We start from the raw sequence: 57,396 nt of genomic DNA on the forward strand, positions 1-57,396 counted from the left end.
GCCGAACAGGGCAAGCTGACCGACGAACTGCGCGCCGCGATCGATGCGGCCGACAGCAAGCAGGTGCTCGAAGACCTTTATCTGCCGTACAAGCCGAAGCGCCGCACGCGCGCGCAAATCGCCCGCGAAGCCGGCCTCGAGCCGCTCGCGCAGGCGCTGCTCGCGAACCCGCTGCTCGACCCGCAGGCCGAGGCGGCCGCGTATGTCGACGCCGACAAGGGCGTCGCCGACGTGAAGGCCGCGCTCGACGGCGCGCGCGACATCCTGTCCGAACAGTTCGGCGAGACGGCCGAGCTGCTCGGCAAGCTGCGCGACTACCTGCACAACCAGGGCGTCGTGTCGTCGGTCGTCGTCGAGGGCAAGGAAAACGAGGAAGGCGAGAAATTCCGCGACTATTACGACTACGCGGAAACCATCAAGACCGTGCCGTCGCACCGTGCCCTGGCGCTGTTCCGCGGCCGCAATGCAGGCGTGCTGACGGTCAAGCTCGGTCTCGGCGAAGAACTCGACGCGCAGGTGCCGCATCCCGGCGAGGCGATGATCGCACGCCATTTCGGCATCGCGAACCAGAACCGCCCGGCCGACAAATGGCTGTCCGACGTATGCCGCTGGTGCTGGCGCGTGAAGGTGCAACCGCATATCGAGAACGAGCTGCTCACGCAACTGCGCGAAACGGCCGAAACCGAAGCGATCCGCGTGTTCGCGCGCAACCTGAACGACCTGCTGCTGGCCGCGCCGGCCGGCCCGAAGGCCGTGATCGGTCTCGACCCCGGCCTGCGCACAGGCGTGAAGGTCGCGGTCGTCGACCGCACCGGCAAGGTGCTCGCGACCGACACGATCTACCCGCACGAGCCCCGCCGCGACTGGGACGGCTCGATCGCGAAACTCGCACGCATCGCCGCGCAGACGCAGGCCGAGCTGATCAGCATCGGCAACGGCACCGCGTCGCGTGAAACCGACAAACTCGCGAGCGAACTGATCGCGAAACACCCGGAGCTGCGCCTGCAGAAGATCGTCGTGTCGGAAGCCGGCGCGTCGGTCTATTCGGCATCCGAGCTGGCCGCGAAGGAATTCCCGGAGCTCGACGTGTCGCTGCGCGGTGCCGTATCGATTGCACGCCGCCTGCAGGATCCGCTCGCCGAGCTCGTGAAGATCGAGCCGAAGGCCATCGGCGTCGGCCAGTACCAGCACGACGTGAACCAGCGCGAACTCGCCCGCTCGCTCGACGCGGTCGTCGAGGACTGCGTAAACGCGGTCGGCGTCGACGCGAACACCGCGTCGGCCCCGCTGCTCGCCCGCGTGTCGGGCCTGAACGCGACGCTCGCACGCAACATCGTCGACTATCGCGATGCAAACGGCCCGTTCCCGTCGCGCGAGCACCTGCGCAAGGTGCCGCGCCTCGGTGACAAGACCTTCGAACAGGCCGCCGGCTTCCTGCGCATCAACGGCGGCGAGAATCCGCTCGACCGCTCGTCGGTGCACCCGGAAGCCTATCCGGTCGTCGAGCGGATGCTCGCGAAGATCAACAAGCGCATCGACGACGTGCTCGGCAACCGCGAGGCGCTGTCGGGCCTGTCCCCCGCTGAATTCGTCGACGAACGTTTCGGCCTGCCGACCGTGCGCGACATCCTGTCGGAGCTGGAGAAACCGGGCCGCGATCCGCGCCCCGAATTCAAGACCGCGACGTTCCGCGAAGGCGTCGAGAAGGTGTCGGACCTCGTGCCGGGCATGACGCTCGAAGGCGTCGTGACGAACGTCGCCGCGTTCGGCGCGTTCGTGGACATCGGCGTCCACCAGGACGGCCTCGTCCACGTATCCGCGATGTCGACGAAGTTCATCAAGGATCCGCACGAAGTCGTGAAGGCCGGCCAGGTCGTCAAGGTGAAGGTGCTCGACGTCGACGTGAAGCGCCAGCGCATTGCGCTGACCATGCGCCTCGACGACGACGCGGCAGCGCCCGGCATGTCGTCGCGCGGCGGCCAGGATCGCAGCACCGCAGGGCGCGGCGCCGCCCGCCCGCAGCGTTCGCGCGAGCCGGAACCGGCCGGCGCAATGGCCGCGGCGTTCGCGAAGCTGAAACGCTGAGTCCGCGAAAGCCTTCTCGACATGCAAAAATGCCCGCCTTCCGGCGGGCATTTTTATTGAGTCATACACATTTCCAGTATTCGCGATGAAAACCGAATATGTGCGCTTTCATCATCATTTACCCGTGTTTAATCGGCGAGTTGAACAATCCGCGTTGTGAGATACGTTTTCTTGACGCTTCACAAGCGGTACATAAAATAAATCTGCGAACGACAGTATTTTGATGCTTCCGGAATACGCAGCGATTTTTCCGCTCAGCGGCAAGGTTCTCAGCAGCCCTCGCGCACGCCATGCATTTCCGGCCCGCCCGTCTTTCAGTCTCGCTGTTTGCAATCGATTCGCGACGCATTGCATTCGGTATTCGCCTGCCCGGTGAACCGGGACGGATTCGCGAAAAATGGATCGGGAAACCATGACAGAAGACCATCTGAAAACCGAACTGGCCGCATTGCACATTCCCGTTTTCGATGTGCCGTGGGCCGGCGCCTGTTCACCGCACGTCGAGCGAATCGAATCGCGCATGCTCGAATGGGCCGACGCATATGGCATGTTCATCAGCGACGCTTACCGGGAACGCGTCGCGCGCACCCGATACGGCTGGCTCGCCGCGCGCTGCTACCCGAACGCCGATCCTTCCCTGCTGCAGGCGCTCGCCGATTATTTCGTGTGGTTCTTTCTCGTCGACGACCTGTTCGTCGATCGTGTGGCGCCGATCGGCCCTGATACGTTGCGCAATCTGACCGCGATGATCGATGTGCTCGACTACGAATGTCTCAGCCCCCAGCCTGTCTACGGCGAGCGAGCGTGGCTCGATCTGTGCCAGCGCCTGCGCGCGCGCCTGTCGGCCGAACATTTCGCGCGCTTCGCACAAGGGATGCGCCTGTGGGCCACCACCGCCGGGCTCCAGATCCTCGCCCACCTGAGGACAGAGCCCGTCGCAATCCCGCAATACGAGACGATCCGGCGTCACACGAGCGGGATGAATCCGTGCCTCGCGCTGGCGGACGCGGCCAATGCCGGCGCCGTCCCGCCCGATACGTTTCATCGGCCGGAGATCCAGACGCTGTGCCGGCACGCGAACCATATCGTCTGCTGGAGCAACGATATCCAGAGCGTCGGCGTCGAGGCGCGCCAGCCAGGGCAGTTCCGGAACATGGTGCTGATCCACGCGTCGCGCGGCCATACGCTGCAGGCAAGCGTCGACTACACGGCCGAGCGCGTACGCACCGAGATCACCGACTTCGTCATCTGCGCCGATGCACTCGCACGGCACGCCGACACGCGTGTGCGCGGCCTCGTCGACGGCTGCCGATACTGGATACGCGGCTATCTGGATTGGGTGGCGCGGGATACGCAGCGCTATGCGACTGCATTTGCGGCCGGCGATGCGGACGATCGCGGCCTGATTGCCTGATTGCCGGGTCGGCTGACCCGGCGGCGCGCGGCTGAACGGCGCGCGCCGCCCCCGGGGTCAGATCTCTATCTTCGTCCCGAGTTCGACCACGCGGTTCGCCGGGATCGAGAAGAAGTCGGTCGGCTTCGCGGCGTTCTGATGCATCCACGCGAATACCCGCTCGCGCCAGATCGACATCCCGGGCAGATGCGTCGGTACAACCGTTTCGCGCGCGAGGAAGAACGACGTGTCCATCAGCTCGAACGTCATGTCGCGCGTGCGGCCGAATTCCTCGAGCACGGCCTTCACGTCCGGCGTCTCGTTGAAACCGTACTCGGCCTTCACGATGTACAGCCCGCCGCCCGCATCGCGCGAGCTCAGGCGCTTGTCGTCGCGCACGTAAGGAAAGTCGCGCGTGACGAACGTCAGGAAAATGGTCCGCTCGTGCAGCACCTTGTTGTGCTTCAGGTTGTGCAGCAGGCTGACGGGCACGAGCTTGTCGTTGCCGGTCAGGTAGATCGCGGTGCCCGACACGCGATGCGGCGGATGCGCGAGCAATCCCTGCAGGAACGGCTCGAGCGGAATACCGTCTGCCGCCGTGCGCTCCTTGACGATGTGGCGCCCCTTGTACCAGGTCATCAGCAGGAAGAACAGCAACGCGCCGATGCCGAGCGGCAGCCAGCCGCCCTGCGCAACCTTCAGCAGGTTCGCGCCGAAAAAGCCGAGATCGACCACGAGGAACACCGCGATGATCGCACCGACCAGCAGGCGGTTCCAGTTCCACACCTTCACCATCACGACGGCCGCGAGCACGGTCGTGATCACCATCGTCGCCGTCACCGCGATGCCGTACGCGGCCGCGAGGTTGTCGGAGCTCTTGAAGCCGACCACGATGCAGAGGATCACGAACAGCAGCAGCCAATTCACGACCGGCACGTAGATCTGGCCGATTGCGAGATCGGACGTATGCAGCACCTTCATGCGCGGCACGTAGCCGAGCTGGATCGCCTGCGACGTCAGCGAATACGCCCCCGAGATCACGGCCTGCGACGCGATGACGGTCGCGACCGTCGACAGCACGACGAGCGGCAGCAGCCCCCATTCGGGCGCCAGCAGGAAGAACGGGTTCTCGATCGCTTTCGGGTTCTGGATCAGCAGCGCGCCCTGGCCGAAGTAGTTCAGCACGAGCGACGGCATCACGAGCCCGTAGGCCGCGATGCGGATCGGCTTCGCACCGAAGTGGCCCATATCCGCGTAGAGCGCTTCCGCACCGGTCAGCACCAGCACGACCGAGCCGAGCACGACGTACGCCTGCAGCAGGTGGTCAGCCATGAACGACGCCGCGTAATACGGGTTGATGGCCGCCATGATGCCCGGCACGCGCACGATGTGGTACACGCCGAGCGCCGCGATCACGACGAACCACAACACCATGATCGGGCCGAACAGCTTTCCGACCAGCGCGGTGCCATGACGCTGGATCCAGAACAGCGCGATCAGGATCGCGATCGTGATCGGCAGCACGAGATGGGACAGGTGCGGCGTCGCGATTTCGAGACCTTCGACCGCCGACATCACCGAGATCGCCGGCGTGATCACCGCGTCCCCGTAGAACATGCACGCGCCGAATATCCCGAGCGCCATCAGCGCACCCGCGACGCGGGTCTTCGAATCGAGCGGCCGCAACGACAGCGCCATCAGCGCGAGCACGCCGCCTTCGCCGTTGTTGTCCGCCCGCATCACGAACAGCAGGTACTTGATGCCGACCACCAGGATGATTGCCCAGAACAGCAGCGAGATCACGCCGAGAATCGATGCTTCGGTGAGCGGAATGCCGTGTGCGGGGCTGAACGCCTCCTTGAGCGAATACAGCGGGCTGGTGCCGATGTCGCCGAACACGACGCCGATGGCTGCTATCGCTAGCGCCCGCATCGAGTGTTGGTGCGTCGAATGCGGCGCGTGTGCTGCGTCGGTCGCGTGGATCGTGTCGTTCATATAAAGCGGAATAATCGGGTCCGGGTCGGACAAAACGAGCGCTATTCTACTCGCGCCCCCGTGAATCGCCGCCCTGCTCTGTTGCCTTGTAACCACGTGATCCACGCTGCGCATGCAATCTGGCGCGAGCTGTGGCAGGGCTGCCAATCATAGCCGGGGCAGCGCCGTCTGCCTACCCGATCCACGGTACGCGCGGCGCCGGCACGCATGGCGCCGCAATGAAAAACGGCGCCGCAAGCGGCGCCGTACAAGGCTTTCCTTCGATTCGCCGGCCGCTTACGCGCCCGAGCCGTCACGCTGTGCGCGACCGCGCTTGATCCACGCCTCGAGGTTGTGCGGCCGAACCGTGTCCCACTCCTCGAACGGCTGATGAATCCACGGATTCGTCGGCAGAAACTGCGTGTGATAGTCGGGCTTGACCTTGGAGCAACCCTTGTACCAGAGCACGGCCGAGCGCACGGCCGTCACCGACGGATAGCGCTCCTTCAGGTGCTCCTGCACGCGCGCAAGCGTCACGCCCGAATCGACGAGATCGTCGACCAGCAGCACGTTGCCCGCCAGGTTGCCGCGCGTCATCGTGATGTACTGCGCGATGTCGAGATCGCCCTGCTCCGTGCCGGCCGCCTCGCGGTACGAACTCGTCGCGAGGATCGCGAGCGGCACGTCGTAGATGCGTGACAGTTGATCGCCGACGCGCAGGCCGCCGCGCGCGAGGCACAGGATCTGGTCGAACTTCCACCCCGATGCATGCACCTGCAGCGCGAGCAGCTCGATGAGACGGTGATACTCGTCCCAGCCTACCCACAGGTTCTTGTCGTCGTTGCGCGGATCGGTCATCAAATCTGCCGCTGTCATCGTGATTTGCTGCGTCATCTGAAAATTACACCTTGAACGGATGGCGGAGCAGAATCGTTTCGTCGCGGTCCGGCCCCGTCGACACCATGTCGACCGGCACGCCAGCCACTTCCTGGACGCGGGCCAGGTAAGCCTGCGCGTTTGCCGGCAGTGCTTCCCACGTCTTGATGCCGACCGTGCTTTCCTTCCAGCCGGCAAACGTTTCGTAGACAGGCTCGCAACGGGCCACATCGGCAGCACCGCGCGGCAGGATGTCCGCATCCTTGCCGTCAATCTTGTAGCCGACGCACAGCTTGACTTCGTCGAGGCCGTCGAGCACGTCGAGCTTCGTCATGCACAGGCCCGACACGCCGTTGATCTGGATCGAGCGGCGCAGCGCGGCCGCGTCGAGCCAGCCCGTGCGGCGCGGACGGCCCGTGACCGAACCGAATTCCTTGCCGACGTTGGCGAGCGTGACGCCGACCTGATCCTGACGCTGCGGATTGTCCGCATCGTACAGTTCGCTCGGGAACGGGCCCGAGCCGACGCGCGTGCAATAGGCCTTCGTGATACCGAGGATGTAGTTGAGCTTCTGCGGACCCACGCCCGCGCCGGCCGACGCCGCACCTGCGACGCAGTTGCTCGACGTGACGAACGGATAGGTGCCGTGATCGATGTCGAGCAGCGTGCCTTGCGCGCCTTCGAACAGCAGGTTCTGGCCCGCATTGTTCGCGTCGTACAGGCGGCGCGACACGTCGGCCACCATCGGCTTCAGGCGGTCGGCATAGCCGAGCATCGTGTCGAGCGTGGCCTGGAAATCGACGGCCGCGCCGCCCAGGTACTGGGTCAGCACGAAGTTGTGGAAATCGAGGTTTTCGCGCAGGCGGTCGGCGAAGGTCTTCGCGTCGAACAGGTCCTGCACACGCAGCGCGCGGCGGCCGACCTTGTCTTCGTACGCGGGGCCGATGCCGCGGCCCGTCGTGCCGATCTTGCCCGCGCCCTTGCGCGCTTCGCGCGCCTGGTCGATCGCGATGTGGTACGGCAGGATCAGCGTCGCGGCTTCGGAGATGAACAGGCGGTCGCGCACGTTCACGCCCGCTTCTTCCAGCTCGCCGATTTCCTTGAACAGTGCTTCGGGGGACAGGACGACGCCGTTGCCGATGTAGCAGGCGACGCCTTCACGCATGATGCCCGACGGAATGAGGCGCAAGATCGTTTTCTTGCCGCCGATGATGAGGGTGTGGCCGGCGTTGTGACCGCCCTGGAAACGCACGACGCCCTGAGCGTGGTCCGTCAGCCAGTCGACGATCTTGCCCTTGCCTTCATCACCCCATTGCGTTCCCACGACGACGACATTGCGCCCGGGAGTCACGTTCACTGCGCTGGCAGACATGTTGATTCGTTAGCTGGTTAAAAACGTATTCTACCTATGTTCGCGGGCGATTCCGAATTTTTCCGTTTCGCTTCAACGATATGCACGCCGAAGCACGTCCCGCGAACGTCTGTTTATCGGGGTTCGACCACCCATGCGCCGTTGCGCTCGACGAGCGAACGGTCGCAGGCGAACTCGTCGAGCACATGATCGTGGCCCGGCAGCGCCTGGATCACGACCTCGCCCGCATCGCGCAGCGCCGCCACGGCCGCGCTCAGCGCGTCGTCCTGCGCCCACGGCGCGAGAATCGCCGTGCCGCGCGCCTCGACCGGCGAAATCCGCGCGAGTTCGCGCAGGTCGAGCGAGAAGCCCGTAGCCGGGCGGGCACGGCCATACGCCTGGCCGACATGGTCGTAGCGGCCGCCCCGCGCAATCGCGTTCGGCACGCCGTCGATGTAGGCGCTGAACATCGCACCGCTGTGATACGCATAGCCACGCAGGTCGCCGAGATCGATCGCCACCTCGGCACCCTTTGCCTGCGCCGCGAGTTGCGCCAGATCGTCGAGCGCCCGCGTGATCTCGGGCAGCACCGGCAAGCGTGCGCGCGCCTCGGCGAGCACGCTCGCGTCACCGTAGAGGTGCGGCAACGCGCGCAGCGCGGCGCGCGTGTCGGCGCCGAGATCGTCGGTGAGCTCGTTCAGCAGCGGCACGTCCTTGCCCGACAGCGCGTCGTACAGCGACTCGCCGCGCTCGGCAGCCTGCGCGTCGCGCGCCAGCAGCGCCGCGAGTACGCCCGCATGGCCGAGGTCGAGGCGGATGCGCGACAGGCCCGCGAGATGCAGCGCGTCGAGCATCAGTTGCTGGATCTCGAGATCAGCTTCCAGCCCGGCGTGCCCGTAGATTTCGGCGCCGATCTGGATCTGCTCGCGCGTCGCGTGCAGGCCGCGCGGACGCGTATGCATCACGTGGCCCGCATAGCAAAGGCGCGTCACGCCCTGGCGGTTCAACAGGTGCGCGTCGATCCGCGCGACCTGCGGCGTGATGTCCGCGCGCAGGCCGAGCGTACGGCCCGACAACTGGTCGACCAGCTTGAAGGTGCGCAGGCGCAGGTCGGCGCCGCCGCTCGTCAGCAGCGACTCGAGATACTCGAGCAGCGGCGGCATCACCATTTCGTAGCCATACGAACGGAAGCGGTCGAGCAGCCTGCGGCGCAGTTCCTCGATCTTGCGCGCTTCCGACGGCAGTACGTCGGCGATATTCTCGGGAAGTAACCAGGTCGACATCGGTACGGTCCTACGACGGGAAACAGCGCGCGACACGCGCGCCGCGATGTGAATCGGAAATTCTGAATTCGGGCGGGACAAACGGCGGATGCGCCGTCCGGATCAGGTCGCGAGCAGCAGCAGTATGAGCCCGAGCACCATCACGATCAGCCCGCCGATCCGGATATGATGCGGCGGCCGCTCAGCTATTCTACGAAACGTGTCGCGCCAGGCAACGGGAAACACGAAGGGGAACGCCCCCTCGATGATCAGCATCAGCGCTACTGCAAGCAACAACGAGCCAGCCAGGTCCATGCGAGCGACGGCGCCGCTCGACGCGGCGCCCCAAGGTCAATGTTTGCGGGGAGCAGGCGCCGCCGGTGCGGCACCGCCCGTCGGGCTGCGCATGAAGCGGAAGAACTCGCTGTCGGGATCGACGACGATGATGTCGTTGCGCTTGAACGTGTTCCGGTAGGCCTGCAGGCTCGCGTAGAACTGATAGAACTGCGGGTCGCGGCCGAACGCATCGGCGGCAATCGTCGCGGCCTTCGCGTCGCCCTCGCCCTTGATCGTCTGGGCGGACTTGTACGCGTTCGCGAGCACGGCCTGCTGTTCGCGTTCGGCGTCCGCCTTGATCTGCTCGACGTCGGCCGCGCCTTGCGCACGCACCTGCGCTGCCTGATCGCGCAGTGCGCCGATCATCCGCTGATAGACGGCGTCGGTCTGAGCGGCCGGCAAGTCGACGCGCATCAGCTGGACGTCGACCACGTCGACGCCGAAGCCGGACACCTTCGTCTTCACTTCGTCGCGCGCCGCATCGGCGATCTCACGCTGGCCGCCAAGCGCGTCGTCAAGCGCGCGCTTGCCGAACGCGTCACCAAGTGCGCTCTTCAACGCGCCGGCGAGGCGGTCGCCGGCTGCCGACGGGTCGCCGCCCGTCGTCGTGAAATACTTCATCGGATCGTTGATCCGGTACTTCACCGCGTAAGCGACGAGCAGGTCGTGCTTGTCTTCCGTTGCCAGTTGCAGCGGATCCGACGACTCGAGCGATTGCAGGCGCGTGTCGATCAGCGTGGCCGTCTGCAGCGGCGGCGGCAATTTGAAATGGATGCCCGGGCCTGCCAGCTCGGGTTGCGCGCCATCGCGCCCCGACAGCACGGCCGCATGGCGCGGATCGACGGTAAGGACTGTCGACGATGCCGCGAAGGCAACGATCACGATTGCGACGACGAGCGCAATGATTCGGTTCATGTTCTGCGCTCCCCGTTACTTCAGATCGTCTTCGCGCGACCGGCTGCGAAACGCCTCGCGCGATCGCAGCACGTCGTTGCCCGACGCCCCCACGGCCGACGCAGCACTCGCAGGTGCCGCTGCAGCCGCCGGTGCCGACGCGGCATCGGGCGCGGACGCGCCAGTGGACGCCGCGGCGTTTTGTCGCCCCTGCTCGACGAGCTTGTCGAGCGGCAGGTACACGACGCTATTGCCGCCCTTGTTGCCGACGAACACCTTCGTCGCGTTCGAATAGATTTCCTGCATCGTCTCGAGATACATCCGCTCGCGAATCACCGCGGGCGCCTTCGAGTACTGCGCATAGACCTGCTTGAAGCGATCGGCATCGCCTTCGGCTTCCGTGACCACGCGATCGGCGTACGCCTTCGCTTCGTCGACGAGCTTCGCCGCATCGCCCTGTGCCTTCGGCAGCAGGTCGTTTGCATACGCCTGCGCCGCGCGCTTCGCGGCCTCGCGCTCGTCGCGCGCCTTCGCGACTTCACCGTAGGCGGCCTGTGTCTGCTCGGGTGCCGCAACGCTCTGCATCGTAACGGCCGTCACCTCGAGCCCGGACTGGTAACGATCGAGGTCGCGCTGAATCGCGGCGGCGAGCTGCTCGCGCAGCGCGTCGCGGTCCTGGTTCAGCACGTCGGCTGCGCTGCGCGTGCCGACGATCGCACGTACCGCGGCCTGGGCAGCCTGCGAGACGCTGCGCTCGGGATCGACACTGCGGAACAGGTAATCGGTCGCGGAACGGATCCGGTACTGGACGATGAAGCGCACGTCGACGATATCGGCATCGCGCGTCAGCATCGCCGCTTCCTTCACGTTCGCGAGACGCACGACGTTGTTGCGGCCGATCTCGATCGAGCGGACCTGCGACGTATCGACGATCTCGTGCGACGCGAACGGATACGGCGCGCGCCAGTGCACGCCCTGGCCGACCGTGCCCGACAGCTTGCCGAGCTGCAGCACGACGCCCGTCTGCCCTTCCTGTACGACGAACAGCCCGCTGCCCGCGTAGACCGCGACCAGCACGCCGATCACGATGCCGACACCGACGCGTGCGGCTCGCCCGTTGTCAGGACGGAAACCGTTGCCGCCCTTGCCGCCGAACAGGCCGTTCAGGCGCCGGTTGAAGTTGCGCCACATCTCGTCGAGATCGGGCGGACCATCGCCGTCGCCGCCTTGCGGACGCTTCGATTCGTTCGGACGGGGACGGGATCCGTCTTTGCCATTGCTTTCGCCACGTCCCCAGCGGGGATCGTTGATCGACAGCAAGGCGCGCATCCGCCGCCAGGTACTCCGCTCGTTGTATTCGTTCACCAGAGTTTGTTCACCAGATTAGACGCCGGCGAACCGGCCGGGACCGGTTAGCGCCCGTGTTCGGAAATCGTGTGGTCTTCGTGTGGTTCAGCGGGGGCGCCGTCGAGCACGCCGTTGGGTAACGTCGCGCCGGAAAGGTGTTCCGCGGAGGCGATTTCGGCGATGGCGGCACGCAACGCGTCAAGACCCTGACCGGTGCGCGCGCTCAAAAAGACGCGCGAAATATTACCATACTCGTCCCGCTCGACCGCGTCGCCGCGGGCCGCCAGCTCAGGCACGGCGTCGATCTTGTTGAACACCAGCACCTGCCGGATCGTGTCCGCGCCGATCTCGTGCAGCACACCATTGACCTGCTCGATCTGTTCAAGCCTGACCGCGCTCGACGCATCGACCACGTGCAGCAGCAGATCCGCGTGGATCGTTTCCTCGAGCGTCGCGCGGAATGCCGCGACCAGTTGGTGAGGCAACTCGCGGATGAACCCGACCGTATCCGACACGACGATCTGGCCGACCTCGTCGCCGAGGTACACGCGCCGCGACGTCGTATCGAGCGTGGCGAACAGCTGGTCGGCCGCGTAGGCCTGCGCTTTCGTCAGCGCGTTGAACAGCGTCGACTTGCCCGCGTTCGTATAACCCACGAGCGACACCGACATCGTGCCGCTACGCGCGCGCTGGCGGCGTTGCGTGCTGTGTTGCCGGCGCAACCGGTCGAGCCTCGACTTCAGCATCTTGATGCGTTCGCCGATCAGCCGGCGGTCGGTTTCGAGCTGGGTTTCACCGGGGCCGCGCAGGCCGATACCGCCCTTCTGCCGCTCAAGGTGAGTCCACGCGCGAATGAGCCGCGTCGACAGATACTGAAGCTGCGCGAGTTCGACCTGCAGCTTGCCTTCGTGGCTGCGGGCGCGCTGTGCAAAGATGTCGAGGATGAGGCTGGTGCGATCGACCACACGCCGGTTAAGTGCCTGCTCCAGATTACGTTGCTGGGCTGGCGCCAGTGCGTGGTTGAAGATGACGATTTCGACGTTGTGTGCGTCGCAGGCGAGCCGGAGTTCTTCGGCTTTGCCACTGCCGATGAACATCTTGGCATCGGGACTGGAGCGACGACCCGTGAGGGTGACTGCGGGACGGGCCCCCGCGCTGGAGGCGAGAAGACTGAGTTCTTCGAGACTGGCTTCGAAATCGGTCTTGCCGAAATCGATGCCGACGAGCGCTGCGTTGATCAAATTTTCAGGTGTCAAGATAAGGCGGCTGGCATCGGTCGCTCGCGGCGACCGGATGCCGGCCGCTGCGATAGGTTAGGACGAGGATTCCGCGTCCGGGTGGAAATTCACCGGGCGCGCCGGCACGACCGTCGAGATGGCGTGCTTGTACACCATCTGGGTCACCGTATTACGGAGCAACACGACGTACTGGTCGAACGATTCAATGTTCCCTTGAAGCTTGATGCCGTTGACGAGGTAGATCGAAACGGGAACGTGCTCTTTGCGCAGTGCGTTCAAAAACGGGTCTTGTAACAATTGCCCTTTGTTGCTCATGGCGTACTCCATCTTTTTTTGCAGGTTGATCTGGACTGGCGGCGAAGAAAAAGAGATCCGGCGCCAATCGCTACACTATAGCCGATTTTGCCTGGCCCGCCCGGGGCATAGGCCTTGCGGCCAACCCCTTGCGTGACGCGTGTAACAGACGTCTTCAGCTCTTGTCCGCGTACGGATTGTTCGACGAACGGAACTCTATGCGCAATGGAGTCCCTGTCAGTGAGAAAGTTTCCCGGAACCGGTTTTCCAGGTAGCGCTTGTACGTTTCCGTCACGGCATCGAGCGCGTTGCCGTGGATGACGATGATCGGCGGATTCTGGCCGCCCTGGTGTGCGTAGCGCAGCTTCGGACGCACCGGGCCGCGACGGCGCGGCTGCTGGAACTCGACGGCTTCGATCAGCGCACGCGTGAGCTTCGGCGTCGGCAGCTTCGCCATCGCCGCCGCGTACGCGTCGTCGACCGAGCGCATCAGGGTGCCGATGCCCGTCTTCTTCGCGGCCGAAATGAAGTGCGATTTCGCGAAGTCGAGGAATTTCAGCTTGCGGGTCAAATCCGCTTTCGCACGATCGCGCGCGTGGTCGTCGAGCCCGTCCCACTTGTTGACGCCGATCACGAGCGCACGGCCCTGCTCGACAACGAAGCCGGCAATGTGCGCGTCCTGGTCGGAGATGTCCTGCTGCGCATCCAGCAGAAGAATGACGACGTTCGCGTCGGAGATCGACTGCAGCGTCTTCACGACCGAGAACTTCTCGATCGCCTCGAACACCTTGCCGCGGCGCCGCAGTCCGGCCGTGTCGATCAGCGTGTATTTCTTGCCGTTACGCTCGAAGTCGACGTAGATCGAATCGCGCGTCGTGCCCGGCATGTCGAACGCGATCACGCGATCCTCGCCGATCAGCGCGTTCACGAGCGTCGACTTGCCGACGTTCGGACGGCCGACGATCGCGATCTTGATGCCGCGCGACGGGTCGTTGTCGTCTTCCTCTTCCGGCTGGTCCGCGTACGCGACTTCCAGCGCCTCGTTGATCATGTCGGTCACGCCGTCGCCGTGCGCGGCCGAGATCGCGCGCGGATCGCCGAGCCCGAGCTCGTAGAAGTCGGTCGCGACCGCCGTGTACTTCATCCCCTCGGCCTTGTTGACGACGAGGAAGATCGGCCGGCCGGTCTTGCGCAGGTAGTCGGCGATCGACTTGTCCTGCGGCGCGAGCCCGTTGCGGCCGTCGACGATGAACACGACGACGTCGGCTTCCTCGACGGCCTGCCGCGTCTGGCGTGCCATCTCGTGCAGGATGCCGTCCTTCGCGACGGGTTCGAAGCCGCCCGTATCGACGACCAGGTACGGCCGCTCGCCGACGCGCCCTTCGCCGTAATGGCGATCGCGCGTCAGGCCCGGCAAGTCGGCAACAAGCGCATCGCGCGAGCGCGTGAGCCGGTTGAACAGCGTGGATTTCCCCACATTGGGGCGCCCAACTAGGGCAATGACCGGTTTCATCAGTGTTTTCTACGGTGAAGCGCAGCAGCGGGAGGCCCGCTGCTGCGGGCGGCTGCGCTGAATGAAAATATCACGAATTCGCGCAGCGCCGGATGCGCGCGCCGGGCACGCGTTGCGCGCCGTCGTCTTTCGTCTCGAACTGCCTTTCAAATACCGAGCGGCCGGGAACACCGGCCGCCTTCATGTCGCCCGGCCGGGGCGAGCGGGACAAGCCCGCCGCGCCGCGGCCGCGCATGTTTCCTGCGCGTCAGCGCGGGCGGAAGCCGTACAGGCCGCCGTCCTTCGTCTGCACGACGAGCGTGTTGCCCGCGAGGACCGGCGCCGCCGTAATCGCGCTGCCGTCGGTCTTCATCCGTGCGATGAAGCTGCCGTCTTCGCGCGACAGGAAGTGCACGAAGCCCTGGTAATCGCCCAACACGACCGCATGCCCGAGCAGATACGGCACGCCGACGTCACGGCTCTTCAGCTTGTCGTTGCGCCACAGCTGGTTGCCCGAGGCGGCATCGTACGCCGTCACGACCGACCAGTCGTCGCCGCCGGCGACGACCGAATCGTCCTGCGCGAGACCGCTGCGGCTCGAGAACGGCTTTTCCCACAGCGGGCGGCCCGAGTTTGCATCGAAGCAGCCGAGCTGCCCCTGGAACGTCACCGCGCAGGCTTCCGCACCCACGAGCGTCGGCGGGCCGCTGACATCGTTGATGCGCTCGACCTCGGTCACGCCCTTCGGGAACGACACCGGCGTCTGCCAGAACGGTTCGCCCGTCTGCAGGTTGATTGCGACCAGCCCGCCGCCAGGGAAACCCGCCAGCACCGCCGCGTCACCCGCGAACGTCATGCCGGCCGACACGCGCAAGTTCAACGGCACCGAGCGGTTGCGGTAGTTCCACTTCTGCTCGCCCGTCTGCGCGTTGAACGCGATCACCTGGCCGTCGATCGTACGGACGACCACGAGGCCGTTACCCACGAGCGGCGGCGAGAAGATCTCGCCCTGCACGCTGGTCTTCCACAGTTGCTTGCCGTCCGGACCCAGCACGAACACGCCGCCCTTCAGCGCGCCGACCGCGGTCAGGTTGCCGTCGCTGCCGACACCGGCCGACAGGTCGGAGCCGACCTTCGCGCGCCAGAGCGTCTGGCCCGTCTTCGCGTCGATCTTCTCGACCGAACCGTTCTCGCCCGCTGCATAGACGGCGTCGCCCACGGCCACCGGCGAGAACAGGTAGCGCCCGCCCTTGCCGACGCTCGCCTTCCAGACCTGTTGCACGTCCATCACGGGCTTGAACTCGGTGAGCGGCGTCGGCACGCGGCGCGCGTCCTTCGACGACGAGCAGGCCGCCAGAGCGAGGACAGCCGCCGCGCAGGCAACGGGCACAGCGTAACGTTTCAGCAAATTCATCGGTTAGCGAAGCAGAGTTAAGAGGTTGAGGGGACCGGGGTTCAGCCGCCGAGCGCGTCCAGCTTGAACTGCACGAGCTGACGCGCAGACTGGTCGTCCTTCGACAGGCCGTCGAGCGCGAGCTTGTAAGCCGCGCGCGCATCGTCGGTCTTGCCTTGCGCGGCAAGCAGATCGCCACGGCGATCTGCCACGAGGCCCTTGAATGCATCGACCGGCGTACCCGACAGCAGCGCGAGGCCCGCATCGTACGCCTTCTCGTCGAGCAGCAGCGACGCGAGACGCAGCTTCGCGATCTGCTTGTACTCGTCATCCTTGGCGTGCTCGACGGCCCATTGCAGCTGCGCCTTCGCACCGGCCGAGTCGCCGGCTGCGTACAGCGTCTTCGCGGCGGAAAGTGCCGTCATCTGCGCATACGGCGTGCTGCCGAACTTGTCTTCCATGTCGGCGGCCGCGCGAGCCATCGTCGCCTTGTCGTTCGCGGCGGCAGCCTTCTGGACCTGCTCGTACAGCCCGGACGCCTCGGCAGCCTGACGGCGCTGCCAGTAGTTCCATCCGTTGAAACCGGCCGCGACGACGAGCGCCGCGAGCACGATCCACGTGGTGAGGTTGCCCCAGCGGGCCCACCACGCCTTGAGACTTTCAATCGATTCTTGTTCGTCGTGATAACTCATCGGCGAGCGATTCCTTCCTGTTCAGGCTTTTTTGTCGAGCGGATGTCAGCGCGATCAGTCGTCGCCGTCTTCGGCGGATGCAACCATCGCATTGATTAGGAATTCGGTCAAGCCTTCGACCGGTACGGTCTGCTGAACGTTCTTTTCCCCGTCTCCGCCCGCACCGCGCAGCGCTTTCACGCCCACCGTGCCGTTCGCGACCTCTTCTTCACCGAAGATCACCGCGAACGCGGCGCCGCTTGCGTCGGCCCGTTTCATTTGCGACTTGAAGCTCGCCGACGCGCCGTCGGCGCTGCAGTGGAAGATCACGTCGAGGCCCGTGTCGCGCAGACGCTCGGCCGCGATGAACGCCTGTTCGCGCGCGGTCTCGCCCTGGTGCACGACGTATACGTCGACGCCTTCCTGCTCGGGTGCGAGATCCTCTTCCTTCAGCAGTTCGAGGATCCGCTCGATGCCCATCGCCCAGCCGCACGCGGCGGTCGGCTTGCCGCCGAGCTGCTCGATCAGCGGATCGTAGCGGCCACCGGCCGCGACCGTGCCCTGCGCGCCGAGCTTGTCGGTCACCCACTCGAACACGGTGAGGTTGTAGTAGTCCAGACCACGCACGAGACGCGGGTTGATCTTGAACGGAATGTTGTTCGCGAGCAGCAGGCGCTGCAGCCCTTCGAAGTGCGCACGCGATTCGTCGCCGAGGAAATCGATCAGCTTCGGCGCGTTCTGCGCGATTTCCTGCAGCGCGGGATTCTTCGTGTCGAGCACGCGCAGCGGGTTCGTATACAGGCGGCGCTTTGCATCCTCGTCGAGCACGTCGGCGAACTGCTCGAGGTACTTGATCAGTTCGACGCGGTGCGCGGCGCGCTCCTCGGCGAGACCGAGCGAATTGATCTCGAGCTTGATGCCGGTCAGGCCGAGGTCGTCCCACAGGCGCTGGCACATCATGATGATCTCGGCATCCGCATCGGGGCCCGCGAAGCCGAGCGCCTCGACGCCGACCTGGTGGAACTGGCGATAGCGGCCGCGCTGCGGACGCTCGTGACGGAACATCGGGCCGATGTACCACAGGCGCTTCGGGCCGTCGTACAGCATGTTGTGCTCGATCGACGCGCGCACGACCGCCGCGGTATTTTCGGGGCGCATCGTCAGGTTTTCACCGTTCAGCGCGTCGGTGAAGCTGTACATCTCTTTTTCGACGATGTCGGTGACCTCACCGATGCCGCGCGTGAAGAGCTGCGTGTGCTCGACGATCGGCGTGCGGATGTTCTGGTAACCGTATGCGCGCAGCAGCGATTTCACCGTAGCTTCGAAGAACTCCCAAAGGCCGGCATCCTGCGGGAGGATGTCGTTCATGCCCTTGACGCCGGTGAGCTTCTCGATCTTGCGTTTTTGTTCAGTCATCGTGTGTGTGGACGAATTAGTTCGTGGCCTCAGCGCGGCCGTAATTGCGTGCGACGTAGTCGCTGACGATCTGCTGGAATTCCTCGGCGATCCGCTCGCCGCGCAGCGTCTTGACCTTCTCGCCGTCGATGAAGACGGGCGCGGCCGGGTTCTCGCCAGAGCCCGGCAGGCTGATGCCGATGTTCGCGTGCTTCGATTCGCCCGGGCCGTTGACGATGCAGCCCATCACCGCGACGTTCATTTTCTCGACGCCCGGATACTCCTTGCGCCAGACAGGCATCTGTTCGCGCAGGTAGGTCTGGATCTGCATCGCGAGTTCCTGGAACAGCGTGCTCGTCGTGCGGCCGCAGCCCGGGCACGCGATCACCATCGGTGCGAACGAACGCAGGCCCATTGTCTGCAGGATTTCCTGGCCGACGATCACTTCGCCCGTGCGCGACGCGCCCGGCTCCGGCGTCAGCGAGATGCGGATCGTGTCGCCGATCCCTTCCTGCAGCAGCACGCCGAGTGCGGCCGTCGACGCGACGATGCCCTTCGAGCCCATGCCGGCCTCGGTCAGCCCCAGGTGCAGCGCGAAGCCGCAGCGGCGGCCGAGTTCGCGGTACACGGCGATCAGGTCCTGCACGCCGCTGACCTTGCACGACAGAATGATGCGGTCGCGGCCGAGGCCCAGCTCGACCGCACGCTCGGCCGAGCCGATCGCCGACTGGATCAGCGCCTCGTACATCACGCTCTGCGCATCCCACGGCTGCGAACGCGCACCGTTCTCGTCCATCATGCGCGCAAGCAGGTCCTGGTCGAGACTGCCCCAGTTCACGCCGATCCGCACCGGCTTGTCGTACTTGGCCGCAGCCTCGATCATCTGCGCGAACTGCGTATCGCGCTTCGCACCCTGGCCGACGTTGCCCGGGTTGATCCGGTACTTCGACAGCGCCTCCGCGCAGCCCGGGTAGTCACGCAGCAGCAGGTGGCCGTTGTAGTGGAAATCGCCGACGAGCGGCACGGTCACGCCCATGCGGTCGAGCTGCTCGCGAATCGCCGGCACGGCGGCCGCGGCCTCGGGCGTGTTGACCGTGATGCGCACCAGTTCGGAGCCCGCGTTCGCGAGTTCCTTGATCTGGATTGCCGTGCCGATCGCGTCAGCCGTATCGGTATTCGTCATCGACTGCACGCGCACCGGCGCGTCGCCGCCGATCGTCACGAGCTGCCCGCCCCAGCGGACATCCACCGCATGCGATACACGGCGCGGCTGATGCCCGCCGAACACCGGCTCGGTTGAACAAATCTGACTGCTGCGTGGGGATTGAGCTTCGGATTGCATCGATAGATCCATTTACGCGGAATGCGCCGCGACGCGGCGCATGAATTGAAAAAGCGCCGTGCCCTCGCGACCCGTCGATATCGACGACAGGCCTTCGCCACGGCGCTTGACGTCAGGGCAACGTGAACCGCGCCACATTACCCCGCGCTGCCGAATATTTTGCCGGATCGACGGGTTTTCCGTCGAACGCGATTGCGTCGAGGCCCGCCTTGTTGCCGATCGTGACCTTGAACGGGCCGTCGCCGGCGACCTGCTTCGCCTCGCCGCCGTGCACCAGCCCGGAGAACAGCTCCTTGCCGCTCTTGTCGCGCACGCTGAACCAGCTGTCCTGCTTCACCTTCAGCTCCACCATCGACTGGCCGGCCGCGACCACGACGCTCGCCGGCGCGGCGGCGCTTGCGGCCGTCGTTGCCGCGACGGGCTGTGAAGCGGCTGCCGCCACGACCGGCGCCACGGGCGCAGGCGCCGGAACAGCCGACGCAACGGCCGGCGCCGGGGCTGCAGACGCAACAATCGAGGCCGGAACCTCATTCGCGACCCCAGCAGATGCACCGCCCGAGGCCGCCTCTTCGGCGGATGACGGCGAGGCCGCCACCGGCACGCTCGCGGCCGACGCATGCTCCGCGTCGCCGCTCTTGAAGCGCGCGAGCAGGCTCGACGAATCGCCGCCAGTGTGCCACATCAGTACTGCAACCACCGCGACGACGACGATCCCCGTGCCCCACAGCCACGGGTGATGACGCGACGATCCGCCCAGCGGAATCGACACGCGGCCGCGCGGCAGATCCGTCCCCGACGACGCAGGCATCGACAGGTCGACTTCCGGCACCCCGCGCTCTCGGCGCAACGCCTGCGCGAACGGTTCCGGATCGACGCCAAGCATCTTCGCGTAGCTGCGCACGACACCAAGCGCGAACGTCACGCCGGGCAAATGGCTGATGTCGCCGGCCTCGAGCGCCCGAAGCTTCTGCGGTGCGACCTTGAGTCGCGCCGACACGTCGTCGACGGTCCAACCCCTCGTTTCCCGAAGCTGCGCCAGTCGGCTACCGACTGCCGCAAGCGATTCCAACCCTGCCGGTGCCGGCTTCGCGCCATTCGTCTCTGCGCCGTTAGACGGCTGCGGCTCACTCATCCTTGTCCTCGCGTCGATTCTTCTTCACTGGCGGCCGCCACCGGTTCCCGCCGGCCGGCACCCGCAACTGTCCATACCATGCGCGACGCCGAGGCGCCGCGACCGATCGCTGTTCGCGTGTTGTACCGCTCAAAGGCCCTGGCATCCCCGGCCGGGCGCCCCTGTCAAATCGCCCGAACTTCGATGATTTTTCCTGCTGCGCCCGTACGTTCCGCGAGGCGCGTGCGATCCTTCACTGCGCCGGCCAGCTGGCCGCACGCGGCATCGATATCGTCGCCGCGCGTCTTGCGCACAGTCGTGACGACTCCCGCGTCGATGAGAATCTGTGCAAAGCGCTTGATCTGCTCCGGCTTCGAGCGGATGAGGCCCGATTCCGGAAACGGATTGAACGGGATCAGATTGAACTTGCACGGCACGTCGCGCGTGACGGCCAGCAGTTCGCGTGCATGCGCTTCGGTGTCGTTGACGCCGTCCAGCATGCAGTATTCGAAAGTGATGAAGTCGCGCGGTGCGACTTTCAGATAACGCTGGCAAGCCGCCATCAGCTCGCGCAGCGGATACTTCTTGTTGAGCGGCACCAGCTCGTCGCGCAGCGGATCGTTCGGCGCGTGCAGCGAAACGGCCAGCGCAACCGGCAGTTCGGCGCCGAGGCGGTCCATCATCGGGACTACGCCGGACGTCGACAGCGTAACGCGGCGACGCGACAGGCCGTACGCGTTGTCGTCCAGCATCAGCCGCATCGCCGGCACGACCGCGCTGTAATTCAGCAGCGGCTCGCCCATACCCATCATCACCACGTTGGTGACGACCCGCTCTGCCTTACCGTTCGGGCCGGGCGCACGCCCCAGCGACGCTCGCAATGCAAATTCGGCCATCCGTAGCTGGCCGATGATTTCGGCTGTCGACAGGTTGCGGGAAAAGCCCTGCTTGCCCGTCGAACAGAAGCGGCAGTTGACCGCACACCCGGCCTGCGACGACACGCACAGCGTGCCGCGCGTCTCTTCCGGGATGAACACGGTTTCGACCGCATTGCCGTTTCCGACGTCGATCAGCCACTTGCGCGTGCCGTCGGTGGAAACGTGATCGCTGGCAATCTCGGGCATGCCGATCGACGCGCGGCCCTTGAGCTTTTCTCTCAAGGACTTCGCGAGATCGGTCATGCCGTCGAAGTCGCCAGCGTTGTACTGGTGGATCCAGCGCTGCAACTGCTTGGCGCGGAACGGCTTCTCGCCGAGGCTGCCGCAGTACGCGACAAGACCCTCGGCGTCGAAGTCGAGAAGATTGACGGAAGTTTCGCTCGTCATGATGTGCTGCCTTGCCGCGTGCGCTGAATCCTGCCTACTTGCTGCCAGCCAGGGCTTAGCGCGAGTAAACGTTCATTTCCGGGAAGAAGAACGCGATTTCGACCGCTGCCGTTTCTGCAGCGTCCGAGCCGTGAACGGCGTTCGCGTCGATGCTGTCGGCGAAATCGGCGCGGATCGTGCCCTTTTCCGCCTTCTTAGGATCCGTTGCGCCCATCAGGTCGCGGTTCTTCAGGATCGCGCCTTCACCTTCCAGAACCTGGATCATCACCGGGCCCGAGATCATGAAATCGACGAGGTCCTTGAAGAACGGACGTGCTGCGTGAACCGCATAGAACTTCTCTGCGTCAGCACGCGACAGGTGAGCCATGCGCGATGCGACGATCTTCAGGCCGGCGCCTTCGAAACGGCTGTAGATCTGGCCGATCACGTTCTTTGCCACCGCATCCGGCTTGATGATCGACAGGGTGCGCTCGATTGCCATAAAAACTCCAAAAAATTAAGAAGTTACAGGTTCAAATGAATCCGCTATTGTAGCACGATCCCGTGTATCATTGCGATTGAACCCTTACACACGTGAAAGGTTCAGAATCCATATGTTTTAGTGCCGCCCGGCCATTGAAACCTCTCGGCACGGAACGTATCTTAGCCATAGCTGCCCCGGTTTGCTGCGCCGCACATCGCGCGCGCCGAACCGGCCCTGAACGCCCATGCGTTCAATGTTAGGAGAAACCATGAACGACTATCCGTACAATTTCGGCCGCGGCGGTTCCGTCAGCACCGCCGAAGTTCGCAACCGCGTGCTGCGAAACACGTACTGGCTGCTCGCGCTGTCGATGGTGCCGACCGTGCTGGGCGCCTGGGTCGGCGTCGCGACGGGCTTCTCGCTGTTCGCGGCCACGAGCCCGATGATGAGCCTGCTCGCGTTCTTCGCGATTGCGTTCGGCTTCATGTTCGCGATCGAGCGGACGAAAAACAGCGCGGCCGGCGTGTTCGTGCTGCTCGGCTTCACGTTCTTCATGGGTCTGATGCTGTCGCGGCTGCTGAGCTTCATCCTCGGCTTCTCGAACGGTCCGTCGCTGATCATGCTTGCGTTCGGCGGCACCGGCATCATCTTCGCCGCGATGGCAACGATCGCCACCGTCAGCAAGCGCGACTTCTCGGGGCTCGGCAAGTGGCTGTTCATGGGCGTGATCGTGATCCTGCTCGCCTCGGTCGCGAACATCTTCCTGCAACTCCCGGCCCTGATGCTCACCGTGTCGGTACTCGCGATCGCGATCTTCTCCGCATACATGCTGTTCGACGTCCAGCGCGTCGTGAACGGCGGCGAGACGAACTACATCTCGGCAACGCTCGCGATCTACCTCGACCTGTACAACGTGTTCACGAACCTGCTCGCGCTGCTCGGCATCTTCGGCGGCAACCGCAACTGACGTTTGCTGCACACCATGAAAAAACCGGCCCGCGGGCCGGTTTTTTTACGTCCGCCGCGTGGGCTCAGTCGCGCTCGAACAGCGCGATCGATTCGACGTGCGACGTATTCGGGAACATGTTCACGACACCGGCGCCCTTCAGGCGGTAGCCGGCCTCGTGCACGAGCAGACCCGCGTCGCGCGCCAGCGTCGACGGGTTGCACGACACGTAGACGATGCGCTTCGGCAACGGGCCTTCACCGCTCTGCGCGATCTCGGCCAGCGCCTTCGACACTGCGAGCGCGCCTTCGCGCGGCGGGTCGATCAGGAACTTGTCGAATGCGCCAAGCGCGCGGATGTCATCGCCCGTCACTTCGAACAGGTTACGGCACGCGAACGTCGTATGGCCGTCGACACCGTTCTCGCGCGCGTTCGCCAGCGCGCGTGTCGTCAGCGTGTCGCTGCCTTCGATGCCCATCACCTCGCGCGACAGCCGCGCGAGCGGCAGCGTGAAGTTGCCGATCCCGCAGAACAGGTCGAGCACGCGGTCGTCGCGCGACGGCGCGAGCAGACGCAGCGCGCGGCCCACCAGCACACGGTTGATCTGATGGTTGACCTGCGTGAAGTCGGTCGGCTTGAACGGCATGCGGATGCCGAATTCCGGCAACGTGTAGTCGAGCGATACGTCGAGCGGATAGAACGGGGTTACCGTGTCCGGGCCTTTCGGCTGCAGCCAGAACTGCACCTTGTGCTCGTCCGCGAACGCGCGCAACAGCGCTTCGTCGTCCGCGTTGATCGGCTCCAGGACCCGAAGCACGAGCGCCGTGACTTCCGAGCCGACCGCGAGCTCGATCTGCGGCATCCGATCGCGGATCGACAGCCCCTCGACCAGCCGGCGCAGCGGCACGAGCATTGCGGACACGTGCGGCGGCAGCACTTCGCAGCTCGTCATGTCGGCGACGTAGCTGCTCTTCTTCTCATGGAAGCCGACCAGCACGCCGCCCTTCTTCGCGACGTTGCGCACGGTCAGGCGTGCGCGGTAGCGATAGCCCCAGGATGGGCCGTGGATCGGCGCGAACATCGTTTCCGCGCGCAGCTTCGCCAGGTGCCACAGGTTGTCTTCGAGCACGCGCTGCTTGACCGCCACCTGCGCACGCATGTCGAGATGCTGCATCGAGCAGCCGCCGCAGGTGCCGAAGAACGCGCATTTCGGCTTCGTGCGCATCACGCTCGGGCGCAGAATGTCGACAACCGTCGCCTGCTCGTAGCTCGGCTTGCGGCGGAAGCTCGAATAGGTCACGCGCTCGCCCGGCAACGCACCCTCGACGAAGATGACCTTGCCCGGCTCGCCGTCCTCGGTCATCGTGCGGCCGACACCGCGCGCTTCCATGTCGAGCGATTCGATCTCGAGAACCGGGGCAATTCCGGGCGCGACGGGCGCATTTCTAGATTTGCGCGCAGAAGTGGGGACGGCTTCGGACACCAGCTTTTCCTGACAAACGTTGAAGAAGGCGAGATTGTAGACGACGAAGGCCCGCATCGCCCGCTTTGCATGACGCAAGCGTCGATACTTGAGCATAGACGGTCCGGCATCGCGCCGGAGCCGCGAGGCAGGCGGCCCGGGAGCGCCATGGCCGGGCGCTGATCGACAGGCCGATCGAAAGCGGCCCTCGGCCCGAAATTCGCCCGACAGGAGATTCGACCATGCGACTGATCGACTGGAACATCCAATGGGGTCGGGACGCAGACGGCGGCGTCGATCTTTCGCGCACCGTCGCGGCAATCCGCGAACTCGGCGACTTCGACGTGCTGTGCCTTCAGGAGGTAACGCGCGGCTTCGGCGCCCTGCCCGGCCGGCCCGGCACCGACCAGTTCGCCGAACTCGCGGCGCTGCTGCCCGGCCACACGATCATCGAGGCGATCGGCGCCGACCTGCCAGCCATCGAAGCCGGCGCACCGCGCCGCCAGTTCGGCAACGCGATCGCGACCCGGCTACCGGTCGGGCGCGTGCTCCGCCAGTTGCTGCCTTGGCCAGCCGACGCCGGCGCGCCGTCGATGCCGCGCGTTGCGCTCGATGTCGAGTTGCAGGCGCCCTTCGGGCCACTGCGGGTGGTCACCACGCATCTGGAATACTATTCGGCGCGCCAGCGGCTCGCTCAGGTCGACGCGCTGCGTGACCGGCACCGCGAGGCCTGCGCACACGCGGCACAACCGGCGCCCGCCGAAACCGCCGAGGGGCCATTCAGCGCGACCGGCCAGCCGGGCGATGCAATCGTCTGCGGCGATTTCAACAGCGCGTTCGGCAGCGATGCCTATCGCCGATTCCTGGAGCCGATCCCAGACGCGCCGCGCTTCATCGACGCGTGGATCGCCCGGCACCCTGGCCGCACGCCACCGCCGACGGCCGGCGTCTACGATATGGTGCAATGGTCGGAGGGGCCGCTCACGTGCGACTTCGTGTTCGTGACCGATACGCTGCTGCCGCACGTCACGCGCTGCGAGATCGACGGCGATGTGCGCGCGTCGGATCACCAGCCGGTGCTGCTCGAACTCTCCTGATCGCACCGGCTGCTGCGCACTCCACCCGCGTTACGCGTCGAAGCCGGCCAGGTATTCGGTCCAGTGCGACGCAGGCTCCTGCGCAAGCGAGTTCCTCACGAGCAGGATCTCGTCCGCATACTCGCTCGGCGTCAGGCCGCCGCGCATCAACTGGAACCGGCAATACAGCAGGTAGGTATTGACGACGTCGGTTTCGCAATAGTTGCGGATTTCCTCGATCCGCCCGGCCTGGAACGCCGGCCACACCTGGCTGCCGTCCATTCCGAGCTTGCCCGGAAATCCGCACATCTTCGCGAGCGCGTCGAGCGGCGCGTTCGCACGCGCCTGATACATCGCGAGCACATCCATCAGGTCGGTATGCCGCGAGTGGTAGCGCGAGATGTAGTTGTTCCACTTGAAATCGCGGTCGTCCTCGCCGAGATCCCAGTAGCGCGACGCGGGAATGCCGTGCACGAGCGCGCGGTAATGGAGCACCGGCAAATCGAAGCCGCCGCCGTTCCACGACACGAGCTGCGGCGTGTATTTCTCGATCACGCGATAGAACGACTGAATCAGCGTCGCCTCATTGTCCTGCGGCGTGCCGAGCGAGCGCACGCGAAAACCGTTGTTGTCGCGGAACACGCACGAAATCGCTGCAATGCGCTGCAGGTGATGCGGCAGGAAATCGCTGCCGGTCTTCTCGCGGCGGGCGGCGAACGCATGTTCAGCCACCGCGGCATCGTCGAGCGTCGCGGGCAGGTCTTCCAGACGGCGAATGCCGTCGACATCGGGAATTGTCTCGATGTCAAAAACAAGAATCGGAGTCATCGGTTACAGAACGGCGTCCTTGCGCACACCGTTGGAGGCGAAAAACCGCTTGAGGCGCACCAGCGCTTCCTGCTGGATCTGACGCACGCGCTCGCGCGTGAGCCCCATCTCGTCGGCCAGCTCCTCGAGCGTCGCCGGTTCGATGTGGTTCAGGCCGAAGCGGCGCTCGATCACGTGCCGATGCTTGTCGGACAGCCGCGACAGCCACGCGCGCGTCAGCGTCTCGAGCTCGCGGTGCTGCACCTCGGCATCGGGCGACTGGCTCTGGTCGTCGGGCAGCAGGTCGAGCAGGCTGCTCGCGGGATCGAGGTCGAGCGGCGCGTCGAGCGACGCCGTGTGCTCGTTGAGCGCGAGGATGTCGGTAACTTCCTCGGCGGTCTTGCCGGTGAGATAGGCGATGTCGTCGATGCTGGCTTCGCGGCGCTCGGCCGCTTCGCCCGTCGACATCGAGTTCTTTTCGAGGTGGCGCTTCGCGCGCAGTACCTGGTTCAGTTCACGGATCACGTGCACGGGCAGGCGCACCGTGCGGGCCTGGTTCATGATCGCGCGCTCGATGCTCTGCCGGATCCACCACGTCGCATACGTAGAAAAACGAAAGCCGCGCGTCGGGTCGAATTTTTCGATTGCATGCATCAGGCCGAGGTTGCCTTCCTCGATCAGGTCGAGCAGCGGCACGCCACGGTTCAGATAGCCCTTCGCGATGCTGACGACGAGGCGCAGGTTGCGCTCGATCATCACCTGCCGCGCCTCGAATTCGCCGGCCTTGGCCAGACGCGAATAGCGCTGCTCCTCCTCGACGGTGAGCAGCGGCTTCACGCTGATGCGGTTCAGGTAATGCTGAATCGTGTCGGCCGTGAGTTCGGCCTGTAGCAGCGTACGGAAATCGTCGACGTCGGGCGACGCCTCGGCGCGGCCTTCGCGCTCGTCGTCGCCACCTTCCGCGTCAGAGTCGCGTGCCTCGAGGTCACGCTCGTTGTCCGCGACATCGTCTTCGTCGTCCGTCGAAGCACCAGCTCGCCCCACCGATGCTTGCGTGGCACGACTGATTTTCTCAGACTCGGCTTGCGGCTCGTGGCGCTTCGATTTCGGCATGGTCGTCTCGGTTATTGAGGCGGCAAATACTTCAGCGGATCGACAGGTTTACCCTGCCGGCGAACCTCGAAATGCAGCATCACGCGGTCGGAATCGCTGTTCCCCATCTCGGCGATCTTCTGCCCCTTCGTTACCGCGTCCCCCTCTTTTACCATCAAAGCGCGATTGTGTGCATACGCCGTGAGGTAAGTTGCATCGTGCTTGATGATAATGAGGTTGCCGTAGCCGCGCAGACCATTCCCGGAGTAGACGACGCGACCGTCGGCCGCCGCCTTCACGGCCTCGCCGGCCGTACCGCCGATATTGACGCCCTTGTTCTTCGCGTCGTCGAAACCATTCAGCACGGGACCGCGCGCGGGCCACGCGAACGTCACGGGGCCGCTCGGCGCGGCAGCCGTATCGCTCGATGCGGCTGCCGCGGCAGGCGGAGTCGCGACCGACGACGTACCGGCGCCCGGCGTTGCCGGGCCGCTGCTGAGCGGCGCGGTCGCAACCGCGGCGCCCGCGATCGGCGCGGCGACCTGCGTGCCCGCCACGGCGGCACCGGCCTGCGGCGAAACGCGCAGCAGTTGGTCGACTTCAATCTGATTCGGGTTCGCCAGGTTGTTCCACGCGGCGATGTCGCGATAGTTCTGCCCGTTTTCGAGTGCGATCCGGTACAGCGTGTCGCCCGGCTTCACCCGGTAGTAACCCGGCGGCGCCGGGGGGAGCGGCGCCGCGGGCTGCGCGGTGCCGGTCGTGCCGAGCGAACCGGAGCGATCGACGACGGGCGCGTTGTCGAGCCGCGTCGCACAGGCGGCCAGAAGCGTGGAGAACGCAGCCACGCAGATCGCGCGCTGGGCGAGCGTGAGCGGCTCCCTGGAACGGTTGTTTTGCATCGCGCGCAACATACTCATCGGTTTCAAATTACTCCGGATTTTAAAGGGACAAAGAAAACGCGATCAAGCCGTGACTCTCGCCATTGCGCGTGCGCGACGCGCTCGACGAGCGTAAGCACCTGGTGCTGCCCGCTCTGCGCGCCGACCGGCGCGACGAGCCGCCCGCCGATCGCGAGCTGCTCGAGCAGCGCCTGCGGCACGTCGAGCCCCGCCGCCGCGATCACGATCGCATCGAACGGGGCCGCGGACGGCAGACCGACACGCCCGTCGCCGTAATGCAGACGGATGTTCGGCACGCGCAGCGGCCGCAGGTTCAGCTTCGCGCGCTCGTAGAGCGGCTTGATGCGTTCAATCGAATACACGTCGCGTGCCACGTGGCTCAGCACGGCGGCCTGATAGCCGCAGCCCGTGCCGATCTCGAGGACGCGCTCGAGCGTGCGGCCGGCCATCGCGAGCTCGATCATGCGCGCGACGACCGACGGCTTTGAAATGGTCTGCTGGTGGCCGATCGGCAACGCCGAATCCTCGTAGGCCTGCGTCGCGAGCCCCGGATCCACGAACATATGTCGCGGCACCGCGGCCATCGCGTCCAGCACGCGCGCGTCGGTCACGCCGTTCGCGCGCAGCCGTTCGACCATCCGTTCGCGCACACGTTCCGACGTGAGTGCAAACGCGCCGGCCGGCGCGGCGCTCGGCGCGGCCGGCTTCGGCATCGCGGGCTTCAGCACGGTCGGCTTCGGTGCGCTCGCCGGCTTCGCGGCGGCGGAGCCGGGCAATGCCGTTCGCGCCGCAGCAGGCTTCACCGCAACCGGTTTCAGCACGGCCGCGGGCTTGTCGGCGGCCTTCGATACCGCAACCGCCGCATGGCGTTCGCCGGCCCGACCTTCCGACTTGCGTGGCGCTCGCTTGAGATCTTCGAGCGCGAGCGGGAACCGCTTCGCGCGCTCGCCGCTCATGAAGCCCGCCCTCCAGCGCGCGCCCATTCGCGCGTCGCGGGCAGCATCTGCGTATGCGTGAGGTCCAGCTGCAGCGGCGTGATCGACACGAAACCGTTTGCCACTGCGTGAAAATCGGTGCCGTCGCTGGCGTCCATCGCTTCGCCCGCCGCGCCGATCCAGTAGATCGGTTCGCCGCGCGGGTCGGTCTGGCGAATCACCGGCTGCGACGGATGACGCTTGCCGAGGCGTGTAACCTTCCAGCCTTTCAGTTCGTCGTACGGCAGGTTCGGAATATTGACGTTCAGCAGCGGCTGGCCCGGCAGCGGATGCGCAAGATAGTGCTCGACGATTTCCGCGGCGACGCGCGCGGCGTCTGCCAGATGGGCCCAACCCTTGTCGACCAGCGAAAATGCGATGGCCGGCACGCCGAACATGACGCCTTCGGTGGCGGCCGCAACTGTCCCCGAATAGAGCGTGTCTTCGCCCATGTTCTGGCCGTTGTTGATCCCGGAAACCACGAGGTCCGGCGTAGCGTCGGCCATCCCCGTCAACGCGACGTGTACCGAATCGGTCGGCGTGCCGTTCACGTAGAAGAAACCCGTACTCGCCGCTCGCTGCACCGACAGCGGCCGCGACAACGTGAGGGAATTCGACGCGCCGCTGCAGTTCTGCTCGGGCGCGATCACCGTGAGGTCGGCCAGCGGCTGCAGCGCGTCGCTGAGCGCGGCGAGACCGGGGGCGAGATAGCCGTCGTCGTTGCTGAGTAGGATTCGCATCCGGCGATTGTAACCGAGGAAAGATGGCGCGAGAGCGACAGTCCGGCGACTGCGGATGGACGATTGCGGGCACCCGGACACGCGACGCCATTGCGTTGCGGTGCGGCGTTCCGCAGGCTCAGGAAAACGCCGCGCCGCCCCGGGTTCCCCCCCGCCAACCAAGCCCCCTTGGGGAACGCGCTATTCCGGGAGCCTGGCTCGAAGCGACTGGCCCGAGGGCGCTCAAATCGCGCCCGCGTCGCGCAATGCGGCAATCGCCTGCGCGTCGTAGCCCAGGCCGCGCAACACCTCGTCCGTATGTTCGCCGAGCTCGGGCCCGAGCCAGCGCGTTTCTCCCGGCGTGTCGGACAGCTTCGGCGTGATGTTCGGCAGCGGAATGTCGGTGCCGTCGGCCAGCTTGAAGCGCTGGATCATCTGCCGTGCGACGAACTGCGGATCGGTGAACATGTCGGCGGCGCTGTAGATGCGCCCGGCCGGCACGTCGGCCGCGTTGAGCACGACGAGCGCTTCGTCGATCGTGCGCGGCGCGAGCCACGCGGCGATCGCGTCGTCGATCTCCTGCGTGCGCGGCACGCGCCCGTCGTTTCGCGCGAGCGCGGGATCGTCGGCGAGGTCGTCGCGCCCGATCGCCTTCATCAGCCGCTTGAAGATCGGATCGCTGTTGCCGCCGATCACGATGCTGCCGTCGCGGCACGCATAGGTATTCGACGGCACGATGCCCGGCAGCGACGCGCCGGTGCGCTCGCGCACCATCCCGTACACGCCGTATTCGGGCACCACGCTTTCCATCATGTTGAAGACGGCTTCATACAGTGCGACGTCGACCACCTGCCCCGCACCGCCGTTGACCTTGCGGTGATGCAGCGCCATCAGTGCGCCGATCACGCCGTGCAGCGCAGCGATCGAATCGCCGATCGAAATGCCGATGCGCGGCGGCGGCAACTCGGGATAGCCGGTGATGTGACGCAGCCCGCCCATCGACTCGGCAATCGCGCCGAATCCGGGCCGGTCGCGGTACGGGCCGGTCTGCCCGTAACCGGACAGGCGCACCATCACGAGGCCCGGGTTGTCGGCCGACAGCACGTCGTAGCCGAGACCGAGCTTTTCGAGCAAACCCGGGCGGAAATTCTCGATCACGATGTCGGCCTCGCGCGCGAGTTGCCTCGCGATCGCCTTGCCGGCGTCGGCCTTCAGGTTGAGCGTGACCGATTTCTTGTTGCGCGCCTGGACGGACCACCACAGCGACGTGCCGCCCTGCTCTGGATGGAGCTTGCGCCACTTGCGCAGCGGGTCCCCTCCGTTCGGATCCTCGATCTTGATCACTTCCGCGCCGAATTCGGCGAACAGCCGCGACGCGAACGGCCCCGCGATCAGCGTTCCGAATTCGAGCACTTTGACGCCCGCGAGCGGGCCCTGGCTGGTGCTCATGTGTCTCCCTGGCATGAGGAACGGCGCCGCCTGCAAGCGGCGCCCGGCTTACATCGTGCGGCGGTCGAGCATCGCGCGGGCGATGGTGCCCGCGTCGACGTATTCGAGCTCGCCGCCCACCGGCACGCCGCGCGCGAGGCGCGTGACTGCGAGCCCGCGCGCCTTCAGCGTCTGGCCGAGGTAGTGCGCGGTGGCTTCGCCCTCGTTCGTGAAGTTGGTCGCGAGCACGACTTCCTTGACGACGCCGTCGGACGCGCGCCGCACGAGACGGTCGAAATGGATTTCCTTCGGGCCGATCCCGTCGAGCGGGCTCAGCCGCCCCATCAGTACGAAATACAGCCCGCGGTAAGTCATCGTCTGCTCGAGCATGATCTGGTCGGCAGGTGTCTCGACGACGCACAAAAGCGTCGGATCACGCTCTTCGTCGCTGCAGACCTCGCAGATCTGCGCTTCCGTGAACGTGTTGCACTTCTCGCAGTGCTGCAGGTGCTCGGTCGCGAACAGCAGCGACCGGCCGAGCCGCTCCGCGCCCTCCCGATCGTGCTGCATCAGGTGGACCGCCATGCGCTGGGCGGATTTCGGCCCGACACCGGGCAGCACGCGCAACGCTTCGACGAGAGCGGACAGGGCGGACGGCTGTTTCATACGGCAGCAAAAAGTGGCACGGACGCTGCGCTCAGAACGGCAGCTTGAAGCCCGGGGGCAGCGGCAGGCCCGACGTCATGCCGCTCATCTTTTCCTGCGACGTCGCTTCGGCCTTGCGCACGGCGTCGTTGAACGCAGCCGCGACGAGATCCTCGAGCATGTCCTTGTCGTCCGCGAGCAGGCTCGGGTCGATCGACACGCGACGCACTTCGTTGCGGCACGTCATCGTCACCTTGACGAGGCCGGCGCCCGACTGCCCTTCGACTTCGATCAGCGCAAGCTGCTCCTGCATCTTCTTCATGTTTTCCTGCATTTGCTGCGCTTGCTTCATCAGTCCGGCGAGGTTGCCTTTCAACATGGGAATACTCCTTCTTGATCGTGTAAAAACCGGCCCGCGGCGCGTGCCGGCCAATGTGTGGGCGTGATTGTGCCTGTCGCGGGGCGGTCAGTTCAATGCAGTGTCGGCGGCGGGCCATCCGACGCCGCGTCGGCGAGCGGGCGCACCGAACCCTCGACGACGCGCGCACCGAAATCGCGCACGAGTTGCTGGACGAACGGATCGCCGTGAATCTCCTGCTCGGCCTCGCGCTGACGTGCCGCGCGCGCGGCCGCATCGAGCGCCGCCGCCGTACGCCGTGCGGGCCCGACTTCGACGGCCACCTCGACCGGCTTGCCGAGCGCATCGGCCAGCGCGGCCTTCAGCTTCGCCACCTGCGCGGCGTCCGCATATTGCGGCACCGGCACGGAAAGATTCAACGTCGTCGCATCGACGGCCGTCAGTTCGCTGTTGAACGCGAGCTGGTACGCGACACCCTTGAGCGGCAGCCGCGCGGCCAGCGCCGGCCACTCACCGTCGAAGCCGACCGGATCGAGTGCGATCGCGGGCGGCAACGGACGCGTGTCGACCGGCGCGGAAGGACGGGTTTCCGCCGGCCTCGGCGTCACGCGCACATCGTCGGGGCCGCTGTCGAACACCGGCACGAAGCCATCGTCAGGCGGGCCGCCGAACATCTCGTCGGCGCTGAGCGGTACGTAGTCGTCGGGCGGGATGTCCTCCCACGGCGGCGACGCCTGGCGCGAATCGGCTGCCTGCGGCACGCGGGCCGCAGCGCGCGGCGTCGGCACCTGCACAGCGGCGGGACGCGGTGCCGCCGGCTTCTCGGCGGCCGGCTGGGCTGCCGGTTTAGCGGCGGCGCCTGCGCGCCCGCGGTCGGACGATACACGCATCCCCGCGTTGCGCAGCACGTCGAGCGCGGCGGCGGCTCCTCCGGAACGCGCTGCCGGACGCGCGGCAGCCTCGGACGGCGCAGCACGCGGCACCGGTTCGGCCAGCGCGGCCGGTTCGTCGCTTTGCTGCGCAACGGCAACAGGCAGCTCGGGTTCCTTGCCGGCAGGTGCCGGGTTATCGCCGGCAGGCTCTGCTTGCGGTGCTGCAGGCGTCTGCGGCTGCAGCGTTTCGATGGCTGGCGCGTCAACAGGGGCCGGCGCCGCCGCCCGGACGGCAGCCGGCTTCGTGGCCGGCCGGTCTGCTTCGTCGCCGGGCTGTACCGGCGCTGCACGCACGACTGGTGCCGCGGGCGCTGCCGGTGCAACGGCCTGCGGCCGCGCTGCTTCGGCAGGTGCAGCCGATGCCAGCTTCGCCGCAGCGGCCGATGCCGCCGCAACGCGCGGCCCCGGCACCGCACGCGGCACCGACGGCTGACCGCCCGGCGCACTGCCGGCGGCAACCGCCGGCTCGAACGCGAGCATCCGCAACAGCGTCATCGTGAAACCGGCGTACTCGTCCGGTGCCAGACCGAGCTCGGCGCGACCGACCGTCGAGATCTGATAGAACAGCTGGACCTGCTCGGGGCTCAGCGTCTCTGCGAAGCGGCGCAGGTCGCCCGCTTCCGGCCATTCGTCGAGCACCGAGCCCGGCGCGAACTGCGCCCACGCGATCCGGTGCAGCAGGCTCGCGAGATCCTGCAGCGCGGTCGAGAACGACAGGCTGCGCAGCGACATCTCGTCGGCAATCGCGAGGATTTCCGGGCCGCTGCCTGCGGCAAGCGCGTCGAGCAGACGCACCATGTATGTCTGGTCGAGTGCACCGAGCATGCCCGACACGGCCGACTCGGTCACTTCGTTCGCCGAATAGGCGATCGCCTGATCGGTAAGGGATAGCGCGTCGCGCATGCTGCCCTGCGCGGCACGCGCGAGCAGGCGCAGCGCCTGCGGCTCGAACGTGATCTGCTCTTCGCCGAGAATCCGTTCGAGATGCGACACGATGTGTCCGGCCGGCATCTGCTTCAGGTTGAACTGCAGGCAGCGCGACAGCACGGTAACGGGAATTTTCTGCGGATCGGTCGTCGCGAGGATGAACTTGACGTGCGGCGGCGGCTCTTCGAGCGTCTTCAGCATCGCGTTGAACGCGTGATTCGTCAGCATGTGCACTTCGTCGATCATGTAGACCTTGAAGCGCGCATCGACGGGCGCGTACACCGCGCGCTCGAGCAGCGCGGCCATTTCATCGACGCCGCGGTTGCTCGCGGCGTCCATCTCGACGTAATCGACGAAACGCCCTTCGTCGATCTCGCGACAGGCGCGACACACGCCGCACGGCTGCGACGTGACGCCGGTTTCACAGTTGAGCGCCTTGGCGAAGATCCGCGACAGCGTCGTCTTGCCGACACCGCGGGTTCCGGTAAACAGATAGGCGTGATGGAGACGCCCGCCGTCGAGCGCGTGCGTAAGCGCCCTGACGACGTGCTCCTGGCCGACGAGCGAAGCGAAATCCTTCGGACGCCACTTGCGTGCGAGAACTTGATAGGTCATCGGGAAATTGTATCAGTAACGCTGCGTCGCGCCGACACGCGAAACGGTGCGGAAGGCGGGCAAAGCGCAGGTAAAACGAAGTGTGACGCGGAAATAAAAAACGCCCTGCGAACGGGGCGAGAAGGAAGGTGACGAGCCCGACCCTCGGCACTGGCGGAAAACGATTGTGGCTGCTTCGTTCCCGACCTGACCAGGTTCACCGCCCCACCATGCGAGGAGGCCCGTCACGGCATATTCTATCACCGCTTCCGGATGAATGCGACCGTTTGTTCGCACCAATGCCAATTTGACCAGACAAACCGGCGCGCATCGGGCCGCACGAAGCTCCCCCGAAAGCGAATGGCATGCGCGCCCACCCCTTGTAATTCGCGGGCCGGCCTCCACCTGCGGGATACAACGGTCGAACGTCGCGTCGTACCCCTACTCGCATAGCGGCTACTATCGCCGCCCGCAGCAGATAGCAATTTAGGCTAATATGACGCCCGAACGACCCGCGAGCCGCGGCATGCAGCGCTTACACCCCTCCTTTCCGGAGAGCGGAGTGACCTGCCGCAGCGGCCGGCAGCCAACGGCAGCCGGTACGCCGCAACGCGCAAGCAGGCAGTCCCCGAACCGAAAGAGGTATTGACCCAATGAGCGAACAGATCAAACACATCAGCGACGCATCGTTCGAACAGGACGTCGTCAAGTCCGACAAGCCCGTGCTCGTCGATTTCTGGGCCGAATGGTGCGGCCCGTGCAAGATGATCGCCCCGATCCTCGACGAAGTCGCGAAGGACTACGGCGACAAGCTGCAGATCGCGAAGATCAACGTCGACGACAACCAGGCGACGCCCGCGAAGTTCGGCGTGCGCGGCATCCCGACGCTGATCCTGTTCAAGAACGGCGCGGCCGCCGCGCAGAAGGTCGGCGCGCTGTCGAAGTCGCAGCTCACCGCATTCCTGGACAGCCACCTGTAATACAGGCAGTTCCGCGGACGTGTTGTCAACCGGCAACACGTCCGTCGACAAGCCGCCGATCGCTCGCTCAAGCGCGAATCGGCCTATGCTAGAATTAAAAAACGTCTACAAGACGCATTTAAGTCTCTGAGCGCTTCCGCTCGCCCTCCTCCCTTTATTTCTTTCGTCGTCTCCTCCCTGGCGGGTTCTCCGTATGCATTTATCCGAGCTCAAGTCTCTGCACGTCTCCGAACTGATCGAAATGGCCAATGGCCTGGAGATCGAAAACGCGAACCGCCTGCGCAAGCAGGAGTTGATGTTTGCCATTCTTAAAAAGCGCGCCAAGACGGGAGAGACGATCTTCGGCGACGGTACGCTCGAAGTGCTGCCGGACGGCTTCGGCTTCCTGCGCTCGCCGGAAATGTCGTACCTCGCGAGCACCGACGACATCTATATCAGCCCGTCGCAGATCCGCCGCTTCAACCTGCACACCGGCGACACCATCGAAGGTGAAGTCCGCACGCCGAAGGACGGCGAGCGCTACTTCGCGCTGGTGAAGGTCGACAAAGTCAACGGGCAGCCGCCCGAGGCCTCGAAACACAAGATCATGTTCGAGAACCTCACGCCGCTGCACCCGAACAAGCCACTGTCGCTCGAACGCGAAATGCGCGGCGAGGAAAACGTCACGGGCCGCATCATCGACATGATCGCGCCGATCGGCAAGGGCCAGCGCGGCCTGCTCGTCGCGTCGCCGAAGTCGGGCAAGACCGTGATGCTCCAGCACATCGCCCACGCGATCAAGCAGAACCACCCGGACGTGATCCTGTTCGTGCTGCTGATCGACGAGCGCCCTGAAGAAGTGACCGAAATGCAGCGCTCGGTCGCCGGCGAAGTGATCGCGTCGACGTTCGACGAACCGGCCACGCGTCACGTCCAGGTCGCCGAAATGGTGATCGAGAAGGCCAAGCGCCTCGTCGAAATGAAGCATGACGTCGTGATTCTGCTCGATTCGATCACGCGTCTCGCACGCGCATACAACACCGTGATCCCGGCATCGGGCAAGGTGCTGACGGGTGGTGTCGACGCGAACGCGCTGCAGCGTCCGAAGCGCTTCTTCGGCGCGGCGCGCAACATCGAGGAAGGCGGTTCGCTGACGATCATCGGCACCGCGCTGATCGAAACCGGCAGCCGCATGGACGACGTGATCTACGAAGAGTTCAAGGGCACCGGCAACATGGAAGTGCACCTCGAGCGCCGTCTCGCGGAAAAGCGCGTGTATCCGTCGATCAATCTGAACAAGTCGGGCACGCGTCGCGAAGAAATGCTGATCAAGCCCGAGATCCTTCAGAAGATCTGGGTGCTGCGCAAGTTCATCCACGACATGGACGAAGTCGAAGCGATGGAATTCCTGCTCGACAAGATCCGCCAGACGAAGAGCAACTCCGAGTTCTTCGACCTGATGCGTCGCGGCGGCTGATCGCCCCCGCCCCGCAACGAACGGCCGCCCGCGCATCCTGCCCGGCGGCCGTTTTTCGATCCAAACCTGAACGTGAACGTACAGGTTGATCTATAATCGCGTCATCGCCCCGATCGAATCCCCGCCTCCCGATGCCGAACGACGCCTCCACCCCGCTGCTGACCGTGAGCGACGCCGCATCGCGTCTCGGTGTCACGCCGCGCACGCTGAAGTATTACGAAGAGCGCGGGCTCGTCACGCCATCGCGCAGCGAGGGCCGCTATCGCCTCTACGACGAAGCCGACCTCGAACGCTTCGCGCGCATCCTGCGGCTGCGCGCGCTCGGCTTCTCGCTGCATGGCATCACCGAGATGCTGAAGCGCCCGCTGGAAGAAACGGGCGACGGCAGGCGCCGCTATTCTGACGCGTCGCTGCGCGACATCCGTACCGGCCTTACCGAGCAGATCGACACGCTCGACCGGCGGATCGCAGCCGTCCAGCGCGAGTTGAAGGAAGCCGTCGCACTGCGCAAGGAGTTGCAGCACGACATCGACTACGTCGAGCGGCGTCTCGCCGGAGAAAGCCCCGATACGCTGATCGCGCAGCGGCAGGCCGAAGCCGGCTCGCGGCGCACGCGCAAGGACCGCGAATGAATGCGGTGCCCGGCCGCTCGCCACTGTGGAGCCGAGCGAACCTGCGCGCGGACCTGTTCCCGTGGGCGCTCGCACTCGTCACCGGCATCGACTATTTCGACAACGCGGCCTTCTCGTTCTTCGCGAGCTACATCGCGGGCGGCATCAACGCGTCGCCCGACGAACTCGTGTGGTCGTCGAGCGCGTATGCGGTGACGGCCGTGCTCGGCATCCTGCAACAGCAATGGTGGGTCGACCGGCTCGGGCATCGCCGCTACGTCGCGGGCTGCATGCTGATGTTCTCGTTCGGCGCGATCGCGGCCGCGCTCGCCGACACCTCGCTCGAACTCGCATTCGCGCGCGGTTTTCAGGGATATTTCATCGGCCCGATGATGGGCGCGTGCCGGATCCTGATCCAGATCAGCTTCAAGCCGCAGGAACGGCCGCCCGCGACGCGCGCGTTCCTGATCATGATCCTGCTCGGCAGCGCGCTCGCGCCGATCGTCGGCGGCCTGCTCGTCGCGCATTCGACGTGGCGCGCGCTGTTCGCGTGCTCGGCGCCGGCCGGCATCGCGTTCGCGATCCTCGCGCTGCTCACGCTGCCCGATTCGGGCCGGACACCCGACGACGAACGCGGCTCCGGGCACTTCTGGCCGTATGTCGTGTTCGCGCTCGCGCAAGGCGCGCTGCAGATCGTGCTGCAGCAGGTGCATTACCAGCTCTACAGCGGCTCGCCGCTGCTGATCCTGCTGACGATCGCGGGGATCGGCGCACTTGCGTGGTTCGCGTATCACCAGTGGAACCATCCGAAGCCGCTCGTGCGGCTGCACGCGTTCCGCGAACGGACGTTCCAGGTCGGGCTGCTGCTCTACATGTTCTATTACTACGAGTCGACGGGCTTCAGTTACCTGACGTCGCGGTTTCTCGAAGGCGGGCTCGGCTATCCGGTCGAGAACGCCGGGCGGCTGGTGGGCACGATGTCGCTGATTTCGGCCACCGCGCTGTTCGCGTACCTGCGTTACGCGAAATTCGTCACGCACAAGAAGTGGTTCGTCGTGCCGGGATTCGCGATCGCCATCACGGCCGCGCTGTGGATGACGCGGATGACGCCGCAGGTCGGTGAAGCCGCGCTGATCGTCCCGCTGCTGCTGCGCGGATTGCTGCTGCTCTTCATCGTGCTGCCGGTGGCCAACCTGACGTTCCGGATCTTCGCGATCGACGAATATACGCACGGCTACCGGCTGAAGAACATCGTGCGGCAACTGACGATCTCGTTCGCGACGTCGTCGGTGATCATCGTCGAACAGCACCGCGTGGCCGTGCACCAGACGCGGCTCGTCGAACGCGCGAACGTGTTCGACCCCGCGTTCCAGCAGACCGTCGACGCCCTGACGCGCAGCTACGCAGCAGCCGGCCACGCGTTGAACGAGGCGCACGGCCTCGCGATCGCGTCGATCGCGCGCATGGTCGCGCAACAGGCGTCGTTCCTCGCGTCGCTCGACGGCTTTTACTTCCTGGCGGGCGTGGCGCTGGTCGGCGGCCTCTTCGCGGCATCGCAAAAAGAGATCGATTGAGTTAAAAGACAGGCTTTGGATTTCCTTGAGCCGCCTTCATGCTCTCGAAACTGACCCGCTGGTTCGACGACCGCCGCCGCGACCGCGCGCTGCGCAGCCACCCGATCCCCGACGCGCTGTGGCAGGACACCGTCGAGCGCCTGCCGTTCCTCGCGGCGCTGTCGCCCGACGCGCTCGGCCGGCTGCGCGAACTGACGAGCCTGTTCGTCGCGAAGAAATCGTTCTCGACCGCGCACGGGCTGGAGCTGACCGACGCGATGATCGTCGCGATCGCCGCACAGGCCTGCCTGCCCGTGCTGAATCTCGACCTGTCGCTGTACGACGGCTGGGTCGGCGTCGTCGTCTATCCGGGCGAATTCGTGATCCGCAAGACGGTGCAGGACGAGGACGGCGTCGTCCACGAGGTCGAGCAGGATGCGAGCGGCGAGGCCTGGGAAGGCGGCCCCGTGATCCTGTCCTGGGAAGACGCGCAGATGACGGACGGCCGCGATGCGTACAACGTCGTGATCCACGAGTTCGCGCACAAGATCGACATGGTCAACGGCGCGGCCGACGGCTATCCGCCCCTATTTCGACGCTGGCACGCGCCTCACCTCGATGCGCAGGCCTGGGCCGACGTGTTCGAGCACGCGTACGACCAATTCTGCGCGCGCGTCGACGCTGTGCCGGACCGCGCGTGGGCGCGCTTCGAGCGGGACTCGCTGATCGATCCATATGCGGCCGACCACCCGTCGGAATTCTTCGCGGTATGCAGCGAAGCGCTGTTCGTGCGGCCGAAAGCGTTCGAGTCCGAATTTCCGGAGCTGTACCGGTTGCTCGCGCGCTACTACCGGCAAGACCCGGCCGGCACCGGCGCACTCGACGCACCGTGAAAATTATTCGTCAACCATCTGATTTTCTGGCATAATCGCCGTTTTTCGACCTTAGGCAAGTGGCTCGCGCCGGGCTTGGCGTCGTCTGGTTTGCGCAATGTGCGCGCTCCGGCACGGCAAGCGGCGGGTTGGCTACCGCTCTCACCAAGGAAAGACCATGAAAGAAGGCATCCACCCGAACTACCGCGAAGTCGTCTTCCAAGACATGTCGAACGGCTTCAAGTTCATCACGCGCTCGACGATCCAGACGCGCGAAAACATCGAACTCGACGGCAAGACCTACCCGCTCGCCAAGATCGAAGTGTCGTCGGAATCGCACTCGTTCTACACGGGTCAGCAAAAGATCATGGACACGGCAGGCCGTGTCGAGAAGTTCAAGAACAAGTTCGGCGTACGCGCCAGCGGCAAGGCGAAGTAAGCTTCGCATTGCATCCGGTGGTTGCAACGCACCGGTGTCGCACAAAAGGGCAGCCCAGGCTGCCCTTTTTTGTCTCTGCTCGCCCGGCAGGCGCCGGCCGGCGCCCGGGCATCGACCTGACGCGCAACAGCGGGCGCGTCTACAATGCCGGATGCTCGAAGCCGGCTCGACCGCGCACCTCCGCGCCGGCCGCCCGCCCATAACAAATCGCTCATCTGCATGAAGCCTGTCGTCCGCCTCACCGCCTCCGCCACGCGCGCGCTGCCGCGCTGGCTGCTGCTCACACTCTGCTTCGTCTACGCCGCGTTCGGCCTGTTCGGCCGCGACCCGTGGAAGAACGAGGACGCGGCGGGCTTTGGCGTGATGTGGACGATGGCCAAGGGCGGCTGGCACGACTGGCTATTGCCGAACCTGGTCGGCAAGTTCATCACGACCGACGGACCGCTCGGCTACTGGCTCGGCGCGCTGTCGATCCGCGGCCTGGGCCCGTGGGTCGACGCGAGCAACGCGTCGCGCGTCGAAACCGGCGTGCTGTTCTGCGTCGCGTGTGCATTCGTCTGGTACGCGGCCTACCTGCTGGGCCGGCGTGCCGAGGTCCAGCCGTTCAAATACGCATTCGGCGGCGAGCCCGAGCCGCGCGACTACGGCCGCACGCTCGCCGACGGCGCGCTGCTGGTTCTCGTCGCCTGCTTCGGTCTCGCGGAGCGCGGGCATGAAACGACGCCGCAGCTCGCGCAGTTCGCGTGGATCGCGATGCTCGTCTACGGGATCGTGCGCGGCATCGACAAGCCGATGCAGGGCGCGCTGTGGTGGGGCGTCGCGATCGGCCTGGTCGCGCTGTCCGGCAATCCGGTACTGGTCGTCGCGCTGCTCGTCGGCACGGCCGTGCTGTGGATCGTCACGCCCGAGATGCGCAACCTGAGCCTGCCGCTCGTCGGCGTGCCGCTCGCAGCCGCGATCTTCGCGCTGTGGCCGCTGGCCGCGTTCGTCGCGGCGCCCGACGACGCCGCATGGTTCTTCAACCAGTGGATCCACGGCAGCCTGATGCGCTTTTCGGGGCCGCCGACCGCCGTGCTCGGCTATGCGGCGAAGAACCTGCCGCTGTTCACCTGGCCCGCGTGGCCGCTCGCGATCTGGGCGTGGTGGAGCTGGGCCGGCATGCGCCGCCGTGCGCACGTCGCGATTCCGCTGTCGGTCGCCGTGCCGCTCGTCGCGCTCGTGATCCTGCAGAGCCAGCAGTCGAACCGCATGTACATGCTGCTGTTGCCGCCGCTCGCGGTGCTCGCGACGTTCGCGCTGCCAACGCTCAAGCGCGGCGCGATCAACGCGATCGACTGGTTCGCGGTGCTGAGCTTCACGATCCTCGGCACCTTCGTGTGGCTCGTGTGGCTCGCATCGCTCACGGGCTTCCCTCACCCGCTCGCGCGCAACCTCGCGCGCCTCGTGCCCGGCTACGAACCGCATTTCAAGATCCTGTCGTTCATCTGCGCGGTGATCGCCACCGTGTGCTGGTGCTTCCTCGTGCGCTGGCGCATCTCGCGACAGCCGAAGGTGCTGTGGCGCAGCGTCGTGCTGTCGAGTGCGGGCACCACGCTGATGTGGGTGCTGCTGATGACGCTGTGGCTGCCGATCGTCAACTACGGCCGGACCTATCGCGATGTCGCGCAGCAGATCGCAGTGCACCTGCCGTCCGACTACGAGTGCATCTCGCCGGTACGGCTCGGTGACGCGCAGCTCGCGACCTTCGCGTATTTCGGCAACATGCGCTTCGAATTCTCCGGCGACTGCGACGTGATCCTGCGTCAGGATCGCGCCGACTTCGGCGAGCCGAGCTCGATGTCGCAATATGTGTGGCGTCTCGTGTGGGAAGGCCGCCGCGCCGCCGACCGCGACGAGCGCTTCCGCCTGTACGAGCGCATCGAACGGCCGAAGACGCCCGTCAAGCGACGTCCGCCGCGCCGCCAGCCGGCCGATTGACGATGTTCGGCGACATCCGCCGGATCGTCGGTCTCGCGTGGCCGGTGCTCGTCGGCCAGCTTGCGATCATCGCGTTCGGCGTGATCGACACCGCGATGGTCGGGCGCTACTCGGCCGTCGATCTGGCCGCGCTCGGGCTCGGCTCGTCGATCTACATATCGATCTATATCGGCCTGACGGGCATCCTGTCGGCGCTGCAGCCGATCACCGGGCAACTGTACGGCGCCCGGCGCTATGCCGAGATCGGCGAGGAAGTGCGTCAGGCACTGTGGCTCGCGCTGCTGCTCGCGGTGCCCGGTTTTCTCCTGCTGCATTTTCCCGAACCGCTGCTGCGCGTCGCGCACACGCCCGCCGCGCTGCACGAGCGCACCGTCGACTACCTGCGCATCCTGTCGTACGGGCTGCCCGCCAGCCTCGTCTTCCGCATCTACAACGCGCTGACCAACGCAGCCGGCAAGCCGCGCCTCGCGATGATGCTGCAGATCGGCGCGCTGCTGCTCAAGTTTCCGCTCAACGTGTGGTTCATCTTCGGCGGGTTCGGCGTGCCGGCCCTCGGCGGCCCCGGCTGCGGGCTCGCGAGCACGCTGATCAACTGGGCGCTGGCGCTGATCGGCTACACGCTGCTCGCGAAGCTCGACGTGTTCGCGCCGCTCGCGATCTTCTCGCGCTTCTGCTGGCCGGTCTGGGAACGCCAGAAGGCCATCCTGAAGCTCGGCGTGCCGATGGGCCTGTCGTACCTGATCGAGGTCACGTCGTACACGTGCATGGCGCTGTTCATCGCGCAGTTCGGCACGACGACGCTCGCCGGCCACCAGATCGCCGGCAACATCGGCGCGGTGCTGTACATGACGCCGCTGTCGATCGGCGTGGCGGCGTCGACGCTGGTCGCGCGCGCGCTCGGCGCCGGGCGGCCCGAGGAAGCCCGGCTGCTCGGCCGGCACAGCGTGATTTTCGCGTGCGGCATTGCCGCGACCTACGGCCTGCTCGTGTTCGTGCTGCGCCCGCTGATCATCGGCGGCTATACGCCGAACCCGGCCGTCGCCGCGGCCGCGATGCCGCTCGTCGCGATCGTCGCGTGCTACCACGTCTTCGATGCGCTGCAGGTCACGTCGGCGTTCGTGCTGCGCGCCTACAAGGTCGCGGTCGTGCCGACCGTGATCTATGCGGTCGCGCTGTGGGGCGTCGGGCTCAGCGGCGGCTACGTACTCGGTTTCGACGTGGGCGGAATCGCGCCCGCGTGGCTGACGGGCGCGCGCGGTTTCTGGTTCGCGAACACGATCAGCCTGATGCTCGCGGGCGCCGGGCTCGTGCTGTACCTGCGTCGCGTCGGTCGCGCGCATGCCTCCGCTTTCGCGTCCGCCTGACGCGCTGCACGCTACGTCTCGTCCAGCACGTCGGCCGCGTGATAAGACGACCGCACGAGCGGGCCCGCGACGACTTCCCTGAAACCGAGCAATCGTGCCTCGTCGCGCCACGCGGCAAATGCGTCCGGGCTCACGTAGCGCCGCACCGCCAGATGGTGCGCGGACGGCGCGAGATACTGGCCGAGCGTCAGCACGTCGACGTCGTGCGCACGCAGGTCGCGCAGCGTGTCGCGCACTTCGTCGTCGCACTCGCCAAGGCCGAGCATCAACCCCGATTTCGTCACCAGTCCCGGCCGCGCCCGCTTCGCCTGCGCGAGCAGTTCGAGCGAGCCGCGATAGTCGGCGCCCGGCCGCGCTGCGCGATACAGCGACGGCACCGTCTCGATGTTGTGGTTGAACACGTCGGGCCACGCCGCCGACAACGCATCGAGCGCGCGGCCCACGCGGCCTCGGAAATCCGGTGTCAATACCTCGACGCCGATGCCCGGCACGCTCGCGCGCACCGCCGCGATGCACGCGGCGAAATGCGCGGCGCCGCCGTCGCGCAGGTCGTCGCGGTCGACCGACGTGATCACGACGTAGCGCAGCCCGAGCGCGGCAGCCGCATCGGCCAGCCGCGCGGGCTCGTCGGGATCGAGCGGCTCGGGACGGCCGTGCGCGACGTCGCAGAACGGGCAGCGCCGCGTGCACAGGCCGCCCATGATCATGAAGGTGGCCGTGCGCTGCGCAAAGCATTCACCGATGTTCGGGCACATCGCCTCCTCGCAGACGGAATGCAGCCGATGGTCACGCAGCACGGCCGCCGTGTCGGCGACCGCCGCGCTCATCATCGGCCGCGCGCGCAGCCACGGCGGCTTCGGCAATGCCGCACCGGCCGCGGGCTCGACGCGCACCGGAATGCGCGCGAGCTTGTCGCGGCTTCTCGCACCCGGCTGGCCGAGCGCCGTGAGGCTGGGTCGTTCGAGCGCGGCGGCCATCGTCAGTCTCCGAGAAACGCGACGATCAGGCGGTTCACATCGGCGGCCGCCTCCATCTGCACCATGTGCCCGCTGCCGGCGATCACCTCGGCACGTACGCCATCCGGCAAACCCTGCGCGTGCTGTGCCGGGATCACCTGGTCGTGCTCGCCCCAGATCACGAGCGTGCGGGGCGCAAGCGTCGCGAGCCGGTCGCGGAACACGCGCCGCTGCGCGGCGCCGTCGAACGCGGCATGCGCGATCTTCTCCAGCGCAGCCTGCACGCCTTCGAGCCGCTTGTACTTGACCAGATCCTCCACGAGCTGCCGCGTGACCAGCGCGTTGTCCGCGAACAGTGCGCCGAGATGCGGCTTCAGCGTGTTGCGGCTGTTGCCGGCGACGAAGCCGTCGATGTAAGCGCGGTTGATGTCGGTGCCGAGCCCCGCGCTCGCGATCAGCGTGAGCGACGCGACGCGTTGCGGGGCGCGCCCGGCCGCCGCCATCGCGACCGCGCCACCCATCGAATGGCCGATCAGGTGGGCCTTGTCGATGCCCTTCGCATCGAGCAGCGCGAGCACCGCGTCGGCCAGTTCATCGAGGCTGCCCGTCTCGACCACCTTGCCCGACTCGCCATGACCGGGCAGGTCGAGCGCCCACACCGGCCGGTGCGCGGCGAGATCCGCGTGATTGAACAGCCAGTTGTTGAGGTCGCCGCCGAAGCCGTGAATCAGCACGGCGGGGGTGCCGCCGCCTTCGCCGAGCTTCAGGAAGCGCACCGTCCGGCCGCCGATCTGCGCCTTTTCCGGCTGCGGACCCGCGGCTTCGTCGGAAGCCGCGCTCGGCACGAAATCGCGCTGGAAATCGGCGATCGCCGCGTCGATGTCGGCATCGCTCGCGTCGGCGGCCGCGACGACGCCGAGCAGCGCGCCGACCGGCAGCGTCTCGCCTTCCTGCGCGACCTGCCGGCGCAGCGTGCCGTCGAACGCGCATTCGACGCCCGACGAGATCTTGTCGGTCTCGACGTCGAGCACTTCGTCGCCCTTCGTCACGCGTTCGCCGAGCGCCTTCAGCCAGCCGTTGACCTGCCCCTGCTCCATCGACAGCCCCCACTTGGGCATCGTGATCATGTGAATCGACATCGTGTCAGCTCCTCGTCTTCAGGACCGCCTGCGCAATCGCATCGGCGGACGGGATATACAGGTCTTCCAGCACGCTCGCGAACGGCGCGGGCGTATGCGGCGCGGTCACGAGCTCGATCGGCGCCTTAAGCGTTCGGAACGCGCGCTGCGCGACGAGCGCGGCGATGTCGGTCGCGATCGAGCAACGCGGGTTCGCTTCGTCGACGACCACCACGCGCCCGGTGCGCTCCGCGCTTTCGAGGATCGTTTCCTCGTCGAGCGGCGACGTCGTGCGCAGGTCGATCACGTCGACCTGGATGCCGTCCTTCGCGAGCTTCGCGGCCGCGTCCATCGCGAGATGCACCATCCGGCCGTACGTGACGATCGTCGCGTCGTCGCCGTCGCGCATCACGTTCGCTTCGCCGAACGGAATCGCATAGGATTCCTCGGGCACGTCGCCTTCACGGGTATAGAGCAACTTGTGTTCGAGGAAGATCACGGGATCGTCGTCGCGGATCGCCTGGATCAGCAGCCCCTTCGCGTCATACGGCGTCGACGGGCACACGACCTTCAGCCCCGGAATGTGCGTGAACAGCGACGTGAGCATCTGCGAATGCTGCGCGGCCGCGCGCAAGCCGGCGCCGTACATCGCGCGAATCACGACCGGCGTCACCGCCTTGCCGCCGAACATGTAGCGGAATTTGGCGGCCTGGTTGAAGATCTGGTCGAAACACACGCCCGTGAAATCGATGAACATCAGCTCCGCGACGGGCCGCATCCCGCACGCGGCCGCGCCGACCGCCGCGCCGATGTAGCCGCCTTCGGACAGCGGCGTATCGAGCACGCGGCCCGGAAACTTGTGGAACAGCCCTTTCGTCACACCAAGCACGCCGCCCCACGCGTCGTCCTCGCCCGGCGCACCCGCGCCGCCTGCGTTGTCCTCGCCCATCACGATCACGCTGTCGTCGCGCGCCATTTCCTGCGCGAGCGCCTCGTTGATCGCCTGCGAATAAGTGATCTTCCTTGCCATGTCTGTCTCCTGGAATGTTCGGTTCGCCGTGCCGGCTGCGGTGTCAGGCCTTGCTCACGGGTACGACACGTAGACGTCGGTCAGCAGGTCGGCTGCATCGGGTACCGGCGCGGCCTTCGCCTGCGCGACCGCATCGTCGATCAGCGCCTTGACCTGTGCATCGACCGCGCGCAGATCGGCGGTCGTCAGCGCTTCGGCCCGCACGACGCGCGTTTCGAAATGCTTCAGGCAATCCTTCTCGTCGCGCAGCTTCTGCACTTCGCCAGGTGCACGATAGGTTTGCGCATCGCCTTCGAAATGGCCGAAGTAGCGCGTGAACTTCACCTCGACGAGCGTCGGGCCGCCGCCGTTGCGCGCACGATCGACGGCCTCGCCGAGCGCTTCGTGCACCGCGAAGAAGTCGAAGCCGTCGACGATCACGCCCGGCATCCCGAACCCGTTCGCACGATCGGCGATGTTGTCAGTCGCAACCGACCAGCTCGACGATGTCGCTTCCGCGTAGCCGTTGTTTTCGGCCACGAAGATCGCGGGCAGCCGCCACACCGACGCGAGGTTCATCGATTCGAAGATCACACCCTGGTTCGATGCGCCGTCGCCGAAGAAGCACACGCCGACGCCGCCGGTCTTCCTGTGCTTCGCCGCGAGTGCCGCGCCGCAGACGAGCGGGCCGCCCGCACCGACGATCCCGTTGGCGCCGAGCATCCCCATCGCCAGGTCGGCGATGTGCATCGAGCCGCCCTTGCCGTGGCAGACGCCCGTCTTCTTGCCGTAGATCTCGGCCATCATCCCGTGCACGTCGACGCCCTTCGCGATGCAATGGCCGTGGCCACGGTGCGTGGTCGCGACGTAGTCGTCGAGGCCGAGGTGCAGCATCGTGCCGACCGCGGACGCCTCCTCGCCCGCATACAGGTGAACGAAGCCGGGGATCTCGCCGGTCGCGAATTCGACGTGCAGGCGCTCCTCGAATTCGCGAATCGTGCGCATCAGCCGGTAGGCGTCCAGCAGCTTGTCCCTGCTGAGCTGTGTCGAAGCTGTCATGTGTGTCTCCTGGGTAGGTCTGACTGCGAATGCCGCCCCGGCCGCGCCGTGGCGACGGATTGCACGGCCTGCGGCCGTCAGTGGAACGTGAAGCCACCGTCGACGTTCACGGCCTGGCCCGTCACGTTGTCCATCGTCGCGAAGAACAGCGCGAGCCGGCCCATGTCTTCCGGCGTCTGCGCGCGGCCCTGCGGAATCAGCGTCAACTGGTGCCGCTGCCACGACGCCTCGACCGATTCGCCGTCGGTCTTCCATGCGTCGGACAGACGGTCCCACATGTCGGTACGCACGATGCCGGGGCAGATCGCGTTGACGGTCACGCCGTCGCGCGCGACCTCCTTCGCGAGTGCATTCGTGAAGCCGACAACCGCGAATTTCGATGCGCTGTAATGCGCGAGACTCGGAAAGCCCTCCTTGCCGGCGATCGACGCGACGTTGATGATCCGGCCGCGGCCCTGCGCCTTCAGCGGCGCGAGCGCCGCGCGGCAGCCGAGGAACGTGCCCTTCGCGTTCACGTCCATCACGACATCCCAGTCGCGCTCGGTCAGTTCGGCGACCGGATGAATGCTGATCACGCCCGCGCAGTTCACGAGGATGTCGAGCCGGCCGAGTTCGGCGAGCGCCTGCGCAACCATCGCATCGACCTGCGCGGCCTGCGTGACGTCGACCTTCGCGACCGCCACCCGGCGGCCGAGCGCGCGTACCTCGCGTGCGGTGGCATCGAGTGCGTCGTCGAGCAGGTCGGCGAGCAGGATGTCGGCGCCCGCGCCTGCGAGCGTCAACGCAATGCCGCGACCGATACCGCGCGCACCTCCCGTGACGATGGCGACCTGTCCGTCGAGTGGGGTTGTCATGGCGATGTCTCCTGGGTGATCGTTATGGATGTCGAAATGTCACTCGGTAACACGGCGCCTCAATAGCGCCGCTCGCCGGCATCGCGCAGCAGTTGGCGTGACGACGCGTAACGCAGCGTGCGGCCGACGTCGACCGTCAGCGGCCCGCGCCAGTCGAGCGAGATCTCGTAGCGATCGCCGCGCGCGACCTCGATCTCGCGCTCGCCGTCGAACGCAAGCGTGCCGCGCTCGAACGGGATCGCCTGCCATGCACCGGGCTCGAGCCGCTCGCAACTGCGCATCACGACGCGATCGACGCGGCCCGGCGCAATCGGGGCGACGAGTGGCGTACCGGCCGTCTTGCCTTCAGCCGCGAAGCGCATCGCGAGCCCGTGCGGCGCGCTGCGTTCGAGCGGCGCCCACGCACCGCCGAGCGCGGACAGGCCGATCCCGTCGGGTTCCGCAAATGTCAGGTAGAGCGAGTCGATGTCGTCGGACCCCGAGATCGCACGGGCGCCGATGAAGCGCTGCCGTGCCGCGCAGACGTCGACGAGCGCGATCTCCTCGCGCCCCGGCTGCGCGCCCGCCACGCAGCGCACGACGAGCCGCTTGTTGCGCGTGAACGCGACTTCGGCCGGTACCGCGCCGGTCGCGGCGAGTCCTGCCGCGACCCCGGCGACGGTGGCTTCGCGATGTTCGGGAAACGCGTTGTTGGTGCCGGTGGACAGCGCGACGAGCGGCGTCGCGCCGCAGTGCGCAGCCACGGCGCGATGCGTGCCGTCGCCGCCGAGCACGACGATCAGCGCGACCTCCATCCGGTTCAGGTACGCGGCGCCGGCCTGTGTGTCGGCGACGGTGTCGGTGATCGGCAGGTCGACGAATTCGACCTCGGGCCAGCGCTCGTGCGGCGCAACCGCACGATGCGTGTCGAGCGCACGCAGCAGCAGCGTCGCGATGCCCGTCCGGTCGCGCAGCGTCAGCACGCGCTCGACGCCCATCGCGCCGAGGCCGGCCAGCAGGCGCACGATCATGTTCGCCTTCTCCGCCGTCGGAAATACGGATGCATGCGTCGTGAGGCGGCGGATATCGCGCCCCGATGCGGGGTTCGCGATCACACCGACGGTAACGGGCGTCGTCACGGGTTCGTCTCCATCCGGTTGGCCGGCCCCGGTGCATGGGTGTGCGCCGCGGCCTTGCCTGTCTCGTCCGCTGCCATCGCCGGGCGGCGGATCGTCGTCGACGCGACCGCGCCGACTTGCCCGTGATCTCTGCAAGCGGCGTGCCATCGTGCGTGCGATGCACGTGAAACCCTTGTGAATGTTGACGCGGCGGGTATGCAGGTGCTCCCCGGTTCGCGGCTGGCAGGACGGAGCACGCGGCAATTCGACTCGTGCGTCTCACATCGTCGATGCGACGAAACGGTCCTCGCGACGCCGGTGCAAGCGTGCCGTTGCGCCCGCAAACCCCGCGGTATCGCGGCGCCGCGCATGCCGCGTCATGCGGGACGATCTCCGCCGGTCGCACATGAACGCGTCTCAACGTCACGAGACGGCCCGCGATACTGGTGAGACGAACGTCTCACGCCCGTCGCGTGCTGCGATGCAGTGTGATCCGTCGAACGGGATGTGCTACAAGAACAGCGCATTCCCCGCCGTACGGAACCGGAGCCGACCATGCCTTACGCCGTCCCCCAGGCCCAGCACGCCGACCGTGTGCTCGGCGCGCTCGCCGGACGCCTGCCCGCGCCGGCCGAATCGTCGCGCCTCGTGTCGTCGTGGCAGCGGTCGCTGGAGCGCTACCGTCTCGACCCCGCTTCGTCGATCGGTCCGCGCGTGCTGACCGCGGCCGAGCTGCGCGAAGTGCGCGACAAGGAGGAGGCGTTCCTGCGCGCGTCGGGCCAGTGCCTGACGCGGCTGCACGACATGATCCGCGTCGCCGACTACTGCGTGATGCTGACCGACGCACACGGCGTGACGATCGACTACCGGATCGACCGCGAGCGCCGCAACGCCTTCCGCCACGCCGGGCTGCATATCGGTTCGTGCTGGTCGGAAAGCGAGGAAGGCACGTGCGGTGTCGCGAACGTACTGACCGATCTCGCGCCGATTACCGTGCACAAGACCGATCACTTTCGCGCGGCATTCACGACGCTCACCTGCAGCGCGGCGCCGATCTTCTCGCCGGGCGGCGAACTGATCGGCGTGCTCGACGCGTCGGCCGTTCATTCGCCCGACGGCCGCGACAGCCAGCGCCTCGTCTATCAGCTCGTGCGGCAGAGCGCGGCGCTGATCGAGGACGGCTACTTCGTGCACAGCACCGCGCACCACTGGATCCTGTTCGGGCATCCGAATCGTCACTACGTCGAAGCTCAACCCGAGTGGCTGATCGCGTTCGACGAATGCGGCAATATCGTCGCCGCGAACCGGCAGGCACGCGATGCGCTGCCGGCGCTGCGCGAACCGCGCCATATCGACGAGATCTTCGATGCGACCGAGATGCCGCTGCGCGATGCCGCGCGGCTCGATGCGATCGTCGCGCTGCGGCTGCGCGCGACCGGCGCGCCGCTCTATGCACGGCTGCGTGCGCCGCTTCGGCGCACCGGCCGCGAACCCGGCACGGCCTCGCGCCGCCCGGGCACCGCGCAACGCCACGTCGGCGCGCTGACGCCGTTCCTGCACAGCAGCGACGCGCATATCGCGCAGCAGGCCGAGCTCGCGCTGCGTGTCGCGAGCAAGCGGCTGCCGATTCTCGTGCTCGGCGAAACCGGTGCGGGCAAGGAAGTGTTCGCGCGCGCGATCCACGACGCCGGTGCGCGACGTGCGCGGCCGTTCGTCGCCGTCAATTGCGGAGCGCTACCGGAAGCGCTGATCGAGAGCGAATTGTTCGGCTATGCGGCCGGCGCGTTCACCGGCGCACGCAAGCATGGCGCGCGCGGCAAGATCGCGCTTGCCGACGGCGGCACGCTGTTCCTCGACGAAATCGGCGACATGCCGCTCGCGCTGCAGACGCGCCTGTTGCGTGCGCTCGCCGATGGGGAGGTCGTGCCGCTCGGCAGCGATACCCCCGTACGCGTCGATCTCGACGTGATCTGCGCGACGCACCGCGATCTCGCACGCATGGTGGCCGACGGCACGTTCCGCGAGGATCTGTACTACCGGCTGAGCGGCGCGACGTTCGAACTGCCGCCGCTGCGCGAGCGTGCCGACGTGCGCGACGTGATTGCCGCCTTGTTCGCCGAGGAGGCGCAGGCAACCGGCCACGTACTGACGCTCGACGCGACGCTCGCCGAACAACTCGCCGCGTACCCGTGGCCCGGCAACGTGCGGCAGTTGCGCAACGTGCTGCGCTATGCGTGCGCGGTGTGCGACGCCGCGCGCGTGACGCGGCAAGATCTGCCGGCCGATATTGCCGCGACACTCGGCGGCGCGGCGACCGGCACGCTGCCCGACGACGAACGCGGCCGCATCATCGCCGCGCTCACCGCGCATCGCTGGCGGCCCGACGCGGCCGCGCAGGCGCTCGGCATCTCGCGGGCGACGCTGTACCGGCGCATCGCGAAGCACCGGATCGTCGCGCCGCATCGCGCGTGACGCGCCGGCGCATCTACCGCTCACGATGCATGCGCCGCCGCTTCGCGTGCGTTCGCGGCGTCACCCGTCTTGCCGGCCGCCTCGGCTTCATCGCGCCGCACGAACACCTCGTGCGCGGCGAACAATGCGTTGAGCGCGGCCGGAAAACCCGCATACAAGGCCATCTGCATGAACACCTCGACGATCTCGTCGCGCGTGCAACCCACGTTGAGCGCGGCCTCGATGTGCACTTTGAGTTGCGGCCGCGCGTTGCCGAGCGCGGCCAGCGCCGCGATCGTCGCGATCTCGCGCGCTTTCAGGTCGAGTTGCGGCCGGCTGTAGATGTCGCCGAAACCGAATTCGACCAGGAGCCGACCGAAGTCCGGCGCGACCGGCGCGAGGGCCGCGATCACGCGCTCGCCCACTTCGCCGTCGATTTCCTTCAGTTTGTTCCAGCCGCGCGTGTAGCGGTCTTCAACGAGTCGTTCCATTGTGTCCGTCCTGTTCCGATGGAGAGTGAGAAGGTTTCGCCCGTCTCGCCGCATCCCGTTCCTGTGCTTCGTAGTACGCGATCTTGTCGCTGATCACGTCGAGGCTCGCCTGCAGCTCCGCGATATGCGCGCGCACCGCATCGCGATGCTCGACCAGCAGACTGCGCCGCGCACCGAAGGTCGCTTCGCCTTGCGCGCGCAGCGCCGCGAACGCCTGCATCTGCGCGATCGGCATACCGGTCGCCTTCAGGCGCATCACGAAGGCCAGCCAGTCAAGGTCGGCCGGCGCATAGAGCCGGTGCCCGGCCGCCGTGCGCGAAATTGCGCGCAGCAGGCCGGCCTGCTCGTAGTACCGCAGCGTATGCGTCGACAAGCCGGTCATTTCGGCGACCTGGCCGATCGTCAGCGGGCCGGCGGAGGAAGGTTGGGTTACGGTTTTCGACATGGCATGAACAAGGTTAGGAGTTAGAGTTCACTCTAAGTCAAGCCCTGTCGAACAGCCAGTGCGACGATCATCGGCGATACCCCGGCGACACCGTAAAGAATGGTCAAAACCGCCGCCCGGTGCGAGTTTCGGCCTTTACAGCGCCGCAAGCCTTCAGCAAGATTCGGTCAGCCTGTCTTAAAAAGGGCACGCATTTGTCCTATGCTTAACGGCGACGCCCGGCCGGGTCTCGCTCCGCCGTTCGTTACAACAGCCATTCATCCGTCAGAACCAGGGAGCCTTTGCCATGCTGAAAAAGCTGCTGATGCTGTTCGTCGCGCTATCGCTGTCGCTCGCCGCGGGCCTCGCGGCGGCCGTCGAAGTCAACACGGCTGACCAGGCCGCGCTCGAATCCGTGAAGGGTCTCGGGCCCGTGAAGTCGAAGGCGATCATCGACGAACGCACCAAGAACGGCCCGTTCAAGGACGCGGACGATCTCGCGAACCGCGTGAAGGGCCTCGGCACGAAGTCGGTCGGGCATCTCGAGGAAAACGGCCTGACGATCGGCGGCTCGTCGACGCCGCCGAAGGGGGTGAAGCTGTCGAAGCCGGCCGCGACGACTTCGGCCACCCCGTCGACAACGACGTCGGCAGGCACGGCGTCCACGTCCACGACCGCGACGGCCGGCACGACGGCCACTGCACCGGCGCCGGCGACCAGCGCGCCGGATGCGGCGGCGAAGCCGGCCAAGGCCAAGCGCATGACGAAGAAGGAAAAAGCGGCCGCGGCAGCGGCGGCATCCGCCGATGCGGGTGCGAGCGCACCGGCCGCGGCGTCGTCGGCTAAAGCGACGAAGAGTTCGAAGAAGAAAAGCAAGAAGGACAAGGCAGCCTCCGCCGCCGCGGCGTCGGGCGCCTGATGTGCGCCGCGCGCGCGACGGCGTGCGCGCGGCATTCGTTCAACGGGCGCCCACTGCGCGGCGCCCTTATCGGTAAAGGTGAAGAACCATGGGTCTCCTCGACATCGTTGGCGGTCTGCTCGGCAGCCAGGCCGGCGGCAACTCGCAAAGCGCGCTGATCACGACCGCGCTCGAATTCATCAACAACCAGCCGGGCGGCCTGAATGGCCTGATCGAGAAATTCAAGGCCGGCGGCGCCGGCGACATCATCGGCTCGTGGGTCGGCAACGGCCAGAACCAGCCGATCTCGCCGGACACGCTGCAGAACGTGCTCGGCTCGGACGCGATCGGCGCGCTCGCGAGCAAGTTCGGCGTCGATCCGTCGATGGCCTCGACCGTCCTCGCGCAAGTGCTGCCGCACGTCGTCAACCACGCGACGCCGGACGGCACGGTGCCGGCCGACGGCCAGGCACAGGTCGACCCGTCGAACGTGCTCGGCTCGCTGTCGCAGATCGCCGGCATGTTCGGCGGCAACAAGCAGGGCTGACGCGCCGCGTCGTTGCGACGCGCCATAAACAAACACCCCGCCGAGGCGGGGTGTTTGTTTTCGCGCGCCCGGCGCAAACCGGGCGGCAGCCGATGGCAGGCGATCAGTGCACGACGCGGTCGAACACGAACGTGCCGTCGTGGACGTCGACCGGAATCACGTCCTTCGGACCGAAGCGGCCCGCGAGGATGAGCTTCGCGACCGGGTTCTCGATCTCCTGCTGGATCGCGCGCTTCAGCGGACGCGCACCGAACAGCGGATCGTAGCCGACCTTGCCGATCTGTTCGAGCGCCGCTTCCGACACGTCGAGCGCCATGTCGAGCTTCGCGAGCCGTTCGTGCAGGCGCGCGAGCTGGATCTTCGCGATCGACTCGATGTTGCTGCGGTCGAGCGCATGGAACACGACGACGTCGTCGATCCGGTTCAGGAACTCGGGGCGGAAATGCTGCTTCACCTCGAGCCACACGGCGTCCTTGATCTCTTCCTGCGGCGCACCCGTCATCGCCTGGATCACCTGCGAGCCGAGGTTCGACGTCATCACGATCACCGTGTTCTTGAAGTCGACCGTGCGCCCCTGCCCGTCCGTCATGCGGCCGTCGTCGAGCACCTGCAGCAGCACGTTGAACACGTCCGGATGCGCCTTCTCGATCTCGTCGAGCAGGATCACGCTGTACGGCTTGCGGCGCACGGCTTCCGTCAGGTAGCCGCCTTCCTCGTAGCCAACATAGCCCGGCGGCGCGCCGATCAGCCGCGCGACGCTGTGCTTCTCCATGAACTCGCTCATGTCGATGCGGATCAGGTGCTCTTCCGAATCGAACAGGAACGACGCCAGCGCCTTGCACAGCTCGGTCTTGCCGACACCCGTCGGGCCGAGGAACAGGAACGAGCCGTACGGACGGTTCGGATCGGCGAGACCCGCGCGCGAACGGCGGATCGCGTCGGCCACCGCGCTGATCGCCTCGTCCTGGCCAACCACGCGCTCATGCAGCTTTTCCTCGATGTGCAGCAGCTTCTCGCGTTCGCCCTGCATCATCCGCGACACCGGAATCCCGGTCGAACGCGACACGACTTCCGCGATTTCCTCGGCGCCGACCTGCGTACGCAGCAGGCGCGGACGCGTCGGGTTGTGCTGCTCCTGCTCTTCGGCCTGCGTGACCTGCTTCAGTTGCGCCTCGAGTTGCGGCAGCTTGCCGTACTGCAGCTCGGCGACCTTCTCCAGCTTGCCGTCACGCTGCAGCCGCGCGATGTCCGCACGCACCTTCTCGATCTCTTCCTTCAGCTGTGCGCTGCCCTGCACCGCGGCCTTCTCGGCGGTCCAGATTTCCTCGAGATCCGAATACTCGCGACCGAGCCGCTCGATCTCTTCCTCGATCAGCTGCAGGCGCTTCTGCGACGCTTCGTCCTGCTCCTTCTTCACGGCTTCGCGCTCGATCTTCAGCTGGATCAGCCGGCGGTCGAGCTTGTCCATCTCTTCGGGCTTCGAATCGATTTCCATCTTGATCTTCGACGCGGCTTCGTCGATCAGGTCGATCGCCTTGTCAGGCAGGAAGCGGTCGGTGATGTAGCGGTGCGACAGCTCGGCCGCGGCGACGATCGCCGGGTCGGTGATGTCGACGCCGTGGTGCAGCTCGTACTTCTCCTGCAGCCCGCGCAGGATCGCGATCGTCGCCTCGACGCTCGGCTCGTCGACGAGCACCTTCTGGAAGCGGCGCTCGAGCGCGGCATCCTTCTCGATGTACTTGCGGTATTCGTCGAGCGTGGTCGCGCCGATGCAGTGCAGCTCGCCGCGCGACAGCGCCGGCTTCAGCATGTTGCCCGCATCCATCGCGCCTTCGGCCTTGCCCGCGCCGACCATCGTGTGGATTTCGTCGATGAAGACGATCGTCTGGCCTTCGTCCTTCGCGATGTCGTTGAGCACCGCCTTCAGGCGCTCCTCGAATTCGCCGCGATACTTCGCGCCCGCGAGCAGTGCGGCCATGTCGAGCGACAGCACGCGCTTGCCCTTCAGCGTCTCGGGCACTTCGCCGTTGACGATCCGCTGCGCGAGCCCTTCGACGATCGCCGTCTTGCCGACGCCCGGCTCGCCGATCAGCACCGGGTTGTTCTTGGTGCGGCGCTGCAGGATCTGGATCGAACGGC

The 57,396-nt window shown here is 66.3% G+C and carries 51 protein-coding genes and 1 other RNA gene (2 of these 52 cut by a window edge); 15 read left to right on the forward strand and 37 right to left on the reverse strand.

Annotation, left to right across the window (positions count from 1 at the left end; all coding sequences use genetic code 11):
* Both ACPTTC_RS10490 and ACPTTC_RS10495 read left to right on the forward strand, forming a co-directional pair.
* Positions 1–2,085 carry the 3' portion of a Tex family protein gene (locus ACPTTC_RS10490; RefSeq protein ID WP_423392438.1) on the forward strand. Its footprint begins 240 nt before the window's first position, so the window shows 2,085 of its 2,325 coding nt (coding positions 241–2,325); its start codon lies off the left edge, out of view; its stop codon occupies positions 2,083–2,085.
* 412 nt (positions 2,086–2,497) lie between these two features.
* Positions 2,498–3,499, forward strand: coding sequence for a terpene synthase family protein (locus ACPTTC_RS10495; RefSeq protein ID WP_423392439.1), 1,002 nt, complete (start codon positions 2,498–2,500; stop codon positions 3,497–3,499).
* A 57-nt stretch (positions 3,500–3,556) separates the two neighbouring features.
* Here ACPTTC_RS10495 and ACPTTC_RS10500 read toward each other — a convergent pair whose 3' ends face one another.
* From ACPTTC_RS10500 to ndk, 17 genes are all read right to left on the reverse strand, one after another.
* Complete coding sequence (locus ACPTTC_RS10500) at positions 3,557–5,473, reverse strand: potassium transporter Kup (RefSeq protein WP_175956030.1); 1,917 nt, start codon at positions 5,471–5,473, stop codon at positions 3,557–3,559.
* A gap of 276 nt (positions 5,474–5,749) precedes the next feature.
* Positions 5,750–6,346: a phosphoribosyltransferase gene (locus tag ACPTTC_RS10505; RefSeq protein WP_011352251.1), complete on the reverse strand. Its 597-nt coding sequence runs from the start codon at positions 6,344–6,346 to the stop codon at positions 5,750–5,752.
* Positions 6,347–6,353: 7 nt separating this feature from the next.
* The gene (locus ACPTTC_RS10510; protein ID WP_423392440.1) at positions 6,354–7,700 is read right to left on the reverse strand and encodes an adenylosuccinate synthase; all 1,347 of its coding nucleotides are present in this window, start codon (positions 7,698–7,700) and stop codon (positions 6,354–6,356) included.
* Positions 7,701–7,813: 113 nt separating this feature from the next.
* Complete coding sequence (locus ACPTTC_RS10515) at positions 7,814–8,962, reverse strand: ATP phosphoribosyltransferase regulatory subunit (RefSeq protein ID WP_089440226.1); 1,149 nt, start codon at positions 8,960–8,962, stop codon at positions 7,814–7,816.
* 102 nt (positions 8,963–9,064) lie between these two features.
* Complete coding sequence (locus tag ACPTTC_RS10520) at positions 9,065–9,256, reverse strand: DUF2065 domain-containing protein (protein ID WP_011352254.1); 192 nt, start codon at positions 9,254–9,256, stop codon at positions 9,065–9,067.
* Positions 9,257–9,292: 36 nt separating this feature from the next.
* Entirely contained in the window at positions 9,293–10,192 is a 900-nt protein-coding gene (gene hflC / locus ACPTTC_RS10525) for a protease modulator HflC (RefSeq protein ID WP_423392441.1), read from the reverse strand.
* A 15-nt stretch (positions 10,193–10,207) separates the two neighbouring features.
* The gene (gene hflK, locus ACPTTC_RS10530; protein ID WP_423392442.1) at positions 10,208–11,536 is read right to left on the reverse strand and encodes an FtsH protease activity modulator HflK; all 1,329 of its coding nucleotides are present in this window, start codon (positions 11,534–11,536) and stop codon (positions 10,208–10,210) included.
* A 47-nt stretch (positions 11,537–11,583) separates the two neighbouring features.
* Entirely contained in the window at positions 11,584–12,759 is a 1,176-nt protein-coding gene (gene hflX, locus ACPTTC_RS10535; RefSeq protein WP_226197154.1) for a GTPase HflX, read from the reverse strand.
* A 72-nt stretch (positions 12,760–12,831) separates the two neighbouring features.
* Positions 12,832–13,071 carry an RNA chaperone Hfq gene (gene hfq / locus ACPTTC_RS10540; RefSeq protein ID WP_423392443.1) on the reverse strand — a complete coding sequence of 80 codons (240 nt, stop codon included), beginning with the start codon at positions 13,069–13,071 and terminating at the stop codon, positions 12,832–12,834.
* Between the two features lie 154 nt (positions 13,072–13,225).
* Positions 13,226–14,563, reverse strand: a complete 1,338-nt coding sequence (gene der, locus ACPTTC_RS10545) for a ribosome biogenesis GTPase Der (RefSeq protein ID WP_175956026.1) — start codon at positions 14,561–14,563, stop codon at positions 13,226–13,228.
* Positions 14,564–14,810: 247 nt separating this feature from the next.
* Positions 14,811–15,956, reverse strand: coding sequence for an outer membrane protein assembly factor BamB (gene bamB, locus ACPTTC_RS10550; protein ID WP_423392444.1), 1,146 nt, complete (start codon positions 15,954–15,956; stop codon positions 14,811–14,813).
* A gap of 41 nt (positions 15,957–15,997) precedes the next feature.
* Positions 15,998–16,627 carry a tetratricopeptide repeat protein gene (locus tag ACPTTC_RS10555; RefSeq protein WP_423392445.1) on the reverse strand — a complete coding sequence of 210 codons (630 nt, stop codon included), beginning with the start codon at positions 16,625–16,627 and terminating at the stop codon, positions 15,998–16,000.
* A gap of 54 nt (positions 16,628–16,681) precedes the next feature.
* A complete protein-coding gene (gene hisS, locus ACPTTC_RS10560; protein WP_423392446.1) occupies positions 16,682–18,022 on the reverse strand; it encodes a histidine--tRNA ligase in 1,341 nt (446 codons plus the stop codon).
* A 16-nt stretch (positions 18,023–18,038) separates the two neighbouring features.
* Positions 18,039–19,343, reverse strand: a complete 1,305-nt coding sequence (gene ispG / locus ACPTTC_RS10565) for a flavodoxin-dependent (E)-4-hydroxy-3-methylbut-2-enyl-diphosphate synthase (RefSeq protein ID WP_175969727.1) — start codon at positions 19,341–19,343, stop codon at positions 18,039–18,041.
* A 112-nt stretch (positions 19,344–19,455) separates the two neighbouring features.
* Positions 19,456–20,475, reverse strand: coding sequence for a helix-turn-helix domain-containing protein (locus ACPTTC_RS10570; protein ID WP_423392447.1), 1,020 nt, complete (start codon positions 20,473–20,475; stop codon positions 19,456–19,458).
* 164 nt (positions 20,476–20,639) lie between these two features.
* Positions 20,640–21,779 (reverse strand): 23S rRNA (adenine(2503)-C(2))-methyltransferase RlmN, encoded by a 1,140-nt coding sequence (gene rlmN / locus ACPTTC_RS10575; protein ID WP_089445762.1) that lies wholly within the window; start codon positions 21,777–21,779, stop codon positions 20,640–20,642.
* Between the two features lie 55 nt (positions 21,780–21,834).
* Positions 21,835–22,260 carry a nucleoside-diphosphate kinase gene (ndk, locus tag ACPTTC_RS10580; RefSeq protein WP_006478674.1) on the reverse strand — a complete coding sequence of 142 codons (426 nt, stop codon included), beginning with the start codon at positions 22,258–22,260 and terminating at the stop codon, positions 21,835–21,837.
* A 250-nt stretch (positions 22,261–22,510) separates the two neighbouring features.
* Between ndk and ACPTTC_RS10585 the strand changes: the two genes are divergently transcribed.
* Complete coding sequence (locus ACPTTC_RS10585; protein WP_006761414.1) at positions 22,511–23,209, forward strand: Bax inhibitor-1/YccA family protein; 699 nt, start codon at positions 22,511–22,513, stop codon at positions 23,207–23,209.
* A gap of 64 nt (positions 23,210–23,273) precedes the next feature.
* On the opposite strand, the gene rlmD is transcribed toward ACPTTC_RS10585, so the two are convergent.
* Positions 23,274–24,671, reverse strand: coding sequence for a 23S rRNA (uracil(1939)-C(5))-methyltransferase RlmD (rlmD, locus tag ACPTTC_RS10590; protein WP_175956018.1), 1,398 nt, complete (start codon positions 24,669–24,671; stop codon positions 23,274–23,276).
* 221 nt (positions 24,672–24,892) lie between these two features.
* On the opposite strand from rlmD, the gene ACPTTC_RS10595 reads away from it, so the two are divergent.
* A complete protein-coding gene (locus tag ACPTTC_RS10595) occupies positions 24,893–25,747 on the forward strand; it encodes an endonuclease/exonuclease/phosphatase family protein (protein ID WP_423392448.1) in 855 nt (284 codons plus the stop codon).
* 30 nt (positions 25,748–25,777) lie between these two features.
* On the opposite strand, the gene ACPTTC_RS10600 is transcribed toward ACPTTC_RS10595, so the two are convergent.
* The 10 genes from ACPTTC_RS10600 to ffs form a co-directional block, all read right to left on the reverse strand.
* Entirely contained in the window at positions 25,778–26,554 is a 777-nt protein-coding gene (locus tag ACPTTC_RS10600; RefSeq protein WP_175956008.1) for a 3'-5' exonuclease, read from the reverse strand.
* A gap of 3 nt (positions 26,555–26,557) precedes the next feature.
* Positions 26,558–27,646, reverse strand: coding sequence for an RNA polymerase sigma factor RpoS (rpoS, locus tag ACPTTC_RS10605; protein WP_175956006.1), 1,089 nt, complete (start codon positions 27,644–27,646; stop codon positions 26,558–26,560).
* Positions 27,647–27,657: 11 nt separating this feature from the next.
* The gene (locus tag ACPTTC_RS10610) at positions 27,658–28,542 is read right to left on the reverse strand and encodes a peptidoglycan DD-metalloendopeptidase family protein (RefSeq protein ID WP_226197021.1); all 885 of its coding nucleotides are present in this window, start codon (positions 28,540–28,542) and stop codon (positions 27,658–27,660) included.
* 5 nt (positions 28,543–28,547) lie between these two features.
* Positions 28,548–29,480: a protein-L-isoaspartate(D-aspartate) O-methyltransferase gene (locus ACPTTC_RS10615; protein WP_423392449.1), complete on the reverse strand. Its 933-nt coding sequence runs from the start codon at positions 29,478–29,480 to the stop codon at positions 28,548–28,550.
* Positions 29,477–30,238, reverse strand: a complete 762-nt coding sequence (gene surE, locus ACPTTC_RS10620; protein ID WP_423392450.1) for a 5'/3'-nucleotidase SurE — start codon at positions 30,236–30,238, stop codon at positions 29,477–29,479. The genes ACPTTC_RS10615 and surE overlap by 4 nt, the downstream gene beginning before the upstream one ends.
* Positions 30,239–30,460: 222 nt before the next feature.
* Positions 30,461–31,666, reverse strand: a complete 1,206-nt coding sequence (locus ACPTTC_RS10625; protein ID WP_423392451.1) for a CaiB/BaiF CoA transferase family protein — start codon at positions 31,664–31,666, stop codon at positions 30,461–30,463.
* Between the two features lie 48 nt (positions 31,667–31,714).
* Complete coding sequence (gene recR / locus ACPTTC_RS10630; RefSeq protein WP_006478665.1) at positions 31,715–32,311, reverse strand: recombination mediator RecR; 597 nt, start codon at positions 32,309–32,311, stop codon at positions 31,715–31,717.
* A 31-nt stretch (positions 32,312–32,342) separates the two neighbouring features.
* On the reverse strand, positions 32,343–32,669 hold the full coding sequence (locus tag ACPTTC_RS10635) for a YbaB/EbfC family nucleoid-associated protein (protein WP_006482124.1): 327 nt from the start codon (positions 32,667–32,669) through the stop codon (positions 32,343–32,345).
* A gap of 92 nt (positions 32,670–32,761) precedes the next feature.
* On the reverse strand, positions 32,762–35,122 hold the full coding sequence (locus ACPTTC_RS10640; RefSeq protein WP_423392452.1) for a DNA polymerase III subunit gamma/tau: 2,361 nt from the start codon (positions 35,120–35,122) through the stop codon (positions 32,762–32,764).
* A 127-nt stretch (positions 35,123–35,249) separates the two neighbouring features.
* Positions 35,250–35,348, reverse strand: an RNA gene (gene ffs / locus ACPTTC_RS10645) — signal recognition particle sRNA small type.
* Between the two features lie 406 nt (positions 35,349–35,754).
* Between ffs and trxA the strand changes: the two genes are divergently transcribed.
* The 8 genes from trxA to ACPTTC_RS10685 all read left to right on the forward strand — a co-directional run bounded on the left by trxA (position 35,755) and on the right by ACPTTC_RS10685 (position 44,353).
* Complete coding sequence (trxA, locus tag ACPTTC_RS10650) at positions 35,755–36,081, forward strand: thioredoxin TrxA (RefSeq protein WP_006402348.1); 327 nt, start codon at positions 35,755–35,757, stop codon at positions 36,079–36,081.
* A 193-nt stretch (positions 36,082–36,274) separates the two neighbouring features.
* Positions 36,275–37,537 (forward strand): transcription termination factor Rho, encoded by a 1,263-nt coding sequence (gene rho, locus ACPTTC_RS10655; protein ID WP_006478662.1) that lies wholly within the window; start codon positions 36,275–36,277, stop codon positions 37,535–37,537.
* 131 nt (positions 37,538–37,668) lie between these two features.
* Positions 37,669–38,169: a MerR family transcriptional regulator gene (locus ACPTTC_RS10660; protein ID WP_423392453.1), complete on the forward strand. Its 501-nt coding sequence runs from the start codon at positions 37,669–37,671 to the stop codon at positions 38,167–38,169.
* On the forward strand, positions 38,166–39,722 hold the full coding sequence (locus tag ACPTTC_RS10665; protein WP_423392454.1) for an MFS transporter: 1,557 nt from the start codon (positions 38,166–38,168) through the stop codon (positions 39,720–39,722). The genes ACPTTC_RS10660 and ACPTTC_RS10665 overlap by 4 nt, the downstream gene beginning before the upstream one ends.
* Before the next feature lie 38 nt (positions 39,723–39,760).
* Positions 39,761–40,594 carry a zinc-dependent peptidase gene (locus tag ACPTTC_RS10670; RefSeq protein WP_175955991.1) on the forward strand — a complete coding sequence of 278 codons (834 nt, stop codon included), beginning with the start codon at positions 39,761–39,763 and terminating at the stop codon, positions 40,592–40,594.
* A gap of 157 nt (positions 40,595–40,751) precedes the next feature.
* Positions 40,752–41,012 (forward strand): type B 50S ribosomal protein L31, encoded by a 261-nt coding sequence (locus ACPTTC_RS10675; RefSeq protein WP_006753671.1) that lies wholly within the window; start codon positions 40,752–40,754, stop codon positions 41,010–41,012.
* Positions 41,013–41,231: 219 nt separating this feature from the next.
* Positions 41,232–42,989, forward strand: a complete 1,758-nt coding sequence (locus ACPTTC_RS10680) for an ArnT family glycosyltransferase (protein ID WP_423392455.1) — start codon at positions 41,232–41,234, stop codon at positions 42,987–42,989.
* Positions 42,990–42,991: 2 nt separating this feature from the next.
* Positions 42,992–44,353, forward strand: coding sequence for an MATE family efflux transporter (locus ACPTTC_RS10685; protein WP_423392456.1), 1,362 nt, complete (start codon positions 42,992–42,994; stop codon positions 44,351–44,353).
* An 11-nt stretch (positions 44,354–44,364) separates the two neighbouring features.
* Here ACPTTC_RS10685 and lipA read toward each other — a convergent pair whose 3' ends face one another.
* The 6 genes from lipA to ACPTTC_RS10715 all read right to left on the reverse strand — a co-directional run bounded on the left by lipA (position 44,365) and on the right by ACPTTC_RS10715 (position 50,467).
* Positions 44,365–45,330 carry a lipoyl synthase gene (gene lipA, locus ACPTTC_RS10690; protein WP_423392457.1) on the reverse strand — a complete coding sequence of 322 codons (966 nt, stop codon included), beginning with the start codon at positions 45,328–45,330 and terminating at the stop codon, positions 44,365–44,367.
* A 2-nt stretch (positions 45,331–45,332) separates the two neighbouring features.
* Positions 45,333–46,448: an acetoin dehydrogenase dihydrolipoyllysine-residue acetyltransferase subunit gene (locus ACPTTC_RS10695; protein WP_423392458.1), complete on the reverse strand. Its 1,116-nt coding sequence runs from the start codon at positions 46,446–46,448 to the stop codon at positions 45,333–45,335.
* 4 nt (positions 46,449–46,452) lie between these two features.
* Positions 46,453–47,457, reverse strand: a complete 1,005-nt coding sequence (locus ACPTTC_RS10700; protein WP_423392459.1) for an alpha-ketoacid dehydrogenase subunit beta — start codon at positions 47,455–47,457, stop codon at positions 46,453–46,455.
* Positions 47,458–47,511: 54 nt separating this feature from the next.
* Complete coding sequence (locus tag ACPTTC_RS10705) at positions 47,512–48,495, reverse strand: thiamine pyrophosphate-dependent dehydrogenase E1 component subunit alpha (protein ID WP_175955979.1); 984 nt, start codon at positions 48,493–48,495, stop codon at positions 47,512–47,514.
* 77 nt (positions 48,496–48,572) lie between these two features.
* Positions 48,573–49,349 (reverse strand): SDR family NAD(P)-dependent oxidoreductase, encoded by a 777-nt coding sequence (locus ACPTTC_RS10710; protein WP_423392460.1) that lies wholly within the window; start codon positions 49,347–49,349, stop codon positions 48,573–48,575.
* A 59-nt stretch (positions 49,350–49,408) separates the two neighbouring features.
* The gene (locus ACPTTC_RS10715; RefSeq protein ID WP_423392461.1) at positions 49,409–50,467 is read right to left on the reverse strand and encodes an ATP-NAD kinase family protein; all 1,059 of its coding nucleotides are present in this window, start codon (positions 50,465–50,467) and stop codon (positions 49,409–49,411) included.
* 534 nt (positions 50,468–51,001) lie between these two features.
* On the opposite strand from ACPTTC_RS10715, the gene ACPTTC_RS10720 reads away from it, so the two are divergent.
* A complete protein-coding gene (locus tag ACPTTC_RS10720) occupies positions 51,002–52,918 on the forward strand; it encodes a sigma-54-dependent Fis family transcriptional regulator (protein WP_423392462.1) in 1,917 nt (638 codons plus the stop codon).
* A 20-nt stretch (positions 52,919–52,938) separates the two neighbouring features.
* Here ACPTTC_RS10720 and ACPTTC_RS10725 read toward each other — a convergent pair whose 3' ends face one another.
* Positions 52,939–53,388 carry a carboxymuconolactone decarboxylase family protein gene (locus ACPTTC_RS10725; protein ID WP_423392463.1) on the reverse strand — a complete coding sequence of 150 codons (450 nt, stop codon included), beginning with the start codon at positions 53,386–53,388 and terminating at the stop codon, positions 52,939–52,941.
* Positions 53,372–53,833 carry a MerR family transcriptional regulator gene (locus ACPTTC_RS10730; protein ID WP_175955969.1) on the reverse strand — a complete coding sequence of 154 codons (462 nt, stop codon included), beginning with the start codon at positions 53,831–53,833 and terminating at the stop codon, positions 53,372–53,374. Before ACPTTC_RS10730 ends, ACPTTC_RS10725 begins: the two co-directional genes overlap by 17 nt.
* A 286-nt stretch (positions 53,834–54,119) precedes the next feature.
* Here ACPTTC_RS10730 and ACPTTC_RS10735 point away from each other — a divergent pair, with 286 nt between their 5' ends.
* Positions 54,120–54,731, forward strand: a complete 612-nt coding sequence (locus tag ACPTTC_RS10735) for a ComEA family DNA-binding protein (RefSeq protein WP_423392464.1) — start codon at positions 54,120–54,122, stop codon at positions 54,729–54,731.
* An 88-nt stretch (positions 54,732–54,819) separates the two neighbouring features.
* A complete protein-coding gene (locus tag ACPTTC_RS10740; RefSeq protein ID WP_226196982.1) occupies positions 54,820–55,257 on the forward strand; it encodes a YidB family protein in 438 nt (145 codons plus the stop codon).
* A 103-nt stretch (positions 55,258–55,360) separates the two neighbouring features.
* On the opposite strand, the gene clpB is transcribed toward ACPTTC_RS10740, so the two are convergent.
* Positions 55,361–57,396: the 3' portion of an ATP-dependent chaperone ClpB gene (gene clpB, locus ACPTTC_RS10745; RefSeq protein ID WP_175969703.1), read on the reverse strand. 562 nt of this gene lie beyond the right edge of the window; the window shows 2,036 of its 2,598 coding nt (coding positions 563–2,598); the start codon falls outside the window, past its right edge; the stop codon is at positions 55,361–55,363.

The organism is Burkholderia mycopellens, assembly GCF_964265025.1.
GTDB lineage: Bacteria > Pseudomonadota > Gammaproteobacteria > Burkholderiales > Burkholderiaceae > Burkholderia.

Coding starts and splice junctions, on each gene's coding strand:
- ACPTTC_RS10495 (WP_423392439.1), top strand. CDS start 2,498: ATGACAGAAGACCATCTGAAAACCGAACTGGCCGCATTGCACATTCCC.
- ACPTTC_RS10500 (WP_175956030.1), bottom strand. CDS start 5,473: ATGAACGACACGATCCACGCGACCGACGCAGCACACGCGCCGCATTCG.
- ACPTTC_RS10505 (WP_011352251.1), bottom strand. CDS start 6,346: ATGACGCAGCAAATCACGATGACAGCGGCAGATTTGATGACCGATCCG.
- ACPTTC_RS10510 (WP_423392440.1), bottom strand. CDS start 7,700: ATGTCTGCCAGCGCAGTGAACGTGACTCCCGGGCGCAATGTCGTCGTC.
- ACPTTC_RS10515 (WP_089440226.1), bottom strand. CDS start 8,962: ATGTCGACCTGGTTACTTCCCGAGAATATCGCCGACGTACTGCCGTCG.
- ACPTTC_RS10520 (WP_011352254.1), bottom strand. CDS start 9,256: ATGGACCTGGCTGGCTCGTTGTTGCTTGCAGTAGCGCTGATGCTGATC.
- hflC (WP_423392441.1), bottom strand. CDS start 10,192: ATGAACCGAATCATTGCGCTCGTCGTCGCAATCGTGATCGTTGCCTTC.
- hfq (WP_423392443.1), bottom strand. CDS start 13,071: ATGAGCAACAAAGGGCAATTGTTACAAGACCCGTTTTTGAACGCACTG.
- der (WP_175956026.1), bottom strand. CDS start 14,563: ATGAAACCGGTCATTGCCCTAGTTGGGCGCCCCAATGTGGGGAAATCC.
- bamB (WP_423392444.1), bottom strand. CDS start 15,956: ATGAATTTGCTGAAACGTTACGCTGTGCCCGTTGCCTGCGCGGCGGCT.
- ACPTTC_RS10555 (WP_423392445.1), bottom strand. CDS start 16,627: ATGAGTTATCACGACGAACAAGAATCGATTGAAAGTCTCAAGGCGTGG.
- hisS (WP_423392446.1), bottom strand. CDS start 18,022: ATGACTGAACAAAAACGCAAGATCGAGAAGCTCACCGGCGTCAAGGGC.
- ispG (WP_175969727.1), bottom strand. CDS start 19,343: ATGCAATCCGAAGCTCAATCCCCACGCAGCAGTCAGATTTGTTCAACC.
- ACPTTC_RS10570 (WP_423392447.1), bottom strand. CDS start 20,475: ATGAGTGAGCCGCAGCCGTCTAACGGCGCAGAGACGAATGGCGCGAAG.
- rlmN (WP_089445762.1), bottom strand. CDS start 21,779: ATGACGAGCGAAACTTCCGTCAATCTTCTCGACTTCGACGCCGAGGGT.
- ndk (WP_006478674.1), bottom strand. CDS start 22,260: ATGGCAATCGAGCGCACCCTGTCGATCATCAAGCCGGATGCGGTGGCA.
- ACPTTC_RS10585 (WP_006761414.1), top strand. CDS start 22,511: ATGAACGACTATCCGTACAATTTCGGCCGCGGCGGTTCCGTCAGCACC.
- ACPTTC_RS10595 (WP_423392448.1), top strand. CDS start 24,893: ATGCGACTGATCGACTGGAACATCCAATGGGGTCGGGACGCAGACGGC.
- ACPTTC_RS10600 (WP_175956008.1), bottom strand. CDS start 26,554: ATGACTCCGATTCTTGTTTTTGACATCGAGACAATTCCCGATGTCGAC.
- rpoS (WP_175956006.1), bottom strand. CDS start 27,646: ATGCCGAAATCGAAGCGCCACGAGCCGCAAGCCGAGTCTGAGAAAATC.
- ACPTTC_RS10610 (WP_226197021.1), bottom strand. CDS start 28,542: ATGAGTATGTTGCGCGCGATGCAAAACAACCGTTCCAGGGAGCCGCTC.
- ACPTTC_RS10615 (WP_423392449.1), bottom strand. CDS start 29,480: ATGAGCGGCGAGCGCGCGAAGCGGTTCCCGCTCGCGCTCGAAGATCTC.
- surE (WP_423392450.1), bottom strand. CDS start 30,238: ATGCGAATCCTACTCAGCAACGACGACGGCTATCTCGCCCCCGGTCTC.
- ACPTTC_RS10625 (WP_423392451.1), bottom strand. CDS start 31,666: ATGAGCACCAGCCAGGGCCCGCTCGCGGGCGTCAAAGTGCTCGAATTC.
- recR (WP_006478665.1), bottom strand. CDS start 32,311: ATGAAACAGCCGTCCGCCCTGTCCGCTCTCGTCGAAGCGTTGCGCGTG.
- ACPTTC_RS10635 (WP_006482124.1), bottom strand. CDS start 32,669: ATGTTGAAAGGCAACCTCGCCGGACTGATGAAGCAAGCGCAGCAAATG.
- ACPTTC_RS10640 (WP_423392452.1), bottom strand. CDS start 35,122: ATGACCTATCAAGTTCTCGCACGCAAGTGGCGTCCGAAGGATTTCGCT.
- trxA (WP_006402348.1), top strand. CDS start 35,755: ATGAGCGAACAGATCAAACACATCAGCGACGCATCGTTCGAACAGGAC.
- rho (WP_006478662.1), top strand. CDS start 36,275: ATGCATTTATCCGAGCTCAAGTCTCTGCACGTCTCCGAACTGATCGAA.
- ACPTTC_RS10660 (WP_423392453.1), top strand. CDS start 37,669: ATGCCGAACGACGCCTCCACCCCGCTGCTGACCGTGAGCGACGCCGCA.
- ACPTTC_RS10665 (WP_423392454.1), top strand. CDS start 38,166: ATGAATGCGGTGCCCGGCCGCTCGCCACTGTGGAGCCGAGCGAACCTG.
- ACPTTC_RS10670 (WP_175955991.1), top strand. CDS start 39,761: ATGCTCTCGAAACTGACCCGCTGGTTCGACGACCGCCGCCGCGACCGC.
- ACPTTC_RS10675 (WP_006753671.1), top strand. CDS start 40,752: ATGAAAGAAGGCATCCACCCGAACTACCGCGAAGTCGTCTTCCAAGAC.
- ACPTTC_RS10680 (WP_423392455.1), top strand. CDS start 41,232: ATGAAGCCTGTCGTCCGCCTCACCGCCTCCGCCACGCGCGCGCTGCCG.
- ACPTTC_RS10685 (WP_423392456.1), top strand. CDS start 42,992: ATGTTCGGCGACATCCGCCGGATCGTCGGTCTCGCGTGGCCGGTGCTC.
- lipA (WP_423392457.1), bottom strand. CDS start 45,330: ATGGCCGCCGCGCTCGAACGACCCAGCCTCACGGCGCTCGGCCAGCCG.
- ACPTTC_RS10695 (WP_423392458.1), bottom strand. CDS start 46,448: ATGTCGATTCACATGATCACGATGCCCAAGTGGGGGCTGTCGATGGAG.
- ACPTTC_RS10700 (WP_423392459.1), bottom strand. CDS start 47,457: ATGGCAAGGAAGATCACTTATTCGCAGGCGATCAACGAGGCGCTCGCG.
- ACPTTC_RS10705 (WP_175955979.1), bottom strand. CDS start 48,495: ATGACAGCTTCGACACAGCTCAGCAGGGACAAGCTGCTGGACGCCTAC.
- ACPTTC_RS10710 (WP_423392460.1), bottom strand. CDS start 49,349: ATGACAACCCCACTCGACGGACAGGTCGCCATCGTCACGGGAGGTGCG.
- ACPTTC_RS10720 (WP_423392462.1), top strand. CDS start 51,002: ATGCCTTACGCCGTCCCCCAGGCCCAGCACGCCGACCGTGTGCTCGGC.
- ACPTTC_RS10725 (WP_423392463.1), bottom strand. CDS start 53,388: ATGGAACGACTCGTTGAAGACCGCTACACGCGCGGCTGGAACAAACTG.
- ACPTTC_RS10730 (WP_175955969.1), bottom strand. CDS start 53,833: ATGTCGAAAACCGTAACCCAACCTTCCTCCGCCGGCCCGCTGACGATC.
- ACPTTC_RS10735 (WP_423392464.1), top strand. CDS start 54,120: ATGCTGAAAAAGCTGCTGATGCTGTTCGTCGCGCTATCGCTGTCGCTC.
- ACPTTC_RS10740 (WP_226196982.1), top strand. CDS start 54,820: ATGGGTCTCCTCGACATCGTTGGCGGTCTGCTCGGCAGCCAGGCCGGC.